Here is a 57671-nt window from a genome sequence, read left to right on the forward strand (position 1 = left end):
TCAGTTTGCCCCGGAATGGGGTGGTCAATTTGACGCGGAATCACTGGTCACATTCCGCCGGAATTGGGTGGTCAATATCAGCGGTATATCCACATATATCTTAAATCTTGATGAATCCCTTTTGGTATTTTTTTTACTTGAAAGTTGAACCGGGTTTTCATCTGCAATTTTTAGCGTTACTAAAAAGTTGAAAAAGGTACCTAAGTCAACACGGTAACAATTGTAGCTAACCTTTCCCCATTTTCGTTTAAGGGCAGTGTGTTCAAGAAAATGGTCAATATCAATTTTGGTGAAGTTGCTTGGTTTACGCATCAGGTATTTTCTATCTGTTAACCACTCCGTGAAAAATGCCATTAAGTATTGATTCATCTTCAATGCTTTTAATTTCATTGCTTGATTCTCAACTTTTAGTTCACGTTGCTTTAACCAATAAGGGATGCAGTCTTTGATGGGGGATAGTGGTGTAATAGGCAGGTCATTGAAAGTGCCGGATATCGGGTTCCATCCTTTAGACAAAAGGTTTATTAAAGCAGCAACTACATCTTTAGCATCTTTCTTTAATACAGTGATATTTGAACCGGGTTTTAAACCTGTCAGTTTACGTTGGCGTTCGTTTTTTCCTGTATCAGGGTTTAGAAAAAGGAAGTTAACGTTGGGCTTAGTGCTTTTAGTTCCGGGGAATAATTTGAATTCGTAGTCACCCCACGTTTGAATAACAACAGATGTGTCTTTTTTCTTGGCTTTTAGTTCCATTTTTTTAAGGTTAAATGATTTAAAAATCAGCCGATTTACACACTACTCATAAACTAAATTTAGCTTAGGAATATTTCAGCTTTTTTTTTTACCACTTAGCCCACTTGTTTTTGGAACTAATGATGCAAATATAGCAAAAGCCGTGATGTTAAAAGGCATTATTAACCGCTTTACTAACCAAAATCTTCTTATTTTTGACACCTATCTTGACACCTACCCTATGAAAAACAGCCCTCACGGTATCAAAAACCCACTATTCTGGTTAGTAAAGTCGGAACCGTTTAAATATAGCTGGGAAAAATTCAACAAAGAGGGCCGCACCTTTTGGGATGGCGTGCGCAATTATCAGGCACGTAACAACTTAAAGTTGATGAAAGAGGGCGACCTGGTGATGTGGTACCATAGTAACGAAGGCAAAGAAATTGTAGGCATTGCCAAAGTTGTAAAAGAATTTTACCAGGACCCTACAACCGAAGACCCGAACTGGGTAGTGGTTGACCTGGCACCCGTTGAGCCCCTTAAAAAACCCGTGACCCTGGAGCAAATAAAGGCCGACGAGCGTCTCAAAGATATTGGCTTAGTAAGACAGGGGCGCCTATCCGTAATGGGTATGACACGCGAGGAGTTTGACAGGATATTAGAACTGGCAGCAGAATAGGTTTAACTATAAAAATCTGCATATTAAGCCCAAAGGTCACCAGAAAAAATTCTTGGTAACCTTTGGGCTTTTACGTATCAATATTTTGACTTAATTAAAAACGACTAGTTATTTTTCTTCTGCACCAAAAAATAGCGCTTTTAACTCGGTAGCGTCATCCGGTTTCATTTTGCCGCCTAATATCAGCCTTACCTGCCTGCGGCGTAATGCACCTTCAAATAACTCAACCTCGGCTTCTGTTTGCGGTAAAAGGGCCGGTACCGGGATGGTATGGCCGTCCTGATCCAACGCCACAAAAGTATAATAAGCCTCGTTACTTTTTTTACGCGTGCCCGATGGGATATTCTCTGCAAATACATCCATTTTCACTTCAACAGATGTTGTGAAGGCCCGGCTTACCTTTGCCTCGATAGTGATCACATCGCCTAATTTGATAGGGTGATGAAAAGATACATTATCTACCGATGCGGTCACGACCACGCGGTTGCAATGTTTTTGTGCCGATATCGCGGCCGCGATATCCATCCAATATAGTAAGCGCCCGCCCATCAGGTTATTAAAGGTGTTGGTATCGTTGGGTAATACCAACTCGTTCATAATGGTAAATGATTCTTGAGGCGATTTTCCTTTCATACTGCAAATATAAAATTTACCCCGAAAGTATCGGCTCTAAAAGCCCTGTAAATCAAAGGTTACGCACGCTTACTTCTAAGCCATGGCCGTTTTGGTAGCCTTGCCATCTTTGATACCGATCTTCATGATATCCTTACCAAACTGGTAAACCAAAAAAGTGATCATGATCATCGCGCCTGCAGAAATTTGTTTTGCTTTACTCATGTTATTTAGAGTATGTTTCCACGTACTTGTTACAGGATTTTAAATTATGGCCTTACAGTACTAAGCAAACTATAGCCCGCCAATTGCTCGTAACGCGAGCCTGTTTGGCGATAGTAAACCAATAGCTGGTATTCGTTTTCCGTTTCAAAATAGTTACCTTCTAAAGCTACATCATCCGGTTTGTTGGTGGCTTTGTTTACCCAAATATATTGGTAATCATATACGCCTTGTTTAAGCAGCAAGTCGGTGTACCAGCGGCCACGGCTGTCAAAGGTAAGTTTGCTGCGGTCGTCAAGCTTGTAATCGTTAAACTGACCAACAAGGTAAGGGGTGCCATCCTCGGGCGATTTATTGGCCGCCAGGCTAAAGTACATGTGAGCATAATCCGCATCACGGCGGGCATCGTTACCGTCCTGGTTCAAGATAAAGAATTTGCCATCTATATCATAAAGCAGGGTATAATTAGGCAGGTTGCGATTAGGGTCGCCTAAAAGTACAACTGTGTTTGCGGTGTCTTTATAGATCTTGGAAATGCGTTCCGAGTTTAGCTTTAGCGTACGGGTATCAAAATGCCTGAACTCGTTGCGGCCCGAAAAATCATTGATGTTAACATCGTTATAAACCAGTTGCGTACCGCGGATGTAGGTAGGCACGTTGTTCATGATGCCGGTTTCGGGCCTTGCGTTCTGCATTAAAAATGCGCGGATGTCGGTATTGGGGTTCTGCACCTGTAGGCCGCTATAATCAATAGTAAAGTTTACCTTTTGGTTAGTACGCCTTGCAGCTACATTATTAGAGCTAATGATATTGGCGTTTACCGAAACCCTTTTGCCTACCACGTAAAGCCTGCGGGTTAGGATGAGATTATTTACGTCGCCATCCTCATAAACTTTTAGGATGTAGTTGCCAGATATTTTGGGGATGATGTTGCGGTTGGGGATCTTAACCTCATAATGCGTGTATTTTTGGAACGTGCCGGATGAGTAAGTATAATCGTTCAGGCGGTCGTCGGTAAAGCTTTCAAGATATTCGGCAGGGGATAGGCGCGACGGGTTCCAGTTGGCATCACAATGCTGTATGGTATAGTTAAATGTCCTGCTGGCGCCACTCAAGTCATCAAAGCCAAGGGTAACGGTTTCGCCGCCACCAAGGTCTATTACCGGGAACGATGCCGCCTTTTTTGAATTATAAAACTCAACGCTTTTTATCTCGTGCTTGTAAACGTTATTACCAAACGGTGCGGTTTGCGCCAAGCAGCCGGTGCTTACAAGCATGCATAAAAGAAAGGCGCAGAAATAATTTTTCATTCGGTACAAGGTAGGAAAAACGCAGATGATGGAGAATTTATTTCGATAAAAGCGTTGACGCGGGCCCCTGCTTATGCTAAATAATTAAGGTAACGATATATGAGTTGGACGAGACAGTATGGTAACTTTTCAAAATTAGGGTCTATATACCTATTTAACCTTCTATCTATTTAAGCCGATATGAGTGAAGTCATCAGATGTGGTGGAGTACTGTAATATTAAAATCAATAAAGTTGATGTTACAAAGTTTACTTTTTGCATGATAGCTAACCATATCCAGTTATTTGTGGCCCAAAGGAACACACTATAGTAAAATAGTAAAAGAGAAATTAGAAAAAAGACTTTAAATAAATGAAGTCTCGTTTTAAATATAAAAACTGTGACGATAACTATACAAGTCCAAAATAAAGAAGTATGTATAATTAACATAATATCGTGTAATCCGGTTGCAATTAAACATGTAGGAAGGATGTTTGCGATACCACCATATTTTATAATAGTTGCAGCATTTCTGTCCGGGATTTTCTTTGAAAAATTGAAGAAAAAAATTGCATAAGTTATTGAAAGCAATATAATGCCTGCAGTTGCCCAAATCCTTGAAGGGTTATCTAAACCATTCAGTGCTCGAGGCCCGAATAAGTTACATAAAAAGTTTTGCCTTAAATTAAAGCCCACAGAATGATGATCAAAAAACGATCCGCCTGGGTAAATTAAGACAGCAATGGTGATTAATAGTAAAAAAATAAGTATTCCTATAACAAGTGAATATTTCTTGAAGAATTACATTAGATTAGGTAGTTAAAAATATTGGGATTGTAATTTCCTCATTTTGTTACACTAATCAATAAACATACTCTCAACGAATACAAAGTTATTACAATATAAAGGGGCTTAAACGCCCCTTATTTTCTTAAATTATCCTTCCAGCTCCATTATCTGGTCGGCAAGGGCTTCCCAGCGTGCCTGCTGTTCCCCCAACTCCATTTTTTTAAGCTGGTAGGTATCATTTATCTTTTTCAGCTTTTCGGCCTGGTTGTAAATGCCGTCGTCGGCCAGTTGGGCTTCCATTGCCTTTACTTCTTTTTCTAAAAATGCTATCTGCTCTTCCATTTTGGTAAGGTCCTGGTTAAGCTTTTTTAGCTGCTGTGTTTTGTTTTCGGTTTGTGGCTGCTTAGCAGGCTCAGGCTTTTTCTCTTCCTTTTTAGGCTGAGGCGCGGGCGCTTCTACCTTTGGGTCAAGCTTGCGTTTAGCGTTCCACTCATCATACTCGGCGTAAGTGCCCGGGTATTGTTTTATCTTTTGGTTTTCGATGAACCAGATCTTGTTTGCAACATTATCAAGGAAGTACCTATCGTGAGATACCACTATTACCGTGCCTTCATACTGTTGCAGCGCCTGGATCAGGATATTAACAGATGCCATGTCCAGGTGATTGGTAGGCTCATCCAGTACCAGGAAGTTTGCATCGGCTGTTAGGGCTTTCGCCAATGCCACGCGCGATTTCTCGCCACCCGACAATACCTTTATTTTCTTAAATACATCATCGCCGGTAAACAAAAATGAACCTAATATCGAGCGTAGCTCGGTATCGGTATGTTTTGGGGCGAATGCCTGTAGTTCCTGTAAAATTTGATGCTCCAGGTGCAGGCTCTCAAGTTGGTGCTGCGCAAAAAAAGTTTGCGTAACATTATGGCCTGTAACTGCAGTGCCTTCAAACTCTTTATCGGCACCGGCTACAATACGCAGCAAAGTAGATTTACCCTTACCGTTGGCACCTATTAGGGCAATTTTATCACCTTTTTCTATGATAACTTCGGCATCATCTAAAATATCAATTGTAGGATATTTTTTGGTGATATGCTCTAAAGTAGATACATGGCGGCCAGATTGCTTGCTGAAACGAAAGCTGAAGTTAACCTCCGGGTTTTCATCATCCACATCATCCACACGCTCCAGTTTATCGAGCATTTTGATACGCGATTGCGCCATTTTTGCTTTAGATGCCTTGGCACGGAAACGTTCGATCAAACGCTCCTCTTGTTTTATTTTTGATTGCTGGTTCTTGAACTCGCCACGCTGAATTTCTGAACGAAGGGCTTTTTCTTCCAGGTAAAAAGTATAATTACCCGCGTAAACATTAAGCTTGCCCTTACGAGATTCTACCGTACGGTTGATAACCTTATCTAAAAACCACCTATCGTGAGATACGATAACGATGGCGCCGTTAAAAGCCTTCAAATAATCCTCTAACCATTGGATAGAAGGTAAGTCCAAGTGGTTGGTAGGCTCATCCAGTAAAAGAATATCCGGTGCCTGCAACAGGATCTTAGCAAGCATTACACGCATCCGCCATCCACCGCTGAAAGTGCTTAGCTTACGCTCGCAATCAGATTCGGTAAAACCTAAACCCGCTAAAATTTCGTGTGCTTTGTATTCGATATTGTAACCATCAAGCAGTTCAAACTCGTGCTGTTTGTCGCTTAGTTTATTCAGCAAGTCCTCGCTGTAATCGGTTTCAAGCTTTTTAAGAAGTACTTCTATCTCGTCGTGCAGTTGGTTTTGGCGCTCAAAGGCTTCCATAGCAACGTGTACGATGCTTTTGTCTGACGAGTATGAGAGCAGATCCTGGTTAAGGTAGCCCATGGTAAGGTCCTTAGCCATAGAAATGGTACCCGATGTAGGCTTATAATCGCCTACAATGATCTTTAACAGCGTGGTTTTACCCGTGCCGTTAGCGCCTATTAGGCCAATTTTTTCTCCCGGTTTAATGTGCCAGTTGGCTTCATCATATAGGGCGCGCGCACCAATCTCGAACGTAAGGTCATTTATAGCTATCATTTCGGCGCAAAGATACGATTTTGACCTTAGAGGTGAAAGCAGAAAGGTAAAAGGCGAAAGGTTTGACTTGCAGATGTTTAAATAAAACCGCTATTAGGTGAGATTAGACATTTAACCTTTTGCCTTTAACCTTTTGCCTAATTGTCAAAATAGCTAACTTCGCGGCATGTATCAATTGCTTAAGCCCCTGTTGTTTCGGTTCGATCCGGAGAACGTGCATTATTTTGTAACGCGTAACCTCAGGCGTTTTAACCGGTTCCCGGGCGGTACGGTGCTTAGCAAAGCCCTTTGGGGGGTTGATGATAAGCGGCTTGAGCGGGAGCTTTTTGGCCTTAAATTTAAAAACCCTGTAGGCCTTGCCGCCGGTTTTGATAAAAATGCCGAGCTGATAAGCGAGATGGGCAACCTTGGTTTTGGCTTTGTGGAGGTTGGTACAGTGACCCCGTTGCCGCAGCCAGGTAACGATAAACCACGCATGTTTCGCCTGCCCGAAGATGAGGCGTTGATAAACCGCATGGGTTTCAACAACCATGGTGTTGATGTAGCTGCCGAACGCATCGCGGCGTATCGGAAAGGTCTTAAGCCAGGGCAACAGGCACTGATAATTGGTGGCAACATTGGTAAAAATAAAGTAACGCCCAATGAGGATGCGGTAAGTGATTACATCAAATGCTTCGACAGGTTATTTGACGTGGTAGATTATTTTGTGGTGAACGTAAGCTCGCCAAATACACCCGGCCTGCGCGAGTTGCAGGAAAAAGCCCCGCTGATGCATATTTTAAACACCCTGCAACAACGCAACAACAAGGGGGGTATTAGCAGGCCTATTTTACTAAAGATAGCGCCAGATCTTACTAACGAGCAACTGGATGATATTGCCGATATTGTAAAACAAACCGGCATAGCGGGTATTATAGCTACAAACACCACCATCAGCCGCGAGGGGTTAATATCTAAGCACAAAGGTGAAACGGGTGGTTTAAGCGGTACACCATTAACCAAAAGGTCTACCGAGGTGATCAGGTACTTATATAAAAGATCGGGTGGTTCGTTCCCTATCATTGGGGTAGGTGGCATCCACTCGGCAGAGGATGCGATGGATAAGATAGCAGCCGGGGCGTCGTTAGTGCAATTGTACACTGGTTTTATTTACGAAGGCCCGGCATTAATAGGAAGAATAAATAAGGAAATATTGAATAAAAAGTAATGAGTGTAGAAGAATCGTTAAAAAAGGTTTGTAAAGCCTTAAAGATGGAATTTGACCCGGGCGATATGCAGGACTGGGGAATAGTAAACTCGGACCCGACAAGGGTGGCCGAGTTTATTAAATATTATAAAAGTACGGACCTGGATGACGAAACCAAATTCCACGTGTTTGAATTGGTGGTTGCATCATATAACGATGCCATTTTAGGCCGCTTGGCAAAAGGACAGGCAAAGGCCGATTTCTTGGAATTGGTTAAGGAATCGCACAGCGTACCAAGACTTAAGGTTGTGCGCGATTACTGGAAAGAGATCTACAATAAAGAGAATTTCCCCGTGGGGAAGCTATTATAGGCGAAGTATAAGCACACGAAAAAAGGCGTATCGACTTATCGGTACGCCTTTTTTAATTTCTTAAAAAAGAAGAATTAGTTGTTTGCAGCAGCTTTAGCCAAAACCTCGTTGTTTTTATCAATTTGGTTGCCTTTTTTCTGCGTAGAACGATCACCTAACTCAATGTTAGTAGCTAATTTCAAAAACTGAACTTCTAAACGTGAAGTAGTTTTGTTCCTTCTATCTTTTCTTTTTAAACGAGTAACGCCCATGACTTTTTATTTTAAATGTTTTTAACCTTGAGGTCGGGAGCGGATTCGAACCGCTGTAGGAGGTTTTGCAGACCTCTGCCTAGCCACTCGGCCACCCGACCAATTTTAAGGATTGCAAAAATAGTAATTATTTGTTGTCAATCAATTTTTATTTAAAGGATTTGCAGCAAGTTGTGAACAGCATATCGCTGTAGCTATCGCAACGTTCAATGATTCGGCCTTGCCAATACGCGGAATAGTGATGGCCTTATTCACTAATGCCTGTATATCAGGCCTAATTCCGTTCCCTTCGTTTCCCATTACCAGCAACCCTTCCGTTCCGAAATTTGTGGAATAAATATTATCGCCATTTAATAAAGTACCAAAAACAGGTAACTTAGCAGCCGAAATAAACCCCACCAAATTGGTATAAGTAACGTTTACCCGCGCCAACGAGCCCATCGTAGCCTGTACAACCTTGGGGTTATAAGCGTCTACCGTGTCTTCAGAACAGATGATATTGCTGATGCCAAACCAATCGGCCGTGCGGATGATGGTACCCATATTGCCGGGATCCTGGACACCATCAAGTATCAAACTAAACTTATTTTTTAGGGTTGTGTGGTTTAATCCGCTCCATTGGGGTATATTAACCGTGGCAATTGCATCGGCAGGGTTTTTTAGTGAGCTTATTTTTTGCAGGTCGTTTAAAGAAATCTCCTGAAAGTTTATTTTTTGGGATAATTTAAGCAATTTTGGGGCAATATCAGGCGTATGATATATGGTGTGGAGTTGATAATCAGAATCGATAAATTCAGTTATTGATTTATATCCCTCTACCATAAATAAACCATGTTCCCTGCGAAACTTTTTATGTTGTAAGGACGTTAGTAAACTTATTTGTGATTTTGAAAGCATATATACCCGGGAATTTCCGTCTTGCAATATTAAGTATTTTGATGGTTATTATTGGTGCCGGCTGTAGTGTTACACGCGGGATCAAAGATAACGAGGCCATTGTGCGCAAAGTTACCATTAAAGGTATCGATAAAGAATTTTCTGAAGCTGCCATCAATTACGTTGATAAAGAACAGCAACCCAATAATTGGCTCAACCTGCAATTTTACTACTTGTTTAGCAATAAAGGCAAACGTAAAATAGGCGAGGCCCCGGCGTTGCTGGATAGTAACCTGGTAGAGTTTTCGCGCCTGCAGATTCAAAAATACCTCATAAATAAAGGATATCTGAAAGCTAAGGTGGCAGATTCTATCGTGGTGAAAAAGAAAAAGGCACAGCTTTACTTTACAGCCACCCAGGGCCCGTTGTTTAAGATCCGTAATTTCAAGGATAGTATTTACGACCCTAAAGTACAGAAGCTTTACCGCGATACCCGTAAACAATACTCGCATGTGAACCAGGGAAGCCGGTATGATACGGATAGTTTAGCTTACGACCGTGATCAGTTTTACCAGGTGATGAAACGTAACGGATATTACGATTTTTACCGTCAGTACATCAATTACACGCCCGACTCGAGTTATAACAAAAGCGTGGTGGACCTGGTGATGATCATCGATAACCCTGCGGATAAAAAGGAGCACCCCATCTATACCATAAATAATACGCTGATAAGCATTTCGAGAAGCAATGGCCGCAATGCCGGAAAAGCCGACACCATACAGGTAGATTCGCAATTTAGGTTTGTTGATTACTCTGGCAGGTTTAAACCGCGCACGGTTACCGATTATACTTTTCAGAAGAAGGGTGAGATTTATAATCTTGATAAGCAAACGCTAACCACAACCCGCCTTTCGGAGTTAAATGTATTTCGTAACGTACCCAACCCTACATATGAGAAGCTGCCGGATAGCACCAATCGTTTAAATTCTAAAATTGATATAGTACCTCTAAAACGCATGACTGACCGTGTAGAGGCAGAGCTTTTGTTTAACCAGGGGCGTTTCGGATATAACCTTGGTAACACTTTTACCAACCGTAACATATTCAAACAGGCGGCTATATTACAGGTGAAATTAAACTGGAGTATCTTGTTTGATAACGGCAATTCGGCTGTTAACCAAGGGATACAAAACCAAGATTTTAGGGCAGGGGTGAGCGTTATTTATCCAAGGTTATTGTTGCCGTTCCAGTTTCCAAACCTGGCTAAGTTTGGCGTACCACACACCACATTTTCTACCAACTTCCAGCTGTTTTATCAAAAGGGGCTGGTTGAACGCCGGAGCTTTATAAACTCCATCACTTACGACTTTTTTGAGACCGCGCGTAAGCAACATTCAGTTACGCCATTGAGTATCGAATTCTCCAGTGGCACAATTGACCCGATCGCCAAAGCTGAATTGCTAAAGCAAAACCGTTACTCGTATGTGTACCTCATTGGCCGTACCACATTTACATCAAGCAGCCAATACACGTTTCAGTATAACGCGCAGGAATTAAATTCCTACAAAAACTTTATTTATTTCCGCGGAGGACTGGACATTGGCGGCAACACGCTGAACCTGTTAAGTAGGCTTGTGAATGCACCCAAAGATACCCTTGGGCAGCGTACCATATTTGGTTACGCGTTCTCGCAGTATGTGAAAACCGAAATTGACTACCGCTGGTACCGCAGCCTCGGTGGCGAAAAACAGTTCATTTTCCGCTTTAACCCGGGCATAGGCATCCCTTATGGCAACAGTAAGCAGTTGATATTTGAAAAGAACTTTTATACGGGTGGCGCAAATGATATTCGTGCCTGGTTGCCGCGGACCCTTGGCCCAGGCCAATTTAACCGCGCCAGTTACGGGATGGGTGGCGCAGCAGATACCGCCCGCGCCCGCTTAAAATATCTTGACCAATTTGGTGAGATAAAAATTGTTGCTAATGCCGAGTACCGTTATAAATTGGCCGACAACTTCTTTGGGACTAAACTGAAAGGCGCATTTTTTATTGATGCCGGTAACGTTTGGCGCCTGCATAAACAAATAGAAAACCCTAACGGGGAGTTCAGGTTTAATAACCTTTGGAATTCTACTGCTATTGGTATCGGTACAGGCTTAAGGTTCGATCTGGCCTTCTTCATTTTCCGCCTGGACGCAGCCTTTAAGTTTAAAGACCCTCAGTTCACCGGGTCTGATCAATGGGTGTTTGTAAAACATATTGGGGAAGTGTTTGGCGGGGGCCCTTTCAAAACCCAATACCAGCAAACCAACGGCGAAAATTACGGCTTTATGCAGTTGAATTTTGGTATAGGGCTACCTTTTTAATCAGTGATTTGTTGATTTGATTTAAACTGAAAAGAAAACTAAGTGACTATCGATTTTTAAAACAGAATTGGCTATTTATGATTTTAACTAAATCACTGCTACGAAAATATCCCCTTCAGTCCGTCAATAACACTCTGGAAAAAGGTTGGGATGCTTAACCCGTTGCTGTGATTAAAATACAGGAATATCAGGAAGATGATTATTGCTATAATAATAAAACGTTTAAATAAATAACCTAATAAAACCAACCCTAAGGGGATGCATATAAGTACTATCCAGCTTATTTTAACAGGGCTTAGCTTGCCGTCGTGCCGGTAAACATAGTATAGCATGGAGTGTGTCCCGTTGTCGTTTTCATGCCGGGCATAAACAAACATTGATTTTTCCATTTTATGCCTGTAAAAGGCCGTGCCTTTATCAAACGTCATTTGCTCGGTAAAGCCGTTTACTGTAAAAGTAAATAAGCCGTTTACTTTTTCCTGGATAGTGCCTGCGGTGTCTACTGCTACAATGGCAAACTCGTCTTTAGCAAAGGGGTTCTCTTTAACTACAAAGTGATTTATGGAAATGGTATCCGCAAAACAGAAAGCGGTGATAATTGCAAGGATACAGGTAAGGAATGTTCTTTTCATTTTAGGCACAATAAACGTGCAATAAAAATAGCGTTTTTATTATTTGTTGATCACACAAATAGTGAGGTTTAATAACATGGCGTAACCAATCCATAATAAATAGGGCACCAATAACCAGGCAGCGGCAATGCTAAACCTGCCAAACCATGATATATTAAGGATAATAGTTACCAACAGGGCTATGATAACGACTAATCCGCCTAATGTCTCGTGCATGCCAAAGAAGACAATCGACCATGAAAAATTTAGTGCCAGCTGAAAAATGTAAATGATTGCCGCGGTTTTATACGTGCGCGAGCCATCCCGTAATTGCCAAACTAAGTATGCAGCGATGCCAATGAGGATATACAGCAATGTCCACGCTACGGGGAAAAGCCAGTTGGGTGGTGTAAAGTCGGGCTTTTTTAAAGTAGTGTACCAACCTGCAATTTCGGGGCGTGTAAATGCTGCGGCCACTACCCCGATAGAAAGGGTAATTAATAAACTAATAATAAGAGCAAAAGGCCGAAATCTGGTTTCGGTTTTATTGGTTTTCATGTACAAGGTGTAAACCTGTTTATTCCTAAAATGTTTAAACTAAATTAGGATAGGTTTAAATTAAATGTAAATAAAAAAACCGGGCGATCTCACCCGGCTTAGCATAGCCAATCCTCTCCAAAGAAGAGGGCCTATGATTTGATTTTGTTATAAGTTTCCTCTTAGCTCCTGTTCGCGCTCAATAGCTTCAAACAGGGCTTTAAAATTACCCGCGCCAAAAGACTTTGCACCCTTACGCTGTATAATTTCAAAGAAAAGGGTAGGCCTGTCTTCCACCGGTTTGGTGAAGATCTGTAACAGGTAGCCCTCGTCATCACGGTCAACCAAAATACCCAGTTTTTCTAACGGGCCAAGGTCTTCGTCAATATGGCCTACCCGCGCGGTTAATTCGCGATAGTAAGATGTAGGTACGGTTAAAAACTCAACGCCGCGGCTTTGCAGGTCGGTAACGGTTTTAACAATATCGGCAGTAGCTAAGGCCATGTGCTGCACGCCTTCACCTTCATAAAACTCCAGGTACTCTTCTATCTGGCTTTTCTTTTTACCCTCGGCAGGCTCATTTATAGGGAACTTTACGTACCCGTTGCCGTTGCTCATTACCTTGCTCATCAGGGCCGAATACTCGGTTGAGATCATCTTATCATCAAAAGAAAGGATGTTACGGAAGCCCATGGTATCCTCGTAAAAGTTAACCCACTGGTCCATTTTGTGCCAGCCCACGTTACCCACACAATGGTCTACATAAAGCAAGCCTGCAACAGGTGGCTGGTAGGTGGTTTGATGCGCCACATAACCCGGAAGGAACGGCCCATTATAGTTGTTACGTTCGATGAACAAGTGAACGGTTTCACCATATAATTTTATACCGCTGGTACGTACTTCGCCGTGCTCATCGGTAATGGTTTGTGGCTGCTGATAAGGCTCGGCACCGCGTTTGGTGGTTTGCTCAAAAGCATCGTAAGCATCATCAACCCAAAGGGCTAATACCTTTACGCCGTCGCCGTGTTTTTTAATGTGTTCTGCTATAGGGTGGTCTGAATGCAGCGGCGTGGTCAATACTAAACGGATCTTCCCTTGCTGTAAAACATACGAAGCGCGGTCGCGCACACCTGTTTCAGGACCCGAATAAGCAAGGTCCTGGAAACCGAATGCGGTTTTATAATAATGGGCAGCCTGCTTGGCATTACCCACATAAAATTCAACATAATCGGTACCGTTAAGTGGCAAAAAGTCTGTTGTAGTTGGTTTTGTATCTAATGTTAATGTTTCCATTTGATTATATCTTTATTTAATGTGTCATTGCGAGGTATGAAGCAATCTCATAGGATATTTGGATATGCTAAGATTGCCACGCTATCGCTCGCAATAACAGGTGTGTCTCTTGATTCTTGTGTCTTATTGTCCTGGTTCTATTAAATCACCCAGCTTTTATAATAATTTCCGTCTTCAATATTTACGGCATCTTCTGTCAGCATCAGCGGGCGAAACGGGTCTATCATTACGGCCAGTTCATCTGTAAATTCCTTGCCCATAGATTTTTCCACCGAGCCCGGCGCAGGGCCGTGGGGTATGCCGCCCGGGTGCAGGGTAATTTGTCCTTTTACAACGCTTTTGCGGCTCATAAAATCGCCATCCACGTAGTATAAAACCTCATCGCTATCCACATTACTGTGGTTATATGGCGCGGGGATAGATAGTGGGTGGTAATCAAATTTCCTTGGCACAAACGAGCAGATCACGAAGTTGTGGCCCTCAAACGTTTGGTGTACGGGTGGTGGTTGGTGCACGCGGCCTGTTATAGGCTCAAAATCGTGGATAGATAGTGCCCATGGGTAATGGAAACCGTCCCAGCCAATAAAATCGAAAGGGTGGGTGCCGTAGATGTATGGATAAATAAGCCCTTGTTTTTTGATCAGGATCTTAAAATCGCCTTTTTGGTCGATGGTTTCCAGGTCGGTGGGGCGTTTAATATCACGCTCGCAGTATGGCGAGTGCTCCATTAATTGGCCATAAGCGTTGCGGTAACGTTTTGGCGAACGGATAGGGCTAAAGCTTTCTGTAATAAACAGGCGGTTGTCCTCGCTGTCAAACTCCATTTGGTAGATGGTGCCGCGCGGAATCACCAGGTAATCGCCGTACTCGAACTTTATTTTCCCAAAACCTGTTTTTAAAGTGCCCGAGCCTACGTGGATAAAAATCACCTCGTCGGCCTGGCTGTTCTTATAAAAATAGTCGGTCATGCTTTTGCGCGGGGCCGCCAGTGAGATGTGCAGATCGGCGTTCACCAACACCGGTTTACGGCTTTTCAGGTAATCGTCTTCGGTTTGGATATTGAAGCCTATCAGGCTGGTATGTTTCAGGTGCTTTTCGCGCGCGATTTTCGGCTCAACAGAATACGGCTCGCCCAGTTCTTTAACAATGGTTGGCGGGTAAGCATGGTAAACCAGTGAGTACAGGCTGGAAAAACCTTCGGTTGATACCAGTTCTTCGGCGTATAAAGTGCCATCTGGCTTACGGAATTGCGTATGCCGCTTATGCGGGATAGTCCCTAAAGTGTGGTAAACAGGCATTCTTTTTTGGTTTAAAAGTTGGAATGTTTCGAAGTTGAAATGTTGAAACGTTTTAAGGTTGAAAAGTTGAACTTTTACTTATCGTTTTAAAAATCAAACATTTAAAAATTTAGAATAGTTTTAAGAATTGGTGGCCGGAAAGAAAACATGCCAACCTTAAACTTTATAACAAGAAAATTAGAATTGCGCCAAAGCGATCTTAGAGAGCACAGCATCCCTGAAAGAAGACGAGTTACTCATAGAAGTAAGCCCGAGGGAAAAGTAAAACTGTTTTTTAATGCTCATCATTATGCTCAAAATTACGGTATAGGAATTTAATATGCAAGCATAATATTGTTGAGTGGTGATTGGTTGTCCCGATAGCTATCGAGAAGTGATTAGTAAAAAGAATCCTATGTAGGCGTAATTGGGGGCAAAAATGAGGCAAATGTTCACGTTCACGGCCGTGAACACGCGTATTTTTTTGTAAGTGCTTGATAATCAGAATTTATGAAAAAAAAGGATACTGACAAAATGATGCCACCATCTATATAAACTTTAATGATATGTCTAATTTAACCGATAATCCCGATAGGTGTAGGGGCAACTACTCATCAGTCAACCAAAATAACTACTTTTGATTTCCAACAAACCAATTATACCTTATGAAATTAGTATCCTACAAAACCGAAGACCGGGAGCATTTGGGCATCTATATCAATGGCCATATCTATAACCTAAACTCGTGCGATAAGCTGATACCCGATAACATGAACGAATTTTTATGGGGTGGCGATGAGTTGATGGAGCATGCCAAAAATGTAAATGAGGCTATTAAAAGCGGAAAATTAGAAGGTAAGGAAGAATTGTTTTATGAATTGATAGCGCCCGTGCCACACCCTACATCGTGCCGCGACGGTTATGCCTTTAGGCAGCATGTGGCCGCCGCCCGCCGCAACCGCAAGGTGGATATGATTGCCGAGTTTGACCAGTACCCGATATTTTACTTTACCAACCATAACGCTATACAGGGCCCCGGTGAAATCGAATGCATGCCAGATCATTTCCAGAAACTCGATTTTGAATTGGAGGTAGCCGTTGTGCTCAACAAAAAAGGCCGCAACATTAAAGCTGCCGATGCGGATAGCTATATAGCCGGCTACATGATCATGAACGACATGAGCGCGCGCACCCTGCAAATGGAAGAGATGCTGCTAAACCTTGGCCCTGCAAAAGGCAAAGATTTTTCGACCGTGATAGGCCCGTGGTTGGTTACGCCCGACGAGTTGGAGCAATACAAAACTAACCCTAAAGAAGGCCACACAGGCGTTACTTATAATTTGGTTATGAAATGCCACGTAAACGGCATAGAAGTCAGCAGCGGCAATATGGCCGATATGGACTGGACCTTCGCCGAGATCATAGAACGTTGCGCTTACGGCTGCGATGTGCTGCCGGGTGATGTGATTGGCTCGGGCACGGTTGGTACAGGCTGTTTCCTGGAACTTAACGGCACCGGCTTGCTTAATGATGCTAACTATAAACCCCAGTGGCTGCAACCCAATGATCTTGTTGAAATGGATATAACCGGGTTAGGTGTATTGGGCAATATTATTAAAAAAAGTGAAGATGAGTTTTCAATTTTAGGGTTGAAGAAATAAATAATTAAAGACCGTCATTGCGAGGTAAGAAGCAATCTCTACACAGGCAGAGCCGCCCTGTATAGCAAAGAGATTGCTTCGTACCTCGTAATGACGCGTGGAGAAGAACATGCTGTCACTGAACATTAACGACCTTACCCCGTTACAGATCCAGGCTTATCTGAACAGCGCCATTGCGCCAAGGCCTATTTGCCTGGCGTCAACGGTAGATAAAGCGGGGAATATAAATCTAAGTCCGTTTAGTTTTTTTAACCTGTTTAGCGTTAACCCGCCGGTGTGCGTGTTCTCGCCAAGCCGCAGGGTAAGGGATAATACCACCAAGCATACGCTGCAGAACCTGCAGGAAGTGCCCGAGTGTGTCATCAATATTGTTAATTACGATATGGTGCAGCAGGTATCGTTATCCAGCGTGGAGTATGCTGCCGGGGTAAACGAGTTTATAAAGGCCGGGCTTACTCAATTGCCCTCCGAACTTGTAAAGCCGCCCCGCGTGGCCGAATCAAAGATCCAGTTCGAATGCGTGGTGAAAGAGATCATTAGCCTTGGCGATACCCCCGGCGCTGGCAACTTGGTAATAGCCGAAATAAAACTCATCCACATTAGCGAAGATATTTTGGATGCCGATGGCGCGATAGACCAGTATAAAACCGACCATGTGGCCCGCCTTGGCGGCGACTGGTACTGCCGAGTTACTTCCGATAACCTGTTTAAGGTTGCAAAGCCCGTGCGCACGATTGGTATTGGCGTAGATGCTATTCCCTCAGCCATCCGCAACTCAAAGGTGCTTACCGGCAATAATCTTGGGCAACTGGGTAATGTAGAGGAATTACCAACGAATGAAGCCATTGAGGCCTACGCGCAAAGCGATGAGATCAAAGAAATTTTTGACGCCACCATCGGCGATAGCCAAACCCGCGACCTACAACTGCACCTAAAAGCAAAACAACTTTTGCATGATGGCTTGGTGAATGAGGCCTGGATAGTGCTCCTGATGTAGTTTTACATGCGGGTGATGTTATAATTGCAACAATACTTGATGTTATAACGTTGCCATTACATATATATGATACCTATGGATAAGCAAAGTTTAAAAACCACCGCACAACGGTTAATGGCAGGCGATAAGGGCCTTTTAGCTATGGACGAAAGTATCCCTACAGCCAACAAACGTTTCGAAGAAGCAGGCATCCCACAAACGGAAGAATACCGCCGCAAATACCGCGAAATGATCGTGACCACTCCCCACCTTGGCGATTGCATAAGCGGAGCGATCCTGTTTAGCGAAACCACTAAACAAGCTACTACAGACGGCACACCTTTTATAGATGTACTTGTAAAAGCCGGCATTATTCCCGGTATTAAGTTGGACGAAGGTGCTAAAGATATGCCCGCTTTTCCCGGTGAAAAACTTACCGAAGGTTTGGACGGATTGCGCGACCGCTTAAAAGATTACGCTGCTGCAGGTTTAAAGTTTGCCAAATGGCGCGCCGTGATAACTATTGCTGATGGTACACCTACCGACGGTAATATCTATGCCAACGCTTATGCCCTTGCACAATACGCCGCCCTTTGCCAGGAAGCCGGGCTGGTACCCATTGTAGAACCGGAAGTATTGATGGATGGCAACCACACCATAGAACGATGCTTTGAGGTCACCCAGCGTGTTTTACACATTGTTTTTGAAGTGCTGATAAAACAGCGCGTTTATTTAGAAGGAATGATCCTGAAACCTAACATGGTGCTTTCCGGCAAGGATGCCCCAACACAGGCGGATGCCGATGAGGTAGCCGATTTAACGATTGAATGTTTATTGCGTAGTGTACCCGCGGCTGTACCCGGTGTGGCTTTTCTTTCGGGCGGGCAATCGGCGCAGGATGCCAGCGCGCACCTTAACGCCATGCATGTTAAATATAAAAATAAGCTGCCCTGGGCGCTCACCTTCTCGTTTGCAAGGGCTGTTCAGCAGCCCGCTATGGATCATTGGAAAGGTAAAGACGAAAATGTAGCCGTTGCACAGCAACTATTACACAAACGCCTTAGCATAAATAACGCGGCAAGGCGTGGTGAGTATGCGGTTGCGTTAGAGGATTAACAGCTATGTAAACAATTTTCCTTTTTAATGATTATCCCTTTGATGATCGTTAATTACACGGAACAGGGTTGGGAAATTATTACGCAAAGGGCACATGGCTTGCTCGCCGCGCAAATTGCAATGCAATGGCGTGAAAAGGAACACCCCGAACGCTGGACAGAAACCCTTATAGCAATTGCCGACCACGACGATGCCCAAACCGAACTGGAAGCCGACGACCTGCTGACCCCGCAAGGCGGCCCAATAGATTTTAGTATGAAAAAGTTTGAGGCTGAGCATTGCCAAAGGCTGCACAATTTTTCAATCTCAAAAAGCCGCTATATAGCCCTGCTTACATCTATCCACATGAGTTTCCTGCATAAAGACGAAGCTCGCACCAACCCGGCAGTAAGATCTTTTTTGGAGGAGCAGGTAAAGTTTCAAAAGCAATGGATTAAGGAACTTGGAATCGCCTCAAAAGAAGCTAACCGAGCTTATGGTTTATTAGAATGGTGCGATGCTTTTTCGTTATTACTCGCCCAAAATGAAGTACAGCCTGAAAGCCGCGTGATAGAAGTAAGCCAAGGCCCGAATGATAAACAATATAAGCTGATGGAGAATGATAGCGGTACGCTTACCATAAAACCCTGGCCGTTCGAAAAAAATAGTTTTAGTTTAACTTTGGAAACCAGGTTGCTCACTACCCTACAATTTAAAAGCTGTGCCCAATTTAAAAGAGAACTGGCCGAGGCAGGTGTTGTTGAAAGGGTATGGAAGTTGGAGAGATAGATAAGTCTGGCAGGCTTATCGCAGGAACAAGTGACCGTTTATTTGAAAAAAATGATTAGGCGTAAATCGCTTTAGCATTAAACTGCGTATTTATTTAAAATATCTCCATGAAAAATATCTTCGCAACGTTTGCATTTACTTTATTTATATCGATGGCTGCATCGGCACAAAACCCGTCTAAACCCTTAGCAATTGGGGATGCGGTACCCAACTTTACGTTGAAAGACCAAAACGGCAAGGCTTTTAACATTAAAGATGAGATTGGGAAGCATATCATGGTCGTTTATTTTTACCCAAAAGATGAAAGCATGGTTTGTACCAAAGAAGCCTGTGCGTTCCGCGATAGTTTTGACGATTATACCAAGGCCGGTGCGCAGGTGATAGGCATAAATGGCGGAACCGTGCAAAGCCATAAGGCTTTTGCAGATCATTATAAACTGCCGTTTGTTTTATTAAGCGACCCCGATAATAAGGTTTACAAAATGTTTGGCGTTCAAAAGAAATTCTTTATGAGTGGCAGACAAACTTTTGTGGTAGATATGAAGGGCAAGATCGCATTTTCATATGAGGCGATGCTGAGCGGCGCAGGGCATTCAGAGAAGGCACTGGCCGTAGTAAGATCACTCAATAAAAAGTAATAAGCGGCTATATCCCCAATACCTGTTTCAATTTCACATACCCTGTTTTACTAACCGGGATCTTAGCACCCGATTTTAGGATCGCCAGGTGGCTGTCTTTCTCGTATGGGTCCAACCGAGTTATTTGCTGAATCGCTATGATGTAGGAGCGGTGCACGCGCACAAAGTACCGAGGGTCAAGCGTTTTCTCGAAGAACGCCATGGTCTTGTTTTTAAGGAAGGCACCTTCGGCAGTAATTACGCTTACATAATCATCGTCGGCTTGCAGGTATTCAACATCCTGTACAGATATGATCTTTACTTTGGTGCCGGTTTTTACCACAATACGCTCGTTTTGCGCGGGCGATTGTGCCGCTTCTTCTAACAACGGATTGGTGCGGGTTACCGGGGTAGGGCCGGCAGGGGCTTGGGCTAATAACTTTTCTATCGCCTTGGTAAAACGCTCCTTGCTAAAAGGCTTTAAAAGGTAATCAACCGCATGTGCCTCAAAAGCTTTAATGGCGTACTCATCAAACGCAGTGGCGAAAATTACAGCGGGTGGGTTATCTACCAGTTCCAGCATCTCGAAGCCGTTTATCTTGGGCATCTGCACGTCTAAAAATATCAGGTCGGGCTGGTGCTGTTGTATGGCTTTAAGGCCTTCAAATCCGTCGCCACATTCCTGCAGTACGGTTATCAGGGGGAAATCCAGTAAATATTCTTGTACAACCATACGGGCCAGGGGCTCGTCGTCAATAATTAAAGCGCTGATCATAACTGCGGTATTTTTATTATGGTTGTAAATATATTATCATTTGCGTGAGTTTCCATTAAATCATTACGTGCAAATATCAAATAAAGCCGTCTTTGCACACCGCTTAGGCCAAAACCGGTGCCCTTGCTGCGCCTGCTTGTTTTAGGATCATAAGGGTTTTGGATCATAATGATGAGATATTGGTCTTCGGTTTCGGCACGTACGCTAATGGTAACATCGTCGGTAGTATCGTATAAACCAAACTTAATGGCATTCTCTACCAGTGGTTGCAGCAGTAACGATGGCAGCACAGCTTCCCCACATTTATCGTCGCAGCTTATCTCGGTTTGCAGGCGGTGACCAAAACGCACTTTTTCTATATCGAGGTATAAATTTAAATGCGCAAGCTCATCGCTTAGGGGCACCAAAAGCTGGTCGTCTTTTTTTAGGGTTCCCCGCAAAAAGTCTGATAACTGGTGGATCATTCGCCTGGCTTCATCAGGCTTAAAGCCAATAAGGGCGTTGATTGAGTTTAGGCTGTTGAACAAAAAGTGCGGCTGTAATTGCTGGCGAAGGTTATATAACTCGGCATCGCGGGCAAGTTTTTCGGCCTCGGTTTTTCGTTCTACAGTCTTTTTATGGTCGAGCTGCGAGTACCACAGGGCGCTGATCATGGCCATCCACCCGATAGCCAAAAATAGCGTGAAAAACCTTATCACTAATGATTGTTGCAGAAAGTTAAAATACACCTGCCCCATATTGAACAAAGGCATAACGTAACGGATGCCGGCAATACAGGCACCGGCAAGTGCCGCGCACCATATCAGCAGGTAGATATAGCTTTCTTTATCGGGCTGGTAATAGCGCAGGTTGTTATTGATAAGCCAGCAAGCACCTGCCAAAAGCAATGCACTTATGCCCGCATCGCTTGTTGCGGTCACCCACGGGAAACCGAAGCCATGTATAATGTATGCCTGCAGGGCAGCCCATACCAGGCCACAAACCGTGAAGGCCCCAAGTAATTTTGATTGCGATATGTGTGATGCCGCCAAAGCTTTTTATTTAGTAGCCTCACCTAAGCCCTCTCCGAAGGAGAGGGCTTAGATAAAACAGTTATAAATTTTGTTAATAGCTGCGGATATCTACCCCCGCAAATATGGATACGCCTTTTAGCACCAGCACCTTTTCGGCAGGGTTGGGCTTTGCGGTTTTAATGCGCTTATCGTCTACGCCTGCAAATACGGCTGCCAGATCTGGCACTACATGCCAGTTGGCCGGAACGATGATCTTGGTGCCGCCAAACATTTGGGTAATATCGATCGTAACGCGGCCGTGGATATCCGCCTGTGTAAAATCAAGTTCGGTACCGCCAAACACGTTGGTAATATCGCCCCCCTGGAAGTTTTTAGATAGGATGGTTTTGTTAACACCGCCAAATATCGCGGTAGCGTTAAGGTAATCATCTTGTGTGGGTGGCGGGATGTTGCCAATGGGCTGCTCGGCAGTTTCCTGTTCGGCTGTGCCGTCGGTATCAAAGTTTGCCAATGGTTTTTCGCCAGTGGGCGTGCCAAATGGATTTGCGTTGTACTTTTTATCCCAGTAATCGTTATTAGGGATAACGGGTTCGTTCCTTTTACGCATAATGATCCATAAACCAAAAGAGATAAGGATCACCGGGAAAGCGATGTCGCCCCAGTCAACCCTTGGGAAAATATCGTCAAGGAAATTGAGCGCACCAATTATGACTAATATAAACCATATAGGTTTACGGAAATTATGTTTAGCCCCAAAATACAGGCCTATAACTATGAGCCCTACAGGCCAGCTTAACAACCAGTTTGGGAAAAAGAAAAAGTTAAATTGTTTTACAAGCAGTATACCGCCTACTGCCAATAGTATCACCCCGGCTAAAACCTTGTTTTTTGGGGTACGGTTTGTTTCGTCTATATGATTGGACATGGTGTTGTTCTATTTAATCTTAACCAAAACTAACTTAAGATTGCAGATATGCAAACCTAATATTGGCAATATGATTAAACAAGTCGGTAAGTGTGGGGGAATTGTCGGTGAAAAATTAGGTTGGGTGTTTCTTCGAAGCGTGATATGTCGCGTATCTGGTGATATGCGATTAATAAATATTTCGTGACCGTTCTAAAGTGAGGCGCGTAGTATCGCATTTCTATAATAAAATGTATTTCACGGCTCTACAATAACCCTAAACCGCCGGCTCCTGCTGGCTCAAACAATGGAAACTCCCTAATCCCCAAATAATGTCTGTCGAATCTATGCCAACAACCTTTCTGTCGGGGAAGCATCCCTGGATAATATCCAGCGCTTTATCGTCATGGTGCGAGCGGAATGTTGGTACAACCACCGCGGCATTGGCAATATAAAAGTTAGCGTATGATGCAGGGAGTCGCTGGTCATCGTATATTACCGGTTCGGGCATGGGCAGCTCCACAATGTTTAGCTGTTTGCCATTCAGCAGGCGCATGGTTTTTAGGGTTTGCAGGTTCTCTTGCAACAGGTGGTAATTCGCGTCGTTGTTGTTATGCTCAACAACAGTAACCACGGTATCGGTATTTACAAAACGGGTAATATCATCAATGTGGCCGTCGGTATCGTCACCAACAATGCCATCTCCCAACCAAAGGATTTGCTCTACACCGTAATAGTGTTGCAGGTAACCTTCTATTTGCTGCTGGTTTAAATGTGGGTTACGGTTTTTATTAAGCAGGCAAGCGGTGGTAGTAAGCAAAGTGCCCGCGCCGTTAAAATCAACCGAACCGCCCTCCATCACAATGCCGGGGTGGTAAACGGGCAGGTTAAACTGCTTTCCAATTTTTGTCGGGATAACGTCATCCAGATCGTACGGAGGGTATTTATCGCCCCAGGCGTTGTAGCCCCAGTCGACAATTATCTTTTCGTTGGTCTTATAATTCACCAAAAAAGCGGGCCCATGGTCGCGGCACCAGGCATCGTTTGTACCAAACTCAAAAAAATCAACCTTTTTCAGATCTACACTGGCAGCCTGCAATTGCTGTTTGGCAAAAGCGGTCATTTGCGCATCAACCGTATTTATGCGAACCAATTGCCCTTCGGAAACCACCTTGATGAACTCGCAATACTGCGGATAAACAAGCGGCAATTTGCCCGGCCACGAAGCCTCCTTATGCGGCCAGCTAAGCCACATAGCGTCTTGCTTTGCCCATTCAGCCGGAAATTGGAAGCCTTTTAAGTTTGGGAATGTATTGGTTGATGGTTGGCTCATAGTAATACTGTATTAGACCGTCATTGCGAGGTACGAAGCAATCTCTTTGCTATACAGGGCTGACCTGCCTATGTAGAGATTGCTTTGTACCTCGCAATGACGAGTGGGGGAATTGTCGGTTAACTAATCGTTGTCTAAAAGTCTTTTCGTAATCGGTTGGTAACTGTCAATTCTTCTGTCACGTAAGAACGGCCAGTGGCTGCGGTAATAATCAGACTGGGCAAGGTCGAGTTCCTTAACGATCACTTCTTCCTGTTCAACAGTAGTTTGGTGCAATAATTCGCCAAACGGATCGGCAAAGAACGAGCCTCCCCAAAATTTAACACCGGCTTCTTCGCCAACACGGTTTACGCTTACCACGTGCACGCCATTGGCAATAGCATGGCTGCGCTGTATGGTTTGCCATGCGTTATATTGTTTAACGTTGGTAGCTTCGTCCTGCGTGGTGGCCCAACCAATTGCGGTTGGATAGAACAAGATCTCGGCACCCATCAAAGCGGTAATGCGGGCAGCTTCCGGGTACCATTGGTCCCAACAGATGAGTACGCCTATGGTAGCAAATTTGGTTTTGAAAACTTTGTAACCCAGGTCGCCGGGGGTAAAGTAAAATTTCTCGTAAAAGCCGGGATCGTCGGGGATGTGCATTTTGCGGTACTTGCCCAGGTAGCTGCCATCGGCATCTAAAACTGCGGTAGTATTGTGGTAAACGCCTTGCGCGCGTTTCTCAAATAAAGATGCGATGATCACTACACCCAGTTCGCCGGCTACTTTTTGCAAAGCATCGGTGGATGGGCCGGGGACAGGCTCGGCTAACTTAAAGTTATCGTAATCCTCCACATCGCAAAAATACAGCGATGTAAAAAGCTCCTGCAGGCAAATTATCTGCGCGCCGTTAGCGGCTGCCTCGCGTACTTTAATAATAGCTTTATCCAGGTTTTCCTGTTTGTTTGCGGTGCAGTTCATCTGCACTATCCCAACTTTTACCTTACTCATATCTGATAGAAATTTGCGCAAAAATACCGTTTTTTTAGAGATTAGTGATTAGATAATTAGAGATTAGTTGAGCCTGGGCACACATTATATTGTAAACTTTTGCGCTGCAGTTAGGGTGATTTTATAATGCTAATGTTAAGGTATGTTAACTAATCTCCAATCACAAATCAACTAATCACTAATTTATTACCTTTGCAGTTAATGAAAGACTTAGCACAAGCCGAAGAGGACGAAGCACAGGAACTGGTTGCCCCCAAAACCTTAAAACAACGTTTGTGGAGTATTACCAAGTTGCTGCTTAAATTTGTCGTTACAGGTGTTTTGTTGTACTTCGTATTCAGAAAGGTGCCTTTAGAAAAGGTTAAGTACCGTTTGATACACGCTAATTATTGGTGGATGCTTGCGGCATTGGTCAGCTTTTTTGCATCAATGGTGATCTCGTCGTGGCGTTTATCAAGTTTCTTTAAATCCATCAAATTAAAGCTCGATCCGCGCTTTAATTTCCGTTTATACCTGCTGGGTTTGTTCTATAATTTCCTGCTACCGGGTGGTATCGGTGGCGATGGTTACAAGATTTACCTGCTTCATAAAAACTATAAGCTGCCAGCAAAAAAGGTGTTTTGGGCTATTATGTTTGACAGGTTGAGCGGCCTTTGGGCTATAGGGCTGATTATTGTAGCGCTTGTATTTTTGATCCCGCAGATCGATATCCATATCGGCATCCCGCTGAGTATATTTGTTGTGGCGTCTGTCGTTTATTATTTTGTGGCTTACAAATTCTTTAAAGAGTACACGCACTATTTTTGGCAGGCACACCTTAAAGCTGTAGGGGTGCAAAGCCTACAGCTAATTGCAATTGTTTTTGTAATGATAGGGCAGGATTTTACCGGCAAATATTCTCCGTACTTATTGTCGTTCTTAATATCTGCTTTGGCAACTATTCTTCCTATTAGTATAGGCGGTGCGGGGATCCGCGAAACGGTGTTCCTTCAATTAACTAAAGTTTTCCCAATGGACGAGAGCCTGGCTACTTTCCTGCCGGGAACATTCTATATTATATCGCTCCTTGTCGCTTTGTTGGGTGTATATTATGTTATTCGCCCAAGCCGTTTAGAAGAGGGTTTGCCTAAAACAGAAGATAATTCCGAAAATCAATCCTTTTAAAATATTTAATATCGGGTGCGATTTTTTCGCCCCAATAAAAAGTAATATTTCCGCAATTTATCTGGTATAATCGGCATTTAGCTAAACCTTATTTCCTAATTTCGTGTTTGTGTTATTAACCGGATTTTGAGGAATGAGCGATTTTAATGATTTTAATAACCCGCAGGTTGCGGCATTGCCGCGCCATTTAAAGCAATTTATTGTTGACCAGCATTACGAACATTATACCCCGGTAGACCACGCCGTGTGGCGTTACGTAATGCGCCAAAACTACAGCTACCTTAAAGATGTCGCGTATTATCCGTATATCCCCGGCTTGCAAAAAGCAGGGTTGACTATCGAGAAGATCCCCGACCTGCAGGATATGAATAACGCGTTGGCAAAAATTGGCTGGGGTGCCGTTACGGTCGATGGTTTTATACCGCCCGCGGCCTTTATGGAGTACCAGGCTTACCGCGTACTTGTCATCGCTGCCGACATCCGCCAGTTAAAACATATCGAATATACGCCCGCGCCTGATATTATACATGAGTCGGCAGGGCATGCGCCAATTATCGCCGATAAAGATTACCACGAATACCTGAGTTACTTTGGGTCAATAGGGGCCAAGGCGATGTTTAGCGCGCAAGATTTTGAGTTGTATGAGGCCATCCGCGCATTATCCATACTAAAAGAAATGCCCGATGCCGAGGAAGCAGAAATTAAGAAAGCGGACGAACTGGTTGCCTGGTATCAGGACAACATGGGCGAACCATCCGAAATGGCCCTCCTAAGCCGCCTGCACTGGTGGACGGTGGAGTACGGCCTGATAGGTACGCTGCAAAAGCCAAAGATCTACGGGGCCGGCCTGCTATCTTCAATAGGTGAAAGCGCCAGTTGCATGCTGGACGAGGTTAAGAAACTACCTTATACCATTGATGCTGTAAATTACAGTTACGATATCACCAAAACGCAGCCGCAGCTTTTTGTAACCCCAACGTTCCAAAACCTGATAGATGTATTGGAGCAGTTTGCCGATACCATGTCGTTCCGCCGTGGCGGGGCGTATGGGTTGCAAAAGGCTATCGACAGTAAAAATACCTGTACGGCGGTTTACAGTTCGGGCCTGCAGGTTTCAGGCACTTTTACCGAATTTGAAGCAGGTGAAAATGGAGAGGCAACATTTATCAAAACCACCGGCGAAACTGCGCTTTCTGTTGGTAACAAACAGTTGAAAGGCCATGGCAAAAGCTACCATAAAGATGGGTTTAGTTCTCCGGTTGGTAAGCTTAAGGGACATGATAAACCGTTGGAAGATTTTACACCGGATGATTTGATAGCCGCCGGGATTGAAGTTGGTAACGATGTTTCCCTAACTTTTGAAAGTGGTATAACTGTGTCTGGTAAGGTGACGAAAATAAGTATCGAAAAAGACAAAATTGTGCTGATCACTTTCGAAAAATGTACGGTTTTAGGTGAAAAAGGGCATGTCTTATTCGACCCATCATGGGGAGTTTACGACATGGCAGTGGGGGAACAAATAACCTCGGTTTTTTGCGGCGCGGCCGATAAGGATGCCTTTTTAGAGATAGCTTATAAGTCGATAACAGGAACGCACCACTCCGAATATGATCACAATACTAAGGAGTTGCATAAGCTATACCAACAGGTGCGCAACCGGCGCCACACAAGCGGCGACCTTGGCTTTTTAGGCAATGTATGGATGACGCTCCAAAAATTCCATCATGACGATTGGCTTTGCGCCCTGGAGATATTGGAGCTTTTGGGCCATGAAGAAGCAGAACGAATACTGGCAGGAGAGATCAGGAACTTCCTGGAGCAAAAAGCAACTAACGAGCACGAGTATAAAAAACTGATAAGCGATGGCCTTTACCTCATTAAACATCCGGTAGAGGAGAAGTTGATAGTTTGAGATATAAATAGTAATTTAGAATATGACAACGCTGATTGTGAAAGTAGATGACGACCGCACGGAATCGCTCAAAAAGATATTGAGTGAGATCCCGTATGTACATGATGTTGCTGTTGAAAATGATAATGCATCTTTAAAAGAACCGTCAACCCAGTATGAGCGTATTAAATCAATTTTAGATAAGGCTAAAGGGCAAGATCTTTTTAAAGATATTAAAGACCCCGTTGAATGGCAACGAGAGATAAGAAAGGAATGGGATCGTGATCTTTGATACTAACATCTTGATTTACTTATCAAATTACACCCTTGCGTTACCAGGTATCATTTTAAATCAGGCTTCAATTTCAGTTATAACTAAAATCGAAGCTTTAGGATACGCGTTTAAAAACCAAGCAGAGCACCAGCTTTTGGTTGATTTATGTGGTGTATTACCGGTTATTCCATTAACAGATGCTATTGCAGAAGCTACGATAGCCATCCGCAAACAATACCGCATTAAACTCCCGGATGCAATAATTTATGCTACTGCTTTAGTCCAAAAGTTACCTTTGCTGACAAATAATATTGCCGACTTCAAATCGCTTGGTAATAAAGTGGAATTGATAGATCCATTTAAACTATGAACATCATTATAACAGGCGCCAGCAGCGGCGTTGGATTCGAGGCTGTATTGGAATTGATATTATCGGGTAAACATAAGGTAATGGCGCTTGCGCGATCGCAGGAAAAGCTTACCCGTTTGCTGGAAATTGCAAAAAGCTTAAATCCTGATTGTGAGGTTTTTGCTATCGCCTTTGATATAGTGCATGATGATTATGCCGGATTGGAACAGTTTATAACGGCAAACTTTGATGGAAAGGTTGATGCATTGGTAAATAATGCCGGGGTGCTCATTAATAAACCATTTATTCAGTTGCAGGAGAGCGATTTTGTTGAAATGCTGCAAAGTAACTACATAGGCCACGTGCGTATTATTCAAAGCCTGTTGAAGTTTATGGGCGATGGTTCGCATATCCTTAATATCGGCAGCATGGGCGGCTTCCAGGGAAGTGCTAAGTTTAACGGTTTGTCGGCCTATTCGGCAAGTAAGGCAGCTTTGCATACGCTTACCGAATGCCTTGCGCAAGAACTGGTAGAACAAGGCATCAAAGTAAATTGCCTCGCATTAGGATCGGCACAAACTGAAATGCTTGAACAGGCTTTCCCGGGTTACGAATCGCCGGTTATGGCGTTCGAAATGGGTAAATATATTGCCGATTTCGCCTTATCGGGTCACCGTTTTTTTAATGGCAAGGTACTGCCTGTCGCGGTTTCAACTCCGTAACGCCACTATAATATCCAATCTTCATTCCTACGTAAATAAATGATGCCTATTGGGTTCATGACAAAACCATGAACCCTAATGCATGTTACTTGTACATATTTGTACAACAAACAAACACAACATGCCGCATCTTTTTTCTCCGCTTAAAATAAAAAGTATCGAATTTAAAAACCGCATTGTAGTATCGCCCATGTGCCAATACTCAAGCGTTGATGGTTTTGCAAGTAATTGGCACCTTGTGCATTTGGGTGCATTTGCAACGGGTGGCGCGTCGCTTATTATTACTGAAGCAACCGCGGTATCACCCGAAGGCCGTATCAGCTTTGCCGACTTGGGAATCTGGAAGGACGAACACATTGCCAAGCTGAAAGAAATAACCACTTTTATTGAAGAGCATGGCGCTGTAACCGGTGTGCAACTGGCGCATGCAGGCCGCAAAGCAAGTCATGCCCAGCCATGGAACGGCGGCAAACAGATCCAACCCAACGAAGAAAATGGCTGGCAATCGGTAGCGCCAAGTGCGGTTGCCTTCAGCAGCAGCGAAACTGTGCCTGTAGAACTGGATAAAGCAGGAATAGCCAAAGTTATTGCCGATTTTAAAGCGGCTACCATCCGTGCTGTTAAAGCGGGTTTTAAAGTTGTAGAGTTGCATGGTGCACATGGTTACCTAATCAACGAATTTTTGTCGCCGCATAGCAATAAGCGTACGGATGAATATGGTGGCTCGTTCGAGAACCGCAGCCGCTTTTTGTTAGAGGTAATAGATGCCGTGAAAGAGGTTTGGCCGGCAGAATACCCGCTGTTTGTACGCCTGTCTACAACCGATTGGACGGAAGGTGCATGGACTATTGATGATTCCATCGCGTTAGCTAAAATATTGAATGAAAAGGGGGTTGACCTGGTAGATAGTTCTACAGGGGGAAACGTTGCAGGTGCAAAGATCACGCTTAAGCCCGGTTATCAGGTTGAGTTTGCCGAAGCAATTAAAAAGCATACCGGGATCCTTACCGGCGCGGTTGGTTTAATAACCGAATCCAAACAAGCCAACGAGATCATCGAAACCGGGCAGGCAGACATGGTGGTAATGGCCCGCGAGTTTCTGCGCGATCCGCACTTCCCGTTACGTGCCGCGCACGAACTTGGTGTAGAGGTGGAGTGGCCCGTGCAGTACGAACGTGCGAAATGGTAAGAGCCTCTCCCCAGCCCTCTCCGAAGGAGAGGGAGCAGCTACAAAAAAAATTTTTACCCTCTTTGCGCAGCAGAGAGGGTCGACCAGCGGAGCGTAGTCGGGTGAGTAAGATAGCTGCGATGAAATTTACGATTACTTAACACGTATAATTTTTAAAACGGCCTAACATATATTAAATTAGCAAAAACTCAGAAAAACATAAAATTATGAAACGTACAGCAAATGCACATTGGAATGGCACCTTACAAGAAGGTAGAGGCGAAATAACCACACAAAGCACCATTCTTAACAAAACACAATATTCATTCAAAACCCGTTTTGCAGATGGCGTGGGTACCAACCCCGAAGAACTGATTGCTGCTGCACACGCCGGTTGCTTTACTATGGCAGTTGGCGCGGCTTTAACCCAGCAAGGTATCACCCCGGGCGACTTAACTACCGATGCAATCCTTGACCTTGATATGCAAGCATTAGAAATTAAAGGCATCCACCTGGAACTGAAAGCATCTGTTATTGATGGTGTGGACGAAGCTAAATTTAAAGAAGTTGCAGAAGGCGCAAAGGCAGGCTGTATTGTATCTAAAGCACTTAATGTGCCAATTACCTTAAACGTTACTTACGCTTAACAAGAGAGATGAGAATCAAGAGAGAAAATACCTGTTATTATTTTCTTTCTTGTTTCCTTAATCTCAATGGCTTGGTTCTTTTATTTATTACCCATGTTAAATACCCAACGCTCCAAAACATCCTTAACCCTTGTCTTCGCCCTAATCATTACCGGGTTTTTGATCTTCCTTTTCTTTTATATCAAACATGAATTTAACACCACCCGCACAGAGGTTACCGAAGATGCCATGGTATCGCGCGTGATAAGCATGGGTAAGCTGGAATTGGTAAAATACGCCATGAAAGATGTGGTGGAGAAGAAAGAACTGTACCGAATCTTGCCCGATTCGCGTGTATTGTTTGTCGCAGTAGGAGAGGTGACCGCCTGTATAGATCTTACTAAAGTAAAACGTGCAGACATTAACCAAAGTAAAGACACGATGGAGATAACCTTGCCCCAGCCTGAGATATGTTACGTTAAACTTGATCACCAAAAATCAAAGGTGTACGATGTATCCGGCGTTTGGTTTCCAGATAAGGCACGTGCCATGGTAGAGGATGTGTACAAACTGGCCGAAAAGAAGATGCTAACCACCGCTACCGAAATGAACTTGTTGGGCAAAGCCCGCGAGAATGCCAATTTGATTTTTAAACCATTTTTAGAAAATGTATCGGCTAAAAGGGTGGTCATTAAATTTCGGTAACAACCCTTAGCTATTTTTAAATACTTGTAATATATTAGGGGAATCATACTCTAACACGATATCAAAGCAAGTATATGACCCTTAAAATTACTAAACTATTAACGGTTACCGCCGTTGGGATGCTAACAACCCTGTGCGCGATTGCCCAGCCCCGGCTACCCGAGGGCTACTTTTACAAGAAGCTGCCAAATGGATTGGATGTTGTTGTAATCGAAAACAGCAAAGTGCCGCTTACTACAATCGAAATTGCTGTAAAAAATGGCGCCTACACCGAAGGCCCCGAGTACAGCGGCTTATCACATTTGTTTGAACATATGTTTTTTAAAGCGAATAAGGATTACCCTTCGCAAGAGAAATTTCTGAAACGTACACAGGAACTTGGCGCTATCTGGAACGGCACCACCGGCGATGAGCGCGTAAACTACTACTTTACCGTTGGTAAGGATAACCTGGACGGCGGTTTGCACTTAATGAACTCATGTATCCGTTTCCCCGATTTTAAACAGGAAGAAATGGTAAAAGAACGCCCGGTTGTTGACGGCGAATTTCAGCGTAACGAGAGTAACCCAGGTTTCCAGCTATATTTTGAGTTAAGCAAAAGGATGTGGGGCGACCTCATTACCCGCAAAATGGCCATTGGCATCCACGAGGTGATCAATACTGCAACACCGGAGAAGATGACCATCATCAAAAATAAATATTATCATCCCAACAATAGTTTGCTAACAATATGTGGCGATGTAAAGCATGACGATGCCTTTAAAAGGGCCGAAGACATCTTTGGGGACTGGCCAAACAGCGGCTTCGATCCGCATGTAAAGTATCCTATCCCTGCGTTCCCGCCGCTTGCCCGGAATGATGCTTTTGTAAAGGAAATGTCGATAGCACGTACGCCTATGATGATGTATGCATGGCAAGGCCCCGCTTATATGACAGATTCTGCATCAACCGTTGCTGCTGATGTTTTCACTGCTGTTGTAGGCTTAAATTCGTCTAAATTACAGCAGGCACTTATTGATAAAGGGCTTGCTTCATCAGCAAGTGTAAGCTATGGTACCAGCCACTATACCGGTATGATAGATATGTTTGTGGTACCAAACCCAACAAAACTTAAGGAGTGTAATGATGAAGTGCGCAACCAGATAGCCATGTGGGGCAAAGCAGATTACTACACTGATGAGCAACTTACCGATGCTAAAGCTATTTTGCTGCGTAACCATAGCCGCGAGTTAGAGAAACCGTCTTCGCTGCCATCGCAGTTAAGCTTTCAGTGGTGTAGCACATCATTCAATTACTACACTGATCTTAACAATAACTATCAAAAAGTTAGCCGTGCCGATATTGCTAAATACATAAACACATATATCGCAGGCAAGCCCATGGTATCGGGGATGGTAATCACACCGGAGTTAAGCAAACAAGTAAATGCTGCATCTTTTTTTGTAACAAAATAATTTAACCTAACCACAATGAAGAAATATATATACCTATTGCTTGTAGCAGCTGCTACCGGGGGCGCACAGCCTGCCGCGGCACAGCAAAAAGCTTACGAAATGATGGTTGATGGTGTGAAAGTTATTGTTCAGCCGAGCGGTAACGATATTGTAGAGATACAAACCATTATAAAAGGTGGCGTGCAAAATTACCCGGCAGCCAAAGCCGGTATCGAGGCCATGGCCATGAACGCGCTTAACGAGTGCGGTACCTTAAAGCATGATAAAAACGCATTTAAAAATCAGCTGGATAAAATTAGTGCTGCCGTTTATGGCGTTGCGCTTAAAAACTATTCGGTAATTAAGATCAACTGTATAAAAAGCGACTTTGAAACCGCATGGCCTTTATATGTTGAAGCATTAACTATTCCCAAATTTGATGCTAAGGAATTTGCGCGTATCAAACAGGATCAGATAAACCAGCTGAAGGCTGAAGATTCTAATCCGGACGAGGCAATTGATAAGTATGCTGATAAAGTTGCTTTTAACGGCCGCGATTATGCAAAAGACCCTAACGGTACCCCGGAAACCATTCAGCCTTTAACAGCCGAAGAAACGAAAGTTTATTACCACTCGGTATTAACAAAATCGCGCATGCTGGTTGTTGTAGTTGCTGATCTGGACCGTGCCGATATTGAAGCCAAGGTAAAAGGTATGTTAAGCACTATTAAAAGAGGTGTGCCGTTCGAATTGAAGAAATCCTTCTTTAGGGCGTATAAAAACACTTTCTCTGCTGAAAAGCGCGACCTGGCTACCAACTACGTAGAGGGTGTTACCAGCGGCCCTGCCCCGGGCACGGCCGATTTTGACGCCTTTAATGTTGCCATGCGCATATTTGCCGATAAGCACTTTCTGGACATCCGTACCAACAATGGCTTGTCTTACGCGCCGCAATCGTGGTTTAGCGTGGGTTCAACTTCAGTAGCCAAGTTCTCTGTCTCAACTACCTCACCTAATAAGTACATTGCTGTATTTGATAAACTGGTTGATCGGCTAAAACGCGACGGCTTTAACGTTGCAGATGTTGCCGATATGAAAGTGACCTACTTAACAGGCTTTTACTATAAAAACGAAACTAACACCGCGCAGGCAGGTTCAATAGCATCTAACGAGGTATTGCATAACAACTGGAGGCGATCTTTAACCCTTGCAGAGGATGTAAAGAAATTGACCCCAACGCAAGTAAGCGATGCTTTCCGTAAATATATTGGAAACATCATCTGGGTTTACCAGGGCGATCCTAAAAAGGTAAACCCAATACTGTTTACAAATGGCACGTTAAACAAAGCCGATAACCCGGTAAGTCATTAATTAGTTCATAGTTGATGGTTCATGATAGCTTCAACAAAAAGTCCGCGAGTTTTATCGCGGACTTTTGTTATTTAATAATACGGCTATGAACCATTAACTATGATCTTCTTTCGGTAATACCGCTTTCTTTCTGTTCCGGTTCCCCCATCGCTCGCCCATGTGGTGGGTTGGGATGTAATCGCCAAGTAATTTGCCCCAGGGTTTAAGGTCGTCTATCCGGTCGAAAACTATTTTTAGCACCGCCACAAACGGGATAGACAAAAACATGCCCGATACCCCCCAAAGCGCGTTACCCAGTAACACTACAATGATGCTCATCAGGGCGTTTATCTGTACTTTAGAAGATACAATGCGTGGTACTAATATGTTGTTATCGATAAATTGGATCACAATATAAGCGCCTATAACTGCCAACTGGGTTGTGTAGCCATCTTTAGTAACCGTAGCCATTAACACAGGCAATGCTATCGCTATTATGCCGCCTAAATAGGGGATAAGATTTAATATAGCGCCGATGCAACCAATCAAAATGCCATATTTTACGCCTAATAAAATAAGGGCCGTAGAGTTCATAGCGGCTACGATGATCATCTCTATCAGTAAACCTACGATGTAGCTTTGTATAGCTGTTTTGGTTTCGCTTAGCACATCACTTACTTTTTTGGAGTTTTCTTCAGAGAACACTTCATATAAAAAGTTAAGGATAAGCGTTTTGTAAAGCAGCATCAAAAAGATGTACACCGGCAGCAGGAAGATGATAGCTAATGTGCCCAGCAAGCCATTTACGGTTTTACCCACCATTGCCTGGCTGTTGTTTAGCGCATCCTTCAACATTTTTTCCTGCTTGCTTATCTCCACGCCAAATGTTTGCTGGATCCAGTTTTTAAGCTCGACGGTTATCGACTCAAACTTTTTTTGCAGCATAGGTAATGAATCGCCAAACTGTACTATTTGTGTGCTCAAAAAGTAAAACACGGTAGCCACCGCAATTATCGCTATCAGCATTGAAATGGAAATTGCCAAAACTTTCGGCACCTTTTTCCGCTCCAACCGGTTAACCAAAGGGTTTAATAATACCGCTAAAAATGCCGCAAAGGCAAGGGGAACTAATATATCGGCCAGTTGTACCATTACATACACCAGCAATATAAGCCCAAAAAGCACCGCTGTGCTTTGGATATAAAAGGGCTGATCTTTAATTTTTACTTGCATGTAGTTGTGTTTTCATATAAACACAAAAGGAGCGTAGGAGAGAATTGTTTCGAGACAATAAAAAAGGGCCCTTGTGTGCTAAAACAATGGCGCTTTTTTCAATTATAAATCTTTATTAATTCGCATTCAATTGCAGCGAAATATCACTTTTGGGTGAAAACATCTTTGGAGAGTAATATGGAACAATAAAATTGTTATCAAACCAAAGAATAGATTCGCCTGCCGAATAGCTACGACTGCCTAAATTCTTTTTTGATAGACGCTCCATTTTATCCCATTTTCCAGAAGCTACGTCTAATATGCCATACACGCCATATGGGGAACTCTTTTTGTGATTGGCAACTATATAAAGTTTGTTATTACTTATATGATAACCTGTCTTTAACCAGATATCAGAATATGAACTATTAGCAGGCAAAAACTGTTGATATTTTAATTGAAGATTATGGTCAAAGCCATTAATTAATAAAGTGCCCTGGCATCTATAAAAAATAATATGAGAATTATTAGATGAACCAACTGCGTCAGTGTAAGTAGATGCTACAGCAACAATTAAACGCCCCGATGTTTCGCTCATAAATTTGACTTCCATTAAGCGTATATCGCCAAAATCAATGTCATCAATATCCTTGGTTACAGGGACAAAGGCCTTTTTTAAAGTTTTAAGATTATTTCTGTCGAGTATTTGTACTACATATGTCTTTTTACTTGTTGCAAAATTAAGTTTACCAATGCCAAGTTCAGGATCTTTATTTTGGTTTGAGTATGTAATACCATAATATAATTCATCACGATTTTCGGCAGGTAATAAATAAAAATAGTCGCTTAAGATAGCGTCGGCCCGTTCTTTGAAAATTACAGGAACCGTTAATTGATTAGAAGGTGCAGTTTTATCCGCATCGTACTTATATATTTCTATACTTGGGCCGTTCAACCAACTTATAAACATATCGGCACTTTTGTTCCATGCAAGCGAAATAAATTTACCTGTAGATATTACAGGGCTAAAGGCCTTAACAGAATCCAGGTTATCGTTAAACTCAACTACCTTCAAAGAGCGTGTGTCGTTCAATTCGTTTCTGAAGTAATCGCCCGTTGTAAAAACACTCATTGAGGGCCCTGCTAAATGAAGCTTTCTCTTGTAAGCAGTTTGTCTTACTGCAAGTTTAAAAAATGAACCATCCCCTGTATACATTTGTGGATATTCAATATACTCGTTAGATGATTTATAAACAGTTTTAGTTGCAAGTACCTTACCGTTTGAAGAGTCTAATACGTAAGCAACAAAAGTGTTATTTGTACCCTTAAAATTGCTGTGATCTGATGATGCAAGTGCTATCACTTTACCTTTAAGTTTATCGGTTTTTATACCGTAACCGGCAAGTGTTGTGCGCCACACCACCTGCATTTTGTCGTTAACTGCTATTAGGTCGAAACTATCATTACCGGTAGTTACCTGCATGATATTCAGGTGGTCGTTAAAGGCAAACGAATTTGATGTTTTAGCTCCTTTAACAAAGTCTTCAATAACTGGCGGTTCGTTTTGTGCCAATGTTAAGGCAGGAAGGAATATAATGGCAAGATAGGTAAGTAAAGTTTTTTTCATTTATGGGGGATAAGGGTTAGCTCAAATATATTATATTTTTCCTGGTTGGCTGTTGCATGCAATAAAAAAAGCGCCCCAATTAGGGCGCTCGTATCTTTCGGTCTTTTGGGGCTTACCGACTTACTATCTAACTATCCTAACAGGTTTTTCCAGCTCACCATATCGCCGATTATTTTTTCTAATTGGTCGGCAGGTACGCGTTCCTGGGCCATGCTATCGCGATGGCGGATGGTTACGGTGTTATCTTCAAGCGTTTGGTGGTCTATGGTGATACAAACAGGTGTACCAATGGCATCCTGGCGGCGGTAGCGTTTGCCAATGGCATCTTTTTCTTCGTATTGTATGTTGAAATCAAGTTTCAGCCTGTCCATTATTTCGCGGGCTTTTTCAGGCAAACCGTCTTTTTTAGTCAGCGGGAAAATAGCTGCTTTAACCGGCGCAAGGCAAGGGTGCAGGCGCAACACGGTACGGCTATCCTGTTTCTCTTCAGTGCTTAGGTTTTCTTCTTCGTACGCGTTGATCATGGTCAGCAAAAACATCCTGTCTAAACCTATCGAAGTTTCGATAACATAAGGGATATAATTGCCGTAAGGTTTGCCATCTTCGCCCAATTCAGGATCGAAATACTGCATCTTTTTGCGCGAGAATTTCTCGTGCTGGCTTAAATCAAAATCGGTACGGCTGTGGATGCCTTCAACCTCCTTAAATCCAAACGGAAAATCAAATTCGATATCATAAGCGGCATCGGCATAGTGTGCCAGTTTAGTGTGTTCGTGGTAACGGTATTTGGCGGCATCAGTACCTAAAGCAAGGTGCCATTTTAAACGGGTTTCTTTCCATTTGGCAAACCATTCTTTTTGTGTGCCGGGGCGTACAAAGTACTGCATTTCCATTTGCTCAAACTCGCGCATGCGGATGATGAACTGGCGGGCTATAACCTCGTTACGGAACGCCTTACCAATTTGCGCGATACCGAAAGGGATCTTCATCCTGCCCGATTTTTGTACGTTAAGGTAATTCACAAAGATCCCCTGTGCCGTTTCCGGACGAAGGTAGATCGTTTCAGATTCATCAGCAATGGCACCAACCTGCGTGCTAAACATGAGGTTAAACTGGCGCACATCTGTCCAGTTAGCAGTACCACTTACCGGGCATTTTATATTTTGTTCGATAATGAGTTCTTTAAGGCGCGGTAGGTCTTCGGCTTTTAGGGCATTGTCCATCTCGATCTGTAGTTCTTCAGCTTCGCTGGTTTTGCCTTCTTCGTCCAGTTTAGCTACGCGGTCTTCCAATAATTGGTCGGCGCGGTAACGTTTGTTGCTGTCTTTGTTGTCAATCATCGGGTCGCTAAAGCCGTCAACGTGGCCGCTTGCTTTCCAAATGGTTGGGTGCATAAATATTGCCGAATCGATCCCAACGATGTTATCATGCATTTGTACCATTGATTTCCACCAGTAGGTTTTGATGTTATTTTTTAACTCCGAGCCGTTTTGGCCGTAATCGTAAACTGCGCTAAGGCCATCATATATCTCGCTCGATTGGAAAACAAAGCCATATTCTTTGCTGTGCGATATAACATTTTTAAAAAGTTCGTCGGTTGATTTGCTCATAATAGGGGCAAAGATAGTTTTTAGAGGCGAAAGGTTAAAGGCCAAAGGTAAAAGGACATAATATCGAATAACGAATGTCGGATTATAAATACTGAAGTAATGTTTTACCGTTCGGAATTCAGTGTTCAAAATTCGGCGTTCGTTATTTTCTTTTCTAACTTTACCGCATATGAGCATAAAGGTAGATGCGTTAACAAAAGTTTACGGGCAGCAAAAGGCTGTGGATGGTATTAGTTTTGAGGCCGGTGTTGGTGTGCTTGGCTTTTTGGGGCCAAATGGCGCGGGCAAATCTACCACCATGAAAATGCTTACCTGCTTTATTCCCCAAACATCGGGCACGGCATCTGTATGTGGGTTCGATATTGGTAAAGATCCATTAAACGTTAAACGCAATATTGGCTACCTGCCGGAGAGTAACCCTTTATATACCGATATGTATGTAAAGGAATCGATGGCTTTTGTGGCGGGCATCCACGGCCTCCAAAATGCCGGTAAACGCATTGCCGAGGTTATTGAACAAACCGGCCTTGGGCCCGAGCAGCATAAAAAGATAGGCCAGCTATCAAAAGGCTACCGCCAAAGGGTGGGGCTGGCCCAAGCCATATTACATGACCCGCAGGTGCTGATACTTGATGAGCCAACCTCCGGCCTTGATCCAAACCAATTGGTAGGCATTCGCCAGTTAATTACCGATCTGGGTAAAACAAAAACCATCATCCTGTCAACCCATATTATGCAGGAAGTTGAAGCCGTTTGCAGCCAGGTGATTATCATTAACAAGGGAACAATTGTTGCAAATGATACGCTTGAGCAATTAAGGGGAAACAACAAAGGCAATACTTTAGAGAATATATTTATCGATCTTACCAATAAATAAACAGCACATTTAGAGTGATTTATATTTTTTTTTGTTTCTTTTGTAACGGAATATTGGGTATTAGCGTCCATATAGCCAACAAACCGGGCAAAGCATACGGTATTGCAATGCCTTACTTAAAATCACACAATTATAAAATTATGAAAAAAGCACTATTACTATTAACCGTATTATGCGGTATCTCGATCAGCTCATTCGCGCAATCATCAAAAGAAACTGGAAAATTTAGCATTGGTTTTGAAGCAGGCTTACCTTTAGGCGATGCAAAAGACGTTTCTGATTTAGTTATTGGCGGTTCATTAAAATATGACCACCCAATAGCTGATAAAACTTTTATTACAGGTTCTGTGGGTTACAACAAATTTTTATCAAACGATGACGCTAAGTCTATCGGTTATAAACTTTATGCTATACCTGTAAAAGTTGGCGTGAAATATTTCTTTGCCGAAAGTTTTTATGGTGAAGCACAAGTGGGTGCTGCATTTGTAAATGAAAGTATACTTGGCTCTAGTGGCAACACTACAACGTTTGCCTACTCTCCGGGTATCGGTTACGCATTCGGCGGCGGTGTTGATCTTGGCGTACGTTACGAAGGGTGGACAAAAAGTGGTACTACCATCAGCCAAGTCTCTGCCCGTTTAGCGTATAGCTTCTAATATCTAAGGCTATATTAAAGGCCCTCTTAACTAGTTTGAGAGGGCCTATTTTGTGTAATGCCCATCAAAAAACCCCGTGGCCATTTGTTAAATTATACGACTATGCCTTAACATTCATTAACATCCCTTTAACGTTTTGTGATGTCTATAATCTTTACGTTTGTTCTTATTAAGCAACCTATTATAACTTAAAAGAATGAAAAAATTGCTATTGCTATCAGCCATCTTATGTGGCTTGTCTATCACTTCGTTTGCGCAAACATCGCCGGCACCAAGAACCGCTAAATGGAATTTTGGGTTTGAGGCCGGCCTCCCGCTTGGGCATCTGCATGAAGCCTATTCATCCGTATTCGGCGCTTATGCCAAATACGAGTACCCTGTTTTTAAATCTACCTTTATTACCGCGTCCACGGGTTACAGGCGGTATTTTTTTACGGATGAGTTGAAGCAATACACCAAATCTGTTGTAGGCGAGGATAGATCGGGTGTGGGTTCAATCCCAATTATGATCGGTGTAAAGCATTATTTTGGAGACGGTCTTTTTGCTGAAGGGCAAATTGGGAAGTCATTTTATACCCGTAAAGGCTCCGGCTCTTCGTTTGATTATGATCTTGGCGTGGGTTATACCTTTAGAAACGGGATTGAAATTAGTGCCAGGTACCAGGGCTTTAATCAATCAAATGTAAATACGAATATTGCGGCTATCCGTTTAGGCTTCAGATTTTAACATTTAGCCAGGGTGCAGCACGTTTAGCCCCCAGCATCAAATTCAACCAAACTTTATATGAAAGCCCCCCGATCTATCGTGGGGCTTTTTTGTTTTGCACATTTAAGTTTTGCTGCACAATAATCGTATTTTCGGGCGTTTACTCATAACAATCCCAATAAAGTGTTCAGCATTCTTAAAAAAGAAATAACAACCTATCTCAGCTCGTTGGTGGCGTATATCACCATTGGCGTTTTCCTGCTTGTTTTAGGGTTGTTTTTGTGGGTGTTTCCGGAAACCAGCATCCTGGCTTACGGCTACGCCGGGCTTGATAGCCTGTTTAGTACCGCTCCATACCTGTTTATGTTTTTAGTGCCGGCCATCACCATGCGCTCACTTGCTGAGGAGCGGAGGGAGGGCACATTTGAACTATTGCTCACCCGCCCATTAACCAATATACAGATAGTTTTAGGTAAATACTTTGCGGGCGTAGCCATTGTGCTGCTCGCATTGATACCTACGTTGGTTTATTACTTCAGCGTTTATACATTGGGTACACCACAGGGTAATATCGATACGGGTGCGGTTATCGGCTCTTATATCGGCCTGTTCCTGTTAGGTTCATCGTTTGCCGCTATTGGTTTATTTGCTTCGTCGGTTAGTAAGAACCAGGTAATAGCTTTTACCATCGCGGTTTTCCTTTGTTTCTTTTTTTATAGCGGGTTCGATTCGTTAAGTTCCATACTATCATTCCAAAACCTGGGCCTGCAAGGCTTGGGGATTAACGAACATTACCAGTCTATCAGTCGTGGGGTATTAGACACCCGCGACCTGATGTACTTTGTTGTACTGGTGATATTTTTTCTGTGGCTTACCTTGTTTGTATTGCACAGGCAGGCAGGCAAAAAGTTTATAAATACTGTTTTTTTAAGTGTGTTAGGGGTCATGTTTTCCTTAACAGCTGTAACAATCGTTTCCGATAAGTTATTCACCCGTTTCGATTTTACTAAGGAGAAACGCTTCACCATATCGCAGGTTAGCCGCAATGTAATGCATAGCCTTAAGCAGCCGGTAACCGTTACGGTTTACCTGGAGGGAAAAGATTTCCCAGGGGGGATGAAAAGGCTGCAAACATCCGTAAAGGATATGCTGGCCGACCTGCAAGCCTACAGCCGAGGCGAACTTAAATATGAATTTGTCGACCCTATAAAAGGCTTGTCTAACGAGCAGCAAAATCAAGCGTATGAAGATCTGGCAGCCAAAGGTATCGAGGCGCAAAACCTAAGTGTTAAAACCGATGACGGCGTATCACAGAAGGTAATATTCCCGTACGCGCTGGTTAATTATGGCGATAAAAGTATCCCGGTAAAATTGCTGCAATCGCAAAGCAACATGAACCTTTCGCCCGATGAGATCCTGAATAATTCCATTCAAAACCTGGAATACGCTTTTACATCATCTATAAAGAAAGTTGTGTATGGCGGCAAGCAGCGCATTGGGTTTACCGAAGGCCATAACGAACTTACAGATCTGCAACTGAACGATGCCATGCGTTCCCTTGCCGATGGGTATTTGGTGGGCCGTATCAACCTTGCCAGCATCCCGTTGGATAGCCTTGCCAAAGTGAGTATGCTGGTAATTGCTAAACCCGATAAAGCCTTTACCGAGCTCGAAAAATTTAAGGTAGACCAATACATTATGCACGGTGGCCGTGTGCTTTGGGCCATTGACCAGGTAAGCGCCGAACTGGACAGTCTGCGCGGTCATGGCGGCGAGCAACTAGCCTTTAACAAAAATTTAAATTTAGACGATCAACTATTCCGCTACGGGGTAAGGATCAATTATGACCTTATAGCCGATATGAACTGCGCGCCCATCCCGGTTACTACGGGCAACGCAGGCGGGCAGGCGCAGATCCAGATGCTACAATGGTTGTACTACCCGGTGTTTTTGCCGTTATCCAAGCACCCTATTGTAAAAAACCTGGACGGCATTACCAGCCAGTTTGCGAGTACTATCGATTTGTTGGATACCAAAAGTATCGAGAAAACCATCCTGCTTACATCATCGCCGTATAATAAAAAAATAAGCACACCTAAAGTACTTTCGCTACAGGCCTTGCAGGACGAGCCAAAGCCTAAAGATTTTCAAAGCAACCCTAAAATTACAGGCGTTTTGCTTGAAGGTAGCTTTACTTCTGATTTTAAAAATCGGCCGTTACCGGAGGGCTTGACGGAAAAGGTGACTATACAACCGCAAGGCACCCCAACAAAAATGATCGTGCTAAGCGATGGCGATATCTTGCGTAACCAGGTTGGCAGCGATGGTTCACCATTCCCTTTGGGCTACGACCACTACAGCCGCCAAAACTATGGCAATAAAAACCTACTGCTAAACATAGCCGATTACATGACCGATGATTCGGGTCTTATTTCGCTGCGCAGCAAAGAGATTCAGATCCGCCTGCTTAACCGCGCCCGCATCCGCGAAGAGAAACTGTTTTGGCAGCTTGTAAATAATATTGTACCCATCGGTATAGTGTTAATATTCGCTATTTTTCAACACTATATCCGCAAGCGAAAGTATGCTCATTAAGTAAAAGCTTTTAAAGAGATTATTTGGTCAATTGAATAAAATCAGGATCTGCCCAAAGGTTTTTTAATTGGTGAAATTGCTTTGCATCATTTTTTAAGTCGGGCTCCAGTTCAAATGTTTTTTTAAGAAGATATATCGCTTCCTGGGTTTGGTTTTGCAGGCTTTTCATGATGGCCATTTGGTAATAGTTCCATGAGAATTCTTGTATGCGGTTCAGGTTGTCATACACTTTTATGGCTTCATCGTATTTTTCAATGTCTTTAAGATAAAGGCCCTTGCAATATTCCAATTGATATTGTGCATGTACATCAATAGTGTTTTTATAAGTTGAAAACTCGCTTAAAGCCCGTTCTTCCGGCAACTTATTTAATACACTAATTAATAGTTGTATTGCGATATCTTCTCCATGGTAGCCGGCAAATAGGGTTTTTACAGATATTAAGGCTTCCTCTATGTTGTTGTTTTTTACATGATATTGTATTATGTATATTAGTGCATTTGGGTTTTTAGGGTCATACTTGAGGATGGCCTTAACGGTATTATTAAATTCATCTTCGTTGGCTTCAGTCATTGTATTGAACAACAGATTCATCTTGTTCTCTAAGACATCAAGATGACCGGGCTCAATTTCAAGCGCTTTGTTATAAAAGTATAAGGCCTTTTCGCTGTCGCCCTTTTGTGAATATAACGAACCTTTATTTGCATAAGCTAAAGTAGCTTTATCATCCAATTCAAGAGCTTTATCAAAAAGTTCTAAGGCATTATCAAAGTATTTTAATTGCATTTGATATGCACCATAGCCAATATACTTATCTACCTGATCTGATGTGACATTTCCCTTAACATGCTCTGGATTCGGTATTATTTTGATTTCTGCAATCTCTCCCGAGTCAAGTTTGCTCTGAAAATCATCTACCATTTCGCTTATAGATCTTTTCAATTTTTCCACGATTTGGTTGGCCTGTGATATATTTAGCCCTCTGTCTAAAAGCTTTTGGGCTGTTATCTCATAGCTGTGGTTGTTTTCAAAATAAATGGTCTTGGCAAACTCCACAATATCCGTTTGGTATTGCTCGTCAAGAAAAATCACTTCTTCCAAACCGGCAGACTGCTGGTTTTTGTTTTCCTCCATTTTTAAAAAATCTTTGGTTTTTGATAAAATGAAGTTAGCCTGTTCGTCATTTAACCCATGCTTTTTTAATTCTGCTACACATGAGTCCGAATCGAAATCACTTTTCTTGAGTTGCCCTAGAGCAAGAGCACAAAACTGATTTTGAATTTGAGGCGAATTAAACTTCTCATCTTCGATTCCTTTATTTTTTTTAAAAAAGTTAAATAAGCCCATATTAATAATTTACAACATTTAGTTTTCAAAGGTAATGAGTTTTAATTGAGGGAAATATTGATAAGGAATAAATTAAGATGACCAAGTGATATATGAATTTAGAGGGGCTATTGGTAACTTATTGGCTGACCACTCTCAGACCATAAACAAATAACTAAAATAGGTATTCAGCCAACCATTGTTAATATTACACCTATTTTTCAACATTACATCTACAACTTAAAGTATGCTCATTAAATTTTATACTTTTGGTAGATAAACGTTAATTATATCATGAGATTTATTGTTTCCACATCAACACTACTTAAGCAATTACAGTCTGTAAGCGGTGCTTTAAGCAACAGCACCGTATTGCCAATACTGGAAAACTTTTTGTTCGAGATAAAAGAAGGGAACTTAACCATTTCTGCTACCGACCTGCAAACCAGCATGACCACTTCTTTGGCTGTAGAGGCAAAAGAGAATGGCCGTATAGCTATACCATCGCGCATATTACTGGATACCTTAAAATCGTTACCGGAGCAGCCTGTAGCCTTTTCGGTAGATGATACCACCTTTGCTATTGAGATAAGTGCCGGCGACGGTAAATACAAGCTTAGCGGCGAAAACGGCGAAGATTTCCCTAAGATCCCGGTTGTTGAAAATGCATCATCAGTAAACTTACCTGCGTCGGTACTGGGCGAGGCTATCAATAAAACCATATTCGCGGTTAGCAATGATGAGCTGCGCCCTGCTATGACCGGGGTATTTTGCCAGCTAAGCAGCCAGCACCTTACCTTTGTAGCTACCGATGCCCACAAGCTGGTGCGTTACCGTCGTAAAGATGCCAAAGCGGATAGTACCACATCATTTATACTGCCTAAAAAAGCGTTAACGTTATTAAAATCGGCACTGCCGGCAGATGATGTTAACGTATCAGTTGAATATAACAGCACAAGTGCTTTCTTTAAATTTGGCAACATCAATTTGGTTTGTCGTTTAATTGACGAGCGCTACCCGGATTACGAAGCGGTTATCCCGAAAGAAAACCCTAACAAACTGGCTATTGACCGTTTGGCGTTCTTAGGCTCGCTTAGCCGCGTTGCCATTTACGCCAATAAAACCACACACCAGGTTAGGTTAAAAATAAACGGAAGCGAATTGAATATATCATCAGAAGATATTGATTTTGCTAATGAAGCACACGAGCGTTTAAGCTGCCAGTACGAAGGCGACGATATGGAAATTGGTTTTAACGCCCGTTTCCTGATAGAAATGCTGAAGAATTTAAACTGTGAAGAAGTATCGTTAGAGATGTCGACCCCTAACCGTGCCGGTATTTTATTACCACAAGGCGGCGACGAGAATGAAGACGTGCTGATGCTGGTTATGCCGGTTATGCTTAACAGTTATGCATAGTTAGAGAATTAGAGGTTCGTGATCAGAGATTAGGAGTTAAAGGAACTAATCACCAATCACAATAAAAAAGTCTGGCGTTAGCCGGACTTTTTTGTTAGTCTTATAACAATACTTGTTATAATTGAGTTATATAGCAACTGCTGATAAATGATGAAATTTAAATTACCGGTTTTTATTGCCTTTATAGGTATAGTGGCTATTGCAGCATGCAAAAAGTTTGACGAGGCGCCAACTAAGGTACCTACCACATTTCTTAACTTTATTAATGCATCTACCGATACGCTTAATGTTTATGTGAATGGTAGCAGATTAAATAATTTGTCGTCAACCTATCCCCTAGGTTCATCAGGATATATACAATCGCCTTTAGGTGAGCAAAACTACCAGGTAAAAAGATTGGGCCATGGTGAAGTGTTATTTAGTGTGCCTATTAAATTAGATTCGGCCGGTGTGTATTCATTTTATGTAAACGATGGCACCGTAGAAAACTCATTCACCACACAGGATACCCTATCCACCCTATCAAATAAAGTTTCGTCGATAAGGTTTGTACACACTTCACCCAATTTAGGGGCTGTAGATATCGTAATAACAGATGATGCAAAAAAAGAGGTTAGAATAAATAAAAGAAGTTTTAAAAGTTCGTCGGTATATGTAACCGTAAAAGAAGGTGTAGAAAAGATACAAGTTTATAAAGCAGGCACCCCAACTTTGTTAAGTCAGGAAGAACGCATTTTGCAAATTGGCCGTGCATATACATTATTTACCAAAGCGGGATTAACGGATCCGGGAAACACAACCCCTTCCACGGGTTTAATTATTAATTAATAACGATGATTAACAAAAATAAAAGCGGCGTACTATTGAGCCTTGCCTTGTTTGTAACGGTGATAATGATATTGCCGTTAATACAATCTTGCAGTAAAACAGGGGTAAATGCCAGCAGCGGTCAAAATGCCAGATTGCAAATAGTTAATTTAAGCCCGGATATACAACCTTTCAACCTATATGCTTTCTTTATAAAGCAGGGTACAGGCGCATATTATTATCCTAACGCATCCGGATATTTTTTAATAAATACCGTTGATATCCCATTGCAGATCCGCACGGCAATAACTACAAATGGTATAAACCCAACCAATTTGCTTACTCTGACTGATACGTTGAAACCCGGGATACCATACACCTGGTTTGTAACCGGTATAAGAAAAGATAGCTCGCTTACCTCAATATTAACAGTTGATACAGGCAGTACACCGCCTAATGGGCGCGGCAAAATACGGTTTGTAAACGCATCACCGAAGCCTTCTAACATGAATTTGACCCTTAACGATACTATCGCCTTTAAAAATATTCCTTACAAAACCGTAACCAACTATACTGAGGTAACAGCGGGGAGTTATAATATTAATGTTTCAGCAACTTCAACCCCTAAAATAGTGTTGGCGCCTATAAGTAAATACAATGTGTCTGATGGTAAATTGTACACCGTTTATTTTTACGGGCTAACCAGCAGTACCGATAGCACTAAATACAATGCAAATGTTTTGTTAAACTCGTTACCGATAGGTACAAAATATTAAAGGTTGGCTATCCGTAATATCTTTCTATTTTTGCTAAAATTTTACAGCCTTGGAATTTATACACAGCATAATCGACTTTATATTACACATTGATAAGCATTTGGTGCAGATAACCAGCGAATACCAAAACTGGACCTACCTCATCCTTTTCATTATCATATTTGCCGAAACCGGTTTTGTTGTAACACCGTTCCTCCCCGGCGATTCGTTGCTGTTTGCTGCGGGTGCGCTGATAGCTGGCGGTAAATCGGGCCTTGATATATACCTGCTTACCGTTATCCTGATCATTGCTGCCATTAGCGGCAATACCGTAAATTACCTTTTGGGTAAATTTTTAGGGCCAAAAGTTTTTAAAGAGAAAAATAAAATTTTAAAGCTTAGCTACTACCTGCAAACCAAAGCTTTTTTTGATAAACATGGCGGTAAGGCGGTTATTTTTAGTCGTTTTGTGCCGATAATACGTACGGTTGCACCGTTTGTAGCCGGAGTGGGGCACATGCCATTTACCCGTTACACATTGTACAACGTAGCGGGTGGTGTATCCTGGATCCTAATCTTCCTCTTCTGCGGATTTTGGTTTGGTAAGGTGCCGTTTATAGAAAAGAATTTCTCGCTGGTGGCTATTATTATCATCCTGGTATCGGTTATTCCTGCTGTGTACGCTTTGCTAAAAAGCAAGTTTAGTAAAAAAGAAGCGATTTAATAATTGTTGACTGGTAGCACTTTCCCCGCTTTATACAAGGCCTCTTCTTTATCTATCTTTTGCCTGGCATCTTTGGTTAATGGCTTTGAAATGAGTTTATCCAGGTCGGGCTGGCCCGCATCCACCCATGCCGAAAACCAATAACTGCCCACGCTTAGGATGCTTGCCCGCATTTGCCTTTGCACCATGCCCCTTAACAGCCTGTGGTATGCCCTGCTGTAGGCTACCGAGTATGCTTTAACCTTGCGGGTGCCGCGTTGCTCCATAACGTATTTATGGGCGGCAGGGAAGGTCTTAGTCAGTACCCGCTCTACCCTAAGTACCGTATCTACGCTTTTGAAAGAAGCCCGGCAGATTTTAAAAGCCTCGGCAAGCGGGTTGTTGATGTATTTTGCCTTGCCCACGTTGTAGTTGTAACCATTACTAAAAAGCTCCGGCAGTCGGCTTTCCCAAAGGGTGTGGATGCCTTCCTGATTGGTTAGCTGTCCGTCGTAGTTTTGGGTAAGGTGCAGGGGCGTATGCGCGTCAGAAATGTAATGCGCCAGGTTTGCCGACGAGATAAGGATCGCCAAAGTGTCTCTCGCTTTAAAGGCTTTTACCAACCAGTAATAGTTTGATTGGATGGCCCAGGGAACGGTGCCGTATTTGTTTAGCGTATCGCTGGTGTACTTCGCGGCGGCATCTATCCAGCGTTGCGGCATATCCCGAAAAGGCTGCTTGCCGTAATGGTCGGCGTCGAAAAAATGATGGGGTGCCTCCGTACTGTCTACGTAACGCTTTTTATCGGCGCTTACAGCGTGTTCTGTAATGAAGCTGATATTTACCCTGTAAAATCCCGCCATCCCCTTAGGGAGCGTAAAAACGGCAAGCCTGTTAACGCGGTAATGCGCAAAAAAGCCCCACGACGCGCAAGTGATGATCGTTATTACACCGATGATGCAGGTGAGGAAGATGCGCTTCATTTAGTTGAGCCTGAATTTACCAGGTTTTAGAATTTACAGGATGTGCTAAAGTAGCTGAATTATTACAGGCATTAAAATTATTTCAACTTTGAATGTAATGCTAACATATGTCTGTCCGTCCGTTTACCTGCCCGGATTACGTGGACAAGGCGGACAGACCCAACCACATTAAACCTTCGGATAGCAGTCGAATGAAATAAATGAACATTGCCTTATTTATCCACAATTGAAAAATAACTTAAATACGCTTGCATATTTAAAAATGTGTACCTATATTTGCAACCTCAAAATAAAGAAAAGAATAACAAAGCTATACGATGGCAAATCATAAATCATCCATAAAAAGAATCAGGTCAAATGCTGCGAAGCGTCTGCGTAACAGGTATCAGGCAAAAACCACCAGAAACGCTATTAAAAAATTAAGAGGTACTACAACTAAGGTTGATGCTACTCCTTTATTGTCGAAAGTGATTTCAATGTTAGATCGTTTGGCTAAAAAGAACGTTATTCACAAAAACAAAGCTTCGAACAACAAATCAAAGCTTACTAAATTTGTAAACGCTTTAAGCTAATAGCTTAATTTAATAATATTTAAAAGGGATAGTGCTTGCGCATTATCCCTTTTTTTGTTGAGGTAGATTTTCTGCTGATGAGTTTACTCACCCCGGGTTCGCTGCGCTGCCCGACCCTCTCTGCTGCGCAAAGATGGTGAGAAAAAAGAAAATCAAAAAGTTTCACTCTTACCCAGTAAAAATGGGATAGGATGAGTCTGCTTTAACCCTCTTTCCGCCGCAGGGGAAGAGAGAGAGTCGCGCACGTAGTGCCGCGGGGTGAGTAAAATTGGCGCTTGGTTGGTTAAATCATTCCTTTTTTATCGATCTATTTTTTTCTATTTTAGTTGTTTAGAAACCTACCCCCTGTGGAAGACTACCCCAATAAAATAAGTATTAAAAGCTGGGCCGAAGAAGACCGACCGCGCGAAAAGCTGAGTGGGCAGGGCCGCCGTGCCCTCACCGATGCAGAACTGATTGCCATACTGATTGGCAGCGGCAGCCGCGACGAAAGCGCGGTTGAACTAAGCAAACGCATCCTGCACCATTACGAGAACGACCTTAATAAGCTTGGCAAGGCAAGCATTGGCGAGTTGTGTAAGTTTAAAGGAATAGGCGAGGCTAAGGCGATATCTATTATAGCTGCGCTTGAAATAGGACGGCGCAGGGGCGATACCGAAATTAAAGTATTGGATGAAGTAAAAAGCAGCCGCGATGGCTACAACATTATGCGCCGCCATTTGTTAGATTTAAACCACGAGGAGTTTTGGATCATGCTGATTGGGCGTTCAAGTAAAGTACTGGCTAAAGAACTGGTAAGTAAAGGTGGCTTAAGCGGTACCGTTGCCGACCCTAAGATCATCTTTCACATGGCGTTGCAGCACCAGGCAAGTGCCATTATCATGGTGCACAACCATCCCTCGGGTAATTTAAAACCAAGCCGTGAAGACCTGGTACTTACTAAAAAAATAGCCGACGCAGGCCGTATGCTGGATATTAACGTGCTGGATCACCTTATTATAACCGATAGCGGGTATTTTAGCTTTGGGGATGAAGGGCTGCTATGATCTGATAAAAACCAATATCAATGAAAACCAAGATCTGTTTGTTATTTGTGATGATGCTTGTAGCTGTCAGCTGCGCAAAAAACGACGGTTTGGCAGATGGCAAAGCAATTGTTGCCTGGGGCGATAGCCTTACATTTGGTGTAAAAGGAGGGGAGAGCTACCCCAAAGAGTTGCAGCGCCTTACGGGTATACGCATAATCAATAAAGGGGTTAGCGGCGCCAAGAGCAATACTATAGCTGCCGAAATGGTAAAAAGTAGCGACCTTTATCAGTATCCTATCATAATTTGGGTGGGTAGAAATAATTTCAGGTACCCCGAACAGGTTAAGGCAGATATTGCTTTAATGATAAGTAAGCTGAAGCATCAGCATTACCTGGTATTAAGTATTCTTAATAAAAACACCCCCGATGAACTTAAAGGCGGTAAGTCTTACGCCATTCTCGCCGGTCTTAATAACTATTTGGATGAAACATACGGCAATCATTTTGTAGATGTGCGCTCATATCTGATAGGCAGTTACAACACCGGCAGCAGTAGCGACCTAATGAGTTACGATGCAGATGTTGCGCCAGCCTCGTTAAGGATAGATGACTTGCACCTTAATGCCAAAGGGTACGACCTGGTGGCTCAAAAAGTGTATGAAAAGTTTGATATCCTCACAAAATAATATCTTTTTTTTAAGCTAATTTAGTTTAATTGCCAAAACAAGTGTTAGCGTAGGGTGTTCTATCTAAACAAAACTTAAAAACTATAAACTATGATAAATTCACCAGAAGAACAAGACGACCAATTGCAACAAGACGACCAATTGAGCCAAATAGAAAACGAAGATCAGGTGAGCCAGCAGGATGTGCATGGCAATGGCTTTGATAACACCAACGAAGATATTGGCGAAACTGATGAAACCGATCAGGCTAACCAAGCTTACAGTGCCGCAGAGCCCTCATACACCCTTAACCTGGATGATGATGACAGCAGCACCAGCGATGATGAGTAAGTAACCAGTGTTTTGTCCGTACCGTTCGGTAACGATAGTATCCGAACGGTACGGACAAAATGCTTGTGGGTTTGTCCGCCATGTTCGGGATGCTCGCACAGGTAAACGGACGGACAGGATGTACCACATTGTTCTATCTGTACTCGATATTAACAACCCTTCTACCAATACAGACTGCTTAGGCGTCAAACTTTTACCTCTTCGCTTTTTTATCCCATAGCCATTTACTGCCATTCTTTTTTTGCTGATAAAAGATATAAACCCGCGGTTTTATATAATACCCCTCCCTTACTATATTTATATATACATATAAAATTAGATGGCTGTACAGTTTAGTCCTTAGATGATTGGGTTGGGAGATACAAATGTACGCATAATTGTTTGATTATCAAAATCTTGTCAAAAAAAAGCATGGAGGAAATCTTGCCCGTCCGCTTAGGGGGGCGAACAAAGCGAACAAGAAGATGTGCAGGCTTAAAGTGTCCGTCCGTCTGGGGGAGCGACACTATGCGGCCATGTGCGGCCAATCAGATATAAAAGCTTAAGGTGTCCGCTTTATGTTCGTAACTTCCGGTACAGGAAACAGACGGACAAAAAACTTAACCCAACTAAACCTGATAGGGGCGGATACCTGCCTTGTGGCTAAGGCCTGTGCAGTATAAGCGCATAGCAGGGCTGCCGGGCAATAGCAGCAGCAGCGTTGGTTTACCAATTGTCCGGATGCTGTCGCCGATGTTGGTACAGGTAAACGGACGGACAGCGGATTGCCTAAAAAAGGTATATCTAAAATCGTAAATCTGAAATCTCAAATCAAAACAAATCCTATCTTTGCCGATTATCATTCTGCTATAATGAAGATATCGTATAACTGGCTAAAAGAATTTATTGATACAGATAAAACCCCTGCGGAATTATCTACCATACTTACAGGTACCGGTTTAGAGGTAGAGAGCCTGGAGAAGGTGCAGGCTATCCCCGGCGGTTTAGAAGGCCTGGTGATAGGCTATGTTAAAGAATGCGCAGACCATGCTAACTCCGACCACCTGCACGTTACCAAGGTAGATGTAGGCACGGGCGAAGACCTGCAAATTGTTTGCGGCGCGCATAATGTTGCCGCAGGGCAAAAGGTAGTGGTGGCAACCGTGGGTACAACCATTTACCCAACCGTTGGCGAGCCGTTCAGCATTAAAAAATCGAAGATAAGGGGTGAAGTATCCGAAGGGATGATATGTGCCGAGGATGAAATAGGCTTAGGCCACGACCATGCCGGTATTATGGTGCTTGATGCCGGTGTTGCCGTAGGCACATTAGCTAAAGACTACTTTAAGCTGAACGACGATTACATGTACGAGATAGGCCTTACCCCAAACCGTGCCGATGCGGCATCGCACCTGGGTACGGCAAGGGATATTGCAGCCTTCCTGAAACTTGGCATTAAAAAGCCCGATGTGAGCGCCTTTAAGGTGGACAGCACCGATAGCCCTATACAGGTTGTTGTAGAGAACGAAACTGCTGCACCAAGGTATTCGGGTTTAACTATATCGGGCATAAAGGTAGGCGAGTCGCCAGGTTGGTTAAAAGAGCGTTTAGCCGTGATAGGCGTGCGCAGCATTAACAACGTGGTAGACGTTACCAACTATGTACTGCACGAACTTGGGCAACCCCTGCACGCTTTTGATGCCGCTGCTATAACAGGCAACCAGGTTATTGTAAAAAATGTAGCAGAAGGAACTGTATTTAAAACGCTGGATGATATTGACCGCAAGCTAAGCGCCGACGACCTGATGATATGCAATGCCGACGAGCCCATGTGTATTGCCGGTGTGTTTGGCGGTGCAAAAAGCGGCGTAAGCGAAAGTACTACAGAGATCTTTTTAGAAAGCGCATATTTCAACGCCGTAGCGGTGCGTAAAACATCAAAAAGGTTTGGGTTAAGGACAGATGCCTCGTTCCGTTTTGAACGCGGTACAGATCCGGATATGACCGTGTTTGCCCTTAAACGCGCGGCCTTGCTGATCCAGCAGGTAGCGGGTGGTAAGGTAACGTCTGATATATTTGACCATTATCCGCAGCCGGTAGCGGCGTTTGCTGTCGGGACCACTTATAACACCATAGACAGGCTGATAGGCAAAGCCATTGGCAACGACACCATCAAAAGCATTATTACCGCTTTAGATATCAAGATTGTTAACGAAACAGCCGAAGGTCTATCGCTCGAAGTGCCCCCTTACCGTGTGGATGTAACCCGAGATGTGGATGTGGTGGAAGAGATACTACGTATTTATGGGTACAACAATATCGAGATCCCTACACAAATCAGGGCATCGCTGAATAACTCCATCCGCCCCGAAAAAGATACCGTGCAAAACGTAATTGCCGATTTGCTTAGCGCGAACGGCTTTAATGAAATGCTGGCAAACTCGCTTACCAAATTAAGCTACTCGGATAACCCGGATGCAGCCGTGAAGATAGTGAACCCGCTAAGCAGCGATCTGGATGCGATGCGCCAAACCCTGTTATACTCGGGGCTGGAGGCCATTGCCTACAACCAAAACCGCCGCAGCGCCGATCTTAAATTTTACGAGTTTGGCAAGGTGTACAGCACCAAAGAGGATAAGTATATTGAAACCCAGCGTTTCAGTGTGTTCATCACCGGTGCCGGCACCAACGAGCAATGGAACCTGAAGCAAAAGCCGGTAACGTTTTATAATTTAAAGGCTGTTGTTGATGGCATCCTTAAGCGCCTTAAAATAACCGACGTGGTTGTAGAAGATAGCACTTGCAGCAAGCTTGCCTTTGGCTTACAGTATATGCTGAACGGCAAGCAACTGGTTAAATTTGGGCAGGTAGGCTCTAACGCTTTAAAGAAAGTTGATGTAGATAAGGAAGTATTTTATGCCGATTTCAACTTCGACGTGGTGCTTAACGCAGTGCGTAAGAATGTGATCGTTTACCAGGAGGTATCTAAGTTCCCGGCGGTGCGCAGGGATCTGAGTATGCTGGTAGATACGGCCGTAACTTTCGGCCAGTTGAAGCAGGTAGCCGGACGGACGGACAGGAAGCTGCTGAAAGAAGTGAATGTATTTGATGTTTACCAGGGCGATAAACTGCCGGCGGGCAAAAAATCGTACGCGTTAAGCTTTGTGCTGCAGGATACCGAAAAAACCTTAACAGATAAAGCAGTTGATGCCGTGATGCAGAAATTAATTTATAATTTAGGCAAAGAAGCAGGAGCGGAGATAAGAAGTAATTAGTGATTTAGCGATTGATTGAATTAGTGATTTAAAATAAAAGATCGGTAATTTAATACGTCGCAAATAAAAGCAATCACTAATTCACTAATTCAATAAATCACTAATTAAACAATGGCCTCAGTAGCAGAACAATTAAGTAAGGTTGTAGAAAAAACAGAGCGGTTAATTGAGCTTTGTGCTGCGTTGCAGGAAGAAAATGACCTGCTTAAACTGGAAAGTGAAGCATTAAACGTGGCTTTAAAAGCCAGTACAAACAAGACCAAGGACCTCGAAGAAAAGCTTCGTGTGTTAAAGCTGGCAAAGTCGTTTTCAGAAACAAATGAGAAAAGTGTTGACATTAAGCAAAAAATTAACGACTTTGTGCAGGAAATAGATAAGTGTATTGTATTGCTGAAGAAGTAATACAGAAAGTGAAAAGCTCAAATGGGAGAAATCTCAATAAAAATAAATATTGCTGACCGCGTTTACCCTTTAAAGGTGAACATGGAGGAAGAGGAAATTATAAGACGAGCAGCTAAGCTGATCAACGACCGTATAAAAGAATATCAGGAAAATTACGCGGTTAGGGATAAACAGGATCTGTTATCGATGTGTGTGCTGCATTATGCAACATCATCGTTAAAGGCAGATAAAAAAGTTACTACGGATGATACCGAGGTAGCAGAAAAGGTTTATCAACTGGATCACTTACTGAACGATTTTTTTTCGAAACAATAACGTTCTTACATATACAGAGCCATTAAGATTTAACCGCAGTTAAATTTTAAGTTTTCACTATTAAAAACTTAACGCTTCAATATCTTCGGATTACAAAGAGGCATGCGTTGATCGTGTATTTAACGGTAACCCGTGATCCACTCCATCCGACAAGAAGTTTTAACAATACATGATCACTTAGAAGTTTAGTTGCGGTTTTTTTATTTTATAACCTAAATAACCAATGAACATCATATTATACATCATTATTGGGCTGCTCGCGGGCATCCCAACAGGAATTGTCATAGGGCGTTTCCTGCTACGTAAACTCTTTAAAGACCAGGAAGTAAACGCTCAGAACAAGGTAAAAAAGATCTTGAAAGATGCTGAGAATAATGCCGAGATACTGAAAAAGAACCGCCAGCTTGAAGCAAAAGAGAAGTTTTTGCAGATGAAAGCCGAGCACGAGCAGGAAGTAAATGCTAAAAATAACGTATTAAACCAACGCGAGAACGGCATCAAACAAAAAGAGCAATCTTTTAACCAGAAGCTGGAGAACATGACCCGTAAAGAAACGGAAGTGGATAACGCGCGTAAAAAGCTGGAAACCCAAACCGATATCCTGGTGAAGAAACAGGAAGAGGTTGACATTCTTAAGAACCAGCACGTACAGCAGTTGGAAACCATTGCCGGTTTATCAGCAGATGAGGCACGTGATCAATTAGTGGATAACCTGCGCGAGGAAGCACGCAGCAAGGCTATGGCACAGATAAAGGATATTGTTGACGAAGCCAAGTTAACCGCTAACAAAGAGGCTAAAAAGATAGTT

At 43.0% G+C, this 57671-nt stretch carries 57 protein-coding genes and 1 tRNA gene (1 of these 58 running past the window's edge); 35 read left to right on the forward strand and 23 right to left on the reverse strand.

Annotated features, from left to right (window positions below):
- Positions 1–24 precede the first annotated feature (24 nt).
- Positions 25–753: a hypothetical protein gene (locus tag ACVW0P_RS05260; RefSeq protein WP_457131151.1), complete on the reverse strand. Its 729-nt coding sequence runs from the start codon at positions 751–753 to the stop codon at positions 25–27.
- Between the two features lie 220 nt (positions 754–973).
- Here ACVW0P_RS05260 and ACVW0P_RS05265 point away from each other — a divergent pair, with 220 nt between their 5' ends.
- Positions 974–1411 carry an EVE domain-containing protein gene (locus ACVW0P_RS05265; RefSeq protein WP_457131152.1) on the forward strand — a complete coding sequence of 146 codons (438 nt, stop codon included), beginning with the start codon at positions 974–976 and terminating at the stop codon, positions 1409–1411.
- Positions 1412–1519: 108 nt separating this feature from the next.
- Here ACVW0P_RS05265 and ACVW0P_RS05270 read toward each other — a convergent pair whose 3' ends face one another.
- The 4 genes from ACVW0P_RS05270 to ACVW0P_RS05285 form a co-directional block, all read right to left on the reverse strand.
- Entirely contained in the window at positions 1520–2044 is a 525-nt protein-coding gene (locus ACVW0P_RS05270; RefSeq protein ID WP_457131153.1) for an acyl-CoA thioesterase, read from the reverse strand.
- 75 nt (positions 2045–2119) lie between these two features.
- Entirely contained in the window at positions 2120–2248 is a 129-nt protein-coding gene (locus ACVW0P_RS05275; protein ID WP_457131154.1) for a hypothetical protein, read from the reverse strand.
- Positions 2249–2292: 44 nt separating this feature from the next.
- On the reverse strand, positions 2293–3522 hold the full coding sequence (locus ACVW0P_RS05280) for a type IX secretion system plug protein (protein WP_457131155.1): 1230 nt from the start codon (positions 3520–3522) through the stop codon (positions 2293–2295).
- A gap of 948 nt (positions 3523–4470) precedes the next feature.
- Positions 4471–6393, reverse strand: a complete 1923-nt coding sequence (locus tag ACVW0P_RS05285; RefSeq protein WP_457131156.1) for an ABC-F family ATP-binding cassette domain-containing protein — start codon at positions 6391–6393, stop codon at positions 4471–4473.
- A 166-nt stretch (positions 6394–6559) separates the two neighbouring features.
- Here ACVW0P_RS05285 and ACVW0P_RS05290 point away from each other — a divergent pair, with 166 nt between their 5' ends.
- Both ACVW0P_RS05290 and ACVW0P_RS05295 read left to right on the forward strand, forming a co-directional pair.
- Entirely contained in the window at positions 6560–7600 is a 1041-nt protein-coding gene (locus ACVW0P_RS05290; RefSeq protein WP_457131157.1) for a quinone-dependent dihydroorotate dehydrogenase, read from the forward strand.
- Positions 7600–7950 carry a hypothetical protein gene (locus tag ACVW0P_RS05295; protein ID WP_457131158.1) on the forward strand — a complete coding sequence of 117 codons (351 nt, stop codon included), beginning with the start codon at positions 7600–7602 and terminating at the stop codon, positions 7948–7950. The genes ACVW0P_RS05290 and ACVW0P_RS05295 overlap by 1 nt, the downstream gene beginning before the upstream one ends.
- Before the next feature lie 74 nt (positions 7951–8024).
- Here ACVW0P_RS05295 and ACVW0P_RS05300 read toward each other — a convergent pair whose 3' ends face one another.
- The 3 genes from ACVW0P_RS05300 to ACVW0P_RS05310 form a co-directional block, all read right to left on the reverse strand.
- Complete coding sequence (locus ACVW0P_RS05300; protein ID WP_457131159.1) at positions 8025–8201, reverse strand: spore protein; 177 nt, start codon at positions 8199–8201, stop codon at positions 8025–8027.
- A gap of 30 nt (positions 8202–8231) precedes the next feature.
- Positions 8232–8302 (reverse strand) — tRNA-Cys (locus ACVW0P_RS05305).
- Between the two features lie 40 nt (positions 8303–8342).
- The gene (locus ACVW0P_RS05310; protein ID WP_457131160.1) at positions 8343–9098 is read right to left on the reverse strand and encodes a TrmH family RNA methyltransferase; all 756 of its coding nucleotides are present in this window, start codon (positions 9096–9098) and stop codon (positions 8343–8345) included.
- Between ACVW0P_RS05310 and tamL the strand changes: the two genes are divergently transcribed.
- Positions 9089–11446 carry a translocation and assembly module lipoprotein TamL gene (gene tamL, locus ACVW0P_RS05315; RefSeq protein ID WP_354429316.1) on the forward strand — a complete coding sequence of 786 codons (2358 nt, stop codon included), beginning with the start codon at positions 9089–9091 and terminating at the stop codon, positions 11444–11446. The genes ACVW0P_RS05310 and tamL overlap by 10 nt on opposite strands.
- A 98-nt stretch (positions 11447–11544) precedes the next feature.
- Here tamL and ACVW0P_RS05320 read toward each other — a convergent pair whose 3' ends face one another.
- From ACVW0P_RS05320 to ACVW0P_RS05335, 4 genes are all read right to left on the reverse strand, one after another.
- Complete coding sequence (locus ACVW0P_RS05320; RefSeq protein WP_457131161.1) at positions 11545–12078, reverse strand: hypothetical protein; 534 nt, start codon at positions 12076–12078, stop codon at positions 11545–11547.
- A 39-nt stretch (positions 12079–12117) separates the two neighbouring features.
- A complete protein-coding gene (locus tag ACVW0P_RS05325; RefSeq protein WP_457131162.1) occupies positions 12118–12615 on the reverse strand; it encodes a TspO/MBR family protein in 498 nt (165 codons plus the stop codon).
- 147 nt (positions 12616–12762) lie between these two features.
- A complete protein-coding gene (gene hppD / locus ACVW0P_RS05330) occupies positions 12763–13887 on the reverse strand; it encodes a 4-hydroxyphenylpyruvate dioxygenase (protein WP_457131163.1) in 1125 nt (374 codons plus the stop codon).
- 140 nt (positions 13888–14027) lie between these two features.
- On the reverse strand, positions 14028–15185 hold the full coding sequence (locus ACVW0P_RS05335) for a homogentisate 1,2-dioxygenase (RefSeq protein ID WP_457131164.1): 1158 nt from the start codon (positions 15183–15185) through the stop codon (positions 14028–14030).
- 644 nt (positions 15186–15829) lie between these two features.
- Here ACVW0P_RS05335 and ACVW0P_RS05340 point away from each other — a divergent pair.
- From ACVW0P_RS05340 to ACVW0P_RS05360, 5 genes are all read left to right on the forward strand, one after another.
- The gene (locus ACVW0P_RS05340; protein ID WP_457131165.1) at positions 15830–16825 is read left to right on the forward strand and encodes a fumarylacetoacetate hydrolase family protein; all 996 of its coding nucleotides are present in this window, start codon (positions 15830–15832) and stop codon (positions 16823–16825) included.
- Between the two features lie 109 nt (positions 16826–16934).
- Positions 16935–17822, forward strand: a complete 888-nt coding sequence (locus tag ACVW0P_RS05345) for a flavin reductase family protein (protein ID WP_457131500.1) — start codon at positions 16935–16937, stop codon at positions 17820–17822.
- Positions 17823–17897: 75 nt separating this feature from the next.
- Complete coding sequence (locus ACVW0P_RS05350) at positions 17898–18917, forward strand: class I fructose-bisphosphate aldolase (RefSeq protein WP_457131166.1); 1020 nt, start codon at positions 17898–17900, stop codon at positions 18915–18917.
- Between the two features lie 42 nt (positions 18918–18959).
- Positions 18960–19685 (forward strand): DUF3891 family protein, encoded by a 726-nt coding sequence (locus tag ACVW0P_RS05355; protein ID WP_457131167.1) that lies wholly within the window; start codon positions 18960–18962, stop codon positions 19683–19685.
- 107 nt (positions 19686–19792) lie between these two features.
- Entirely contained in the window at positions 19793–20323 is a 531-nt protein-coding gene (locus ACVW0P_RS05360; RefSeq protein ID WP_457131168.1) for a peroxiredoxin, read from the forward strand.
- Between the two features lie 7 nt (positions 20324–20330).
- On the opposite strand, the gene ACVW0P_RS05365 is transcribed toward ACVW0P_RS05360, so the two are convergent.
- From ACVW0P_RS05365 to ACVW0P_RS05385, 5 genes are all read right to left on the reverse strand, one after another.
- Positions 20331–21077 (reverse strand): LytR/AlgR family response regulator transcription factor, encoded by a 747-nt coding sequence (locus tag ACVW0P_RS05365; protein ID WP_354429334.1) that lies wholly within the window; start codon positions 21075–21077, stop codon positions 20331–20333.
- A complete protein-coding gene (locus ACVW0P_RS05370) occupies positions 21074–22108 on the reverse strand; it encodes a sensor histidine kinase (protein WP_457131169.1) in 1035 nt (344 codons plus the stop codon). The genes ACVW0P_RS05365 and ACVW0P_RS05370 overlap by 4 nt, the downstream gene beginning before the upstream one ends.
- A gap of 73 nt (positions 22109–22181) precedes the next feature.
- Positions 22182–23015 carry a LiaF transmembrane domain-containing protein gene (locus tag ACVW0P_RS05375; protein ID WP_457131170.1) on the reverse strand — a complete coding sequence of 278 codons (834 nt, stop codon included), beginning with the start codon at positions 23013–23015 and terminating at the stop codon, positions 22182–22184.
- A gap of 256 nt (positions 23016–23271) precedes the next feature.
- Positions 23272–24327, reverse strand: a complete 1056-nt coding sequence (locus ACVW0P_RS05380) for an agmatine deiminase family protein (RefSeq protein WP_457131171.1) — start codon at positions 24325–24327, stop codon at positions 23272–23274.
- Positions 24328–24450: 123 nt separating this feature from the next.
- Entirely contained in the window at positions 24451–25320 is an 870-nt protein-coding gene (locus ACVW0P_RS05385; RefSeq protein WP_457131172.1) for a carbon-nitrogen hydrolase, read from the reverse strand.
- A gap of 201 nt (positions 25321–25521) precedes the next feature.
- Between ACVW0P_RS05385 and ACVW0P_RS05390 the strand changes: the two genes are divergently transcribed.
- The 10 genes from ACVW0P_RS05390 to ACVW0P_RS05435 all read left to right on the forward strand — a co-directional run bounded on the left by ACVW0P_RS05390 (position 25522) and on the right by ACVW0P_RS05435 (position 35023).
- A complete protein-coding gene (locus ACVW0P_RS05390; protein ID WP_457131173.1) occupies positions 25522–26484 on the forward strand; it encodes a lysylphosphatidylglycerol synthase transmembrane domain-containing protein in 963 nt (320 codons plus the stop codon).
- A gap of 133 nt (positions 26485–26617) precedes the next feature.
- A complete protein-coding gene (locus ACVW0P_RS05395) occupies positions 26618–28396 on the forward strand; it encodes an aromatic amino acid hydroxylase (protein WP_457131174.1) in 1779 nt (592 codons plus the stop codon).
- Positions 28397–28418: 22 nt separating this feature from the next.
- Positions 28419–28667, forward strand: coding sequence for a hypothetical protein (locus ACVW0P_RS05400; protein ID WP_457131175.1), 249 nt, complete (start codon positions 28419–28421; stop codon positions 28665–28667).
- Between the two features lie 10 nt (positions 28668–28677).
- The gene (locus tag ACVW0P_RS05405) at positions 28678–29019 is read left to right on the forward strand and encodes a type II toxin-antitoxin system VapC family toxin (protein WP_457131176.1); all 342 of its coding nucleotides are present in this window, start codon (positions 28678–28680) and stop codon (positions 29017–29019) included.
- Entirely contained in the window at positions 29016–29720 is a 705-nt protein-coding gene (locus ACVW0P_RS05410) for an SDR family NAD(P)-dependent oxidoreductase (protein WP_457131177.1), read from the forward strand. The genes ACVW0P_RS05405 and ACVW0P_RS05410 overlap by 4 nt, the downstream gene beginning before the upstream one ends.
- Positions 29721–29841: 121 nt before the next feature.
- Positions 29842–30909 (forward strand): NADH:flavin oxidoreductase/NADH oxidase, encoded by a 1068-nt coding sequence (locus ACVW0P_RS05415; protein WP_457131178.1) that lies wholly within the window; start codon positions 29842–29844, stop codon positions 30907–30909.
- Positions 30910–31115: 206 nt separating this feature from the next.
- Positions 31116–31535 (forward strand): OsmC family protein, encoded by a 420-nt coding sequence (locus tag ACVW0P_RS05420; RefSeq protein WP_457131179.1) that lies wholly within the window; start codon positions 31116–31118, stop codon positions 31533–31535.
- A gap of 93 nt (positions 31536–31628) precedes the next feature.
- A complete protein-coding gene (locus ACVW0P_RS05425) occupies positions 31629–32219 on the forward strand; it encodes a DUF4230 domain-containing protein (RefSeq protein ID WP_457131180.1) in 591 nt (196 codons plus the stop codon).
- A gap of 74 nt (positions 32220–32293) precedes the next feature.
- Positions 32294–33673 (forward strand): M16 family metallopeptidase, encoded by a 1380-nt coding sequence (locus ACVW0P_RS05430; RefSeq protein ID WP_457131181.1) that lies wholly within the window; start codon positions 32294–32296, stop codon positions 33671–33673.
- A 15-nt stretch (positions 33674–33688) separates the two neighbouring features.
- Positions 33689–35023, forward strand: coding sequence for a M16 family metallopeptidase (locus ACVW0P_RS05435; protein ID WP_457131182.1), 1335 nt, complete (start codon positions 33689–33691; stop codon positions 35021–35023).
- Positions 35024–35116: 93 nt separating this feature from the next.
- On the opposite strand, the gene ACVW0P_RS05440 is transcribed toward ACVW0P_RS05435, so the two are convergent.
- The 3 genes from ACVW0P_RS05440 to ACVW0P_RS05450 form a co-directional block, all read right to left on the reverse strand.
- Positions 35117–36235: an AI-2E family transporter gene (locus ACVW0P_RS05440; protein WP_457131183.1), complete on the reverse strand. Its 1119-nt coding sequence runs from the start codon at positions 36233–36235 to the stop codon at positions 35117–35119.
- Between the two features lie 115 nt (positions 36236–36350).
- Positions 36351–37697, reverse strand: a complete 1347-nt coding sequence (locus ACVW0P_RS05445; RefSeq protein WP_457131184.1) for a hypothetical protein — start codon at positions 37695–37697, stop codon at positions 36351–36353.
- A gap of 275 nt (positions 37698–37972) precedes the next feature.
- Positions 37973–39451: a glycine--tRNA ligase gene (locus tag ACVW0P_RS05450; protein WP_457131185.1), complete on the reverse strand. Its 1479-nt coding sequence runs from the start codon at positions 39449–39451 to the stop codon at positions 37973–37975.
- Positions 39452–39620: 169 nt separating this feature from the next.
- Here ACVW0P_RS05450 and ACVW0P_RS05455 point away from each other — a divergent pair, with 169 nt between their 5' ends.
- The 4 genes from ACVW0P_RS05455 (at position 39621) to gldG (ending at position 44285) form a co-directional block, all read left to right on the forward strand.
- The gene (locus ACVW0P_RS05455; RefSeq protein ID WP_457131186.1) at positions 39621–40328 is read left to right on the forward strand and encodes an ATP-binding cassette domain-containing protein; all 708 of its coding nucleotides are present in this window, start codon (positions 39621–39623) and stop codon (positions 40326–40328) included.
- Between the two features lie 140 nt (positions 40329–40468).
- The gene (locus tag ACVW0P_RS05460) at positions 40469–40984 is read left to right on the forward strand and encodes an outer membrane beta-barrel protein (protein WP_354429368.1); all 516 of its coding nucleotides are present in this window, start codon (positions 40469–40471) and stop codon (positions 40982–40984) included.
- A gap of 196 nt (positions 40985–41180) precedes the next feature.
- On the forward strand, positions 41181–41711 hold the full coding sequence (locus ACVW0P_RS05465; RefSeq protein ID WP_457131187.1) for a hypothetical protein: 531 nt from the start codon (positions 41181–41183) through the stop codon (positions 41709–41711).
- 162 nt (positions 41712–41873) lie between these two features.
- A complete protein-coding gene (gene gldG, locus ACVW0P_RS05470) occupies positions 41874–44285 on the forward strand; it encodes a gliding motility-associated ABC transporter substrate-binding protein GldG (protein WP_457131188.1) in 2412 nt (803 codons plus the stop codon).
- 19 nt (positions 44286–44304) lie between these two features.
- On the opposite strand, the gene ACVW0P_RS05475 is transcribed toward gldG, so the two are convergent.
- On the reverse strand, positions 44305–45630 hold the full coding sequence (locus ACVW0P_RS05475; RefSeq protein ID WP_457131189.1) for a TPR end-of-group domain-containing protein: 1326 nt from the start codon (positions 45628–45630) through the stop codon (positions 44305–44307).
- A gap of 273 nt (positions 45631–45903) precedes the next feature.
- Here ACVW0P_RS05475 and dnaN point away from each other — a divergent pair, with 273 nt between their 5' ends.
- From dnaN to ACVW0P_RS05495, 4 genes are all read left to right on the forward strand, one after another.
- On the forward strand, positions 45904–47028 hold the full coding sequence (dnaN, locus tag ACVW0P_RS05480; protein WP_354429374.1) for a DNA polymerase III subunit beta: 1125 nt from the start codon (positions 45904–45906) through the stop codon (positions 47026–47028).
- A 147-nt stretch (positions 47029–47175) separates the two neighbouring features.
- Positions 47176–47856, forward strand: a complete 681-nt coding sequence (locus ACVW0P_RS05485; protein ID WP_457131190.1) for a DUF4397 domain-containing protein — start codon at positions 47176–47178, stop codon at positions 47854–47856.
- 5 nt (positions 47857–47861) lie between these two features.
- A complete protein-coding gene (locus ACVW0P_RS05490; protein WP_457131191.1) occupies positions 47862–48611 on the forward strand; it encodes a DUF4397 domain-containing protein in 750 nt (249 codons plus the stop codon).
- Between the two features lie 49 nt (positions 48612–48660).
- Positions 48661–49314 (forward strand): DedA family protein, encoded by a 654-nt coding sequence (locus ACVW0P_RS05495; protein ID WP_457131192.1) that lies wholly within the window; start codon positions 48661–48663, stop codon positions 49312–49314.
- Here ACVW0P_RS05495 and ACVW0P_RS05500 read toward each other — a convergent pair.
- A complete protein-coding gene (locus ACVW0P_RS05500) occupies positions 49311–50276 on the reverse strand; it encodes a zinc dependent phospholipase C family protein (RefSeq protein WP_457131193.1) in 966 nt (321 codons plus the stop codon). The two genes, ACVW0P_RS05495 and ACVW0P_RS05500, sit on opposite strands and share 4 nt — an antisense overlap.
- A 317-nt stretch (positions 50277–50593) precedes the next feature.
- Here ACVW0P_RS05500 and rpsT point away from each other — a divergent pair, with 317 nt between their 5' ends.
- From rpsT to ACVW0P_RS05520, 4 genes are all read left to right on the forward strand, one after another.
- A complete protein-coding gene (gene rpsT, locus ACVW0P_RS05505) occupies positions 50594–50848 on the forward strand; it encodes a 30S ribosomal protein S20 (protein ID WP_354429388.1) in 255 nt (84 codons plus the stop codon).
- 347 nt (positions 50849–51195) lie between these two features.
- A complete protein-coding gene (radC, locus tag ACVW0P_RS05510; RefSeq protein ID WP_457131194.1) occupies positions 51196–51894 on the forward strand; it encodes a RadC family protein in 699 nt (232 codons plus the stop codon).
- A gap of 20 nt (positions 51895–51914) precedes the next feature.
- Positions 51915–52562 carry an SGNH/GDSL hydrolase family protein gene (locus tag ACVW0P_RS05515; protein ID WP_457131195.1) on the forward strand — a complete coding sequence of 216 codons (648 nt, stop codon included), beginning with the start codon at positions 51915–51917 and terminating at the stop codon, positions 52560–52562.
- A 90-nt stretch (positions 52563–52652) separates the two neighbouring features.
- Positions 52653–52892: a hypothetical protein gene (locus ACVW0P_RS05520; RefSeq protein WP_354429394.1), complete on the forward strand. Its 240-nt coding sequence runs from the start codon at positions 52653–52655 to the stop codon at positions 52890–52892.
- 608 nt (positions 52893–53500) lie between these two features.
- On the opposite strand, the gene ACVW0P_RS05525 is transcribed toward ACVW0P_RS05520, so the two are convergent.
- Positions 53501–53701, reverse strand: coding sequence for a hypothetical protein (locus ACVW0P_RS05525; RefSeq protein ID WP_457131196.1), 201 nt, complete (start codon positions 53699–53701; stop codon positions 53501–53503).
- A 42-nt stretch (positions 53702–53743) separates the two neighbouring features.
- Here ACVW0P_RS05525 and pheT point away from each other — a divergent pair, with 42 nt between their 5' ends.
- The 4 genes from pheT to rny form a co-directional block, all read left to right on the forward strand.
- The gene (pheT, locus tag ACVW0P_RS05530; RefSeq protein ID WP_457131197.1) at positions 53744–56146 is read left to right on the forward strand and encodes a phenylalanine--tRNA ligase subunit beta; all 2403 of its coding nucleotides are present in this window, start codon (positions 53744–53746) and stop codon (positions 56144–56146) included.
- 111 nt (positions 56147–56257) lie between these two features.
- Positions 56258–56548 carry a hypothetical protein gene (locus ACVW0P_RS05535; protein ID WP_252756349.1) on the forward strand — a complete coding sequence of 97 codons (291 nt, stop codon included), beginning with the start codon at positions 56258–56260 and terminating at the stop codon, positions 56546–56548.
- A 21-nt stretch (positions 56549–56569) separates the two neighbouring features.
- Positions 56570–56863: a cell division protein ZapA gene (locus tag ACVW0P_RS05540; RefSeq protein WP_121246295.1), complete on the forward strand. Its 294-nt coding sequence runs from the start codon at positions 56570–56572 to the stop codon at positions 56861–56863.
- Between the two features lie 223 nt (positions 56864–57086).
- A protein-coding gene (gene rny, locus ACVW0P_RS05545) for a ribonuclease Y (protein WP_457131198.1) crosses the window boundary here: on the forward strand, positions 57087–57671 show its beginning. The gene runs 981 nt beyond the window's last position; the window shows 585 of its 1566 coding nt (coding positions 1–585); the start codon lies at positions 57087–57089; its stop codon lies beyond the right edge, outside the window.

Source organism: Mucilaginibacter sp. UYNi724 (assembly GCF_054057495.1).

Coding starts and splice junctions, on each gene's coding strand:
- ACVW0P_RS05260 (WP_457131151.1), bottom strand. CDS start 753: ATGGAACTAAAAGCCAAGAAAAAAGACACATCTGTTGTTATTCAAACG.
- ACVW0P_RS05265 (WP_457131152.1), top strand. CDS start 974: ATGAAAAACAGCCCTCACGGTATCAAAAACCCACTATTCTGGTTAGTA.
- ACVW0P_RS05270 (WP_457131153.1), bottom strand. CDS start 2,044: ATGAAAGGAAAATCGCCTCAAGAATCATTTACCATTATGAACGAGTTG.
- ACVW0P_RS05275 (WP_457131154.1), bottom strand. CDS start 2,248: ATGAGTAAAGCAAAACAAATTTCTGCAGGCGCGATGATCATGATCACT.
- ACVW0P_RS05280 (WP_457131155.1), bottom strand. CDS start 3,522: ATGCTTGTAAGCACCGGCTGCTTGGCGCAAACCGCACCGTTTGGTAAT.
- ACVW0P_RS05285 (WP_457131156.1), bottom strand. CDS start 6,393: ATGATAGCTATAAATGACCTTACGTTCGAGATTGGTGCGCGCGCCCTA.
- ACVW0P_RS05290 (WP_457131157.1), top strand. CDS start 6,560: ATGTATCAATTGCTTAAGCCCCTGTTGTTTCGGTTCGATCCGGAGAAC.
- ACVW0P_RS05295 (WP_457131158.1), top strand. CDS start 7,600: ATGAGTGTAGAAGAATCGTTAAAAAAGGTTTGTAAAGCCTTAAAGATG.
- ACVW0P_RS05300 (WP_457131159.1), bottom strand. CDS start 8,201: ATGGGCGTTACTCGTTTAAAAAGAAAAGATAGAAGGAACAAAACTACT.
- ACVW0P_RS05310 (WP_457131160.1), bottom strand. CDS start 9,098: ATGCTTTCAAAATCACAAATAAGTTTACTAACGTCCTTACAACATAAA.
- ACVW0P_RS05320 (WP_457131161.1), bottom strand. CDS start 12,078: ATGAAAAGAACATTCCTTACCTGTATCCTTGCAATTATCACCGCTTTC.
- ACVW0P_RS05325 (WP_457131162.1), bottom strand. CDS start 12,615: ATGAAAACCAATAAAACCGAAACCAGATTTCGGCCTTTTGCTCTTATT.
- hppD (WP_457131163.1), bottom strand. CDS start 13,887: ATGGAAACATTAACATTAGATACAAAACCAACTACAACAGACTTTTTG.
- ACVW0P_RS05335 (WP_457131164.1), bottom strand. CDS start 15,185: ATGCCTGTTTACCACACTTTAGGGACTATCCCGCATAAGCGGCATACG.
- ACVW0P_RS05340 (WP_457131165.1), top strand. CDS start 15,830: ATGAAATTAGTATCCTACAAAACCGAAGACCGGGAGCATTTGGGCATC.
- ACVW0P_RS05345 (WP_457131500.1), top strand. CDS start 16,935: ATGCTGTCACTGAACATTAACGACCTTACCCCGTTACAGATCCAGGCT.
- ACVW0P_RS05350 (WP_457131166.1), top strand. CDS start 17,898: ATGGATAAGCAAAGTTTAAAAACCACCGCACAACGGTTAATGGCAGGC.
- ACVW0P_RS05355 (WP_457131167.1), top strand. CDS start 18,960: ATGATCGTTAATTACACGGAACAGGGTTGGGAAATTATTACGCAAAGG.
- ACVW0P_RS05360 (WP_457131168.1), top strand. CDS start 19,793: ATGAAAAATATCTTCGCAACGTTTGCATTTACTTTATTTATATCGATG.
- ACVW0P_RS05365 (WP_354429334.1), bottom strand. CDS start 21,077: ATGATCAGCGCTTTAATTATTGACGACGAGCCCCTGGCCCGTATGGTT.
- ACVW0P_RS05375 (WP_457131170.1), bottom strand. CDS start 23,015: ATGTCCAATCATATAGACGAAACAAACCGTACCCCAAAAAACAAGGTT.
- ACVW0P_RS05380 (WP_457131171.1), bottom strand. CDS start 24,327: ATGAGCCAACCATCAACCAATACATTCCCAAACTTAAAAGGCTTCCAA.
- ACVW0P_RS05385 (WP_457131172.1), bottom strand. CDS start 25,320: ATGAGTAAGGTAAAAGTTGGGATAGTGCAGATGAACTGCACCGCAAAC.
- ACVW0P_RS05390 (WP_457131173.1), top strand. CDS start 25,522: ATGAAAGACTTAGCACAAGCCGAAGAGGACGAAGCACAGGAACTGGTT.
- ACVW0P_RS05395 (WP_457131174.1), top strand. CDS start 26,618: ATGAGCGATTTTAATGATTTTAATAACCCGCAGGTTGCGGCATTGCCG.
- ACVW0P_RS05400 (WP_457131175.1), top strand. CDS start 28,419: ATGACAACGCTGATTGTGAAAGTAGATGACGACCGCACGGAATCGCTC.
- ACVW0P_RS05410 (WP_457131177.1), top strand. CDS start 29,016: ATGAACATCATTATAACAGGCGCCAGCAGCGGCGTTGGATTCGAGGCT.
- ACVW0P_RS05415 (WP_457131178.1), top strand. CDS start 29,842: ATGCCGCATCTTTTTTCTCCGCTTAAAATAAAAAGTATCGAATTTAAA.
- ACVW0P_RS05420 (WP_457131179.1), top strand. CDS start 31,116: ATGAAACGTACAGCAAATGCACATTGGAATGGCACCTTACAAGAAGGT.
- ACVW0P_RS05425 (WP_457131180.1), top strand. CDS start 31,629: ATGTTAAATACCCAACGCTCCAAAACATCCTTAACCCTTGTCTTCGCC.
- ACVW0P_RS05430 (WP_457131181.1), top strand. CDS start 32,294: ATGACCCTTAAAATTACTAAACTATTAACGGTTACCGCCGTTGGGATG.
- ACVW0P_RS05435 (WP_457131182.1), top strand. CDS start 33,689: ATGAAGAAATATATATACCTATTGCTTGTAGCAGCTGCTACCGGGGGC.
- ACVW0P_RS05440 (WP_457131183.1), bottom strand. CDS start 36,235: ATGCAAGTAAAAATTAAAGATCAGCCCTTTTATATCCAAAGCACAGCG.
- ACVW0P_RS05445 (WP_457131184.1), bottom strand. CDS start 37,697: ATGCAGGTAACTACCGGTAATGATAGTTTCGACCTAATAGCAGTTAAC.
- ACVW0P_RS05450 (WP_457131185.1), bottom strand. CDS start 39,451: ATGAGCAAATCAACCGACGAACTTTTTAAAAATGTTATATCGCACAGC.
- ACVW0P_RS05455 (WP_457131186.1), top strand. CDS start 39,621: ATGAGCATAAAGGTAGATGCGTTAACAAAAGTTTACGGGCAGCAAAAG.
- ACVW0P_RS05460 (WP_354429368.1), top strand. CDS start 40,469: ATGAAAAAAGCACTATTACTATTAACCGTATTATGCGGTATCTCGATC.
- ACVW0P_RS05465 (WP_457131187.1), top strand. CDS start 41,181: ATGAAAAAATTGCTATTGCTATCAGCCATCTTATGTGGCTTGTCTATC.
- ACVW0P_RS05475 (WP_457131189.1), bottom strand. CDS start 45,630: ATGGGCTTATTTAACTTTTTTAAAAAAAATAAAGGAATCGAAGATGAG.
- dnaN (WP_354429374.1), top strand. CDS start 45,904: ATGAGATTTATTGTTTCCACATCAACACTACTTAAGCAATTACAGTCT.
- ACVW0P_RS05485 (WP_457131190.1), top strand. CDS start 47,176: ATGATGAAATTTAAATTACCGGTTTTTATTGCCTTTATAGGTATAGTG.
- ACVW0P_RS05490 (WP_457131191.1), top strand. CDS start 47,862: ATGATTAACAAAAATAAAAGCGGCGTACTATTGAGCCTTGCCTTGTTT.
- ACVW0P_RS05500 (WP_457131193.1), bottom strand. CDS start 50,276: ATGAAGCGCATCTTCCTCACCTGCATCATCGGTGTAATAACGATCATC.
- rpsT (WP_354429388.1), top strand. CDS start 50,594: ATGGCAAATCATAAATCATCCATAAAAAGAATCAGGTCAAATGCTGCG.
- ACVW0P_RS05515 (WP_457131195.1), top strand. CDS start 51,915: ATGAAAACCAAGATCTGTTTGTTATTTGTGATGATGCTTGTAGCTGTC.
- ACVW0P_RS05520 (WP_354429394.1), top strand. CDS start 52,653: ATGATAAATTCACCAGAAGAACAAGACGACCAATTGCAACAAGACGAC.
- pheT (WP_457131197.1), top strand. CDS start 53,744: ATGAAGATATCGTATAACTGGCTAAAAGAATTTATTGATACAGATAAA.
- ACVW0P_RS05535 (WP_252756349.1), top strand. CDS start 56,258: ATGGCCTCAGTAGCAGAACAATTAAGTAAGGTTGTAGAAAAAACAGAG.
- ACVW0P_RS05540 (WP_121246295.1), top strand. CDS start 56,570: ATGGGAGAAATCTCAATAAAAATAAATATTGCTGACCGCGTTTACCCT.